This is a genomic window from Amycolatopsis sp. NPDC114505, assembly GCF_055633615.1.
Map to the genome: position 1 here is coordinate 1,408,407 of NZ_JBVKDV010000003.1, position 53,530 is coordinate 1,461,936.

Below are 53,530 nucleotides of genomic sequence, written 5' to 3' on the forward strand. Positions count from 1 at the left end.
CCGGCGTGATCCCGGTGAACGCCCGGACCTCGCGGTGCAGGTGGGACTGGTCGGCGAAACCGGCGTCGGCGGCGACGCGGGCGGCGTCCTGGCCCGCGACCAGGCGGTGGACGGCGTGGTCGAAGCGGACCAGCCGCGCCGCGCGCTTGGGCGGGAGGCCGGTCTGCGCGTGGAACCGCGACCACAGGCGCTTGCGGCTCCAGCCGACTTCGGCGGCCAGCCGCTCCACCCGGACCCGGCCGCGGGTCCGGACCAGCCGGCCCCACGCCCAGGCGACCTCGGGGTCGACCGCCGGTCCCGCCTCGGCGCGGCGGGCGAAGACCGCGTCCGTCAGCGCGAACCGCTCTTCCCACGAGGACGTCTCGCTCAGGCGCTCGGCGAGCCGGGCCGCCTCCCGGCCCCACAGGTCGTCGAGGGCGACGAAGGCACCGCTCAGCTCGTCCGGGCGGACACCGAGGACCCGGCCCGCGACCACCGGCGGCAGGCGGACCTGCACGCAGGCGAAGTCCACCGCCCGGACCAGCCGGGCCGGGCCGAACCCGAGCCCCGCGACGACACTCCCCCGCCCGGCCGCGCCGGAAAGGACGACGGAACCGGGGCCGAAGACCAGCGCGACGGTCACGGCCGGCGGCGGGATCAGCCGGAGGCCGGCCGGGGTGCGGCCGCGGTCGGCGAACCCGGCCATCGTGACCCCGGGCAGCCGGCCGGGCGACGCCGGGAGCGCGACGTCCCAGAGTGCTTCTTCGTCCGGCCCCATGGATCCCAAGCTACGCGGAACATTCGTCCAAGCCACCGGCCTCCCCGACCGGCGAGAGTCGGCCCATGACGAACCTCCACGTGACCGACGACGGCCCCCGCGACGCCCCGGTCCTCCTCCTGGTCCACGGGTCCGCGTCCTCGGTCCGCTCGTGGGACGAGCTGCTCCCCCGGCTGACCGGCACCCACCGCGTGGTCCGGGTCGACCTGCTCGGCCACGGACGGTCGCCGAAGCCGGACGACGCCGCGTACGGCGTCCCCGAGCAGGCCGGGCGGGCCGGCGCGGAGCTGGACCGGCTCGGCGTCGGGCCCGCCGTGGTCGTGGGCCACTCCAGTGGCGGCCTCGTCGCCACCGCCCTCGCCGAGCAGCGGCCCGCCTTGGTTTCCGCGCTCGTGCTGGTGAACTGCGGGCCGAGCCTGGACACCTACACCGGCCCGCAGGTCGGGTTCGACGCCGGGCAGTGGGCGCGGCTGACCGACGAGCAGATCCGGCAGGCCATGAGCTCGGCCTTCAGCCGCCCCGGCTACGAAGCTCCCGCGTCGCTCGTGGACGACGTGCGCGGGATGACCTTCACCTCGTTCACCGAGAGCCAGCGGGGCAGCGTCGAATACCTGGCACGGCAGGCGATCCCGGACCGGCTGCGCGCGCTCGGCACGCCGGTGCTGGTGCTCTTCGGCGAGGAGGACCGGCGGTGGCGGCCCTCGGACGCCCTCGCGGCCTACCGCGCGGTGCCGGGCGCGCGGGTCGTGCCGCTGCCCGGTGTCGGTCACTCGCCGATGCTGGAAGACCCGCCGCGGATCGCCGAAGCACTGCTGGCCTTCACCGCGTCGCCCACGCTGAACAGTGGCCGAATCAGTCGGTCGAGAGGGAGATCTCGGTCGACTTGATCAGCGCGACCACCGGGGTCCCCGCTTCGAGCCCCAGCTCGGCCACGGCTTCCCGGGTGATCGACGCGGTGAGCTCACCACCGTCGACGGCGACCTTCACCGCCGCCATCGCACCCCCGGTCGCGACGGCGGTCACCCGGCCGGGCAGCTGGTTGCGGATGCTGATGCCGGTCACCGGCCCGGTCGCCAGCGACACCTCGGTCGACTTGACCAGTGCGCGCACGGCCGTTCCTTCCGCGAGGCCGAGGTCCTCGACGGCCTCGCGGGTGACGGCGGCGGTGATCTCCTGCCCACCGGACAGGCGGGTCTTGACGGTCGCCATCACCTCGCCCGGCGTCACGGCGGAAACCGTGCCGCCGAGCTGGTTGCGGATGCTCAGAGCCATGGCGGGACCCTAGCCGCGCGCCGGGACCGGCGCACTTCACCGGGTCACCGGAACGGGTCACCGGAACGGGTCAGCCCACGGCGAGCTCGGCCCAGACGGTCTTGCCGGCGTCGTGCTGCCACTGTCCCCACCGCCGGCTACACGCGTCGACCAGCAGCAGGCCCCGCCCGCCGTCGAGGTCGGGCCGCCGCGGCCGCGCCGGGTGCCGGCTGGCGTCGGTGACCTCGACCCGCACGTGGCCGGCGTCCCGGGCGAGCCGGACCCGGACCGGGCGGGCACCGTGGCACAGGGCGTTGGACACCAGTTCGTCGAGCACCTGCACCGCGTCGGCGAGGCTGTCCGGCGCCAAGCCGGCCAGCAGGTCCTGGGCCCACGCCCGGACCTGCGCCTGCTGGTCCGCACCCGTGCCGAGCTCGCGCGTCGGGATCGTCTTCACACTCCTTCGAAACCTTGGTGTCTTACCCACTTCCGGCAGTGGGCAAACAAGTCACGGCTCGGCCCACGCGGCCGCTGCCCGGGTGGCAGGATGTGCCCGGTGAGCATGCGCACCAGGAACAACGTGGTCGTGACCGGGCGCGAAACCGGGCCCACGGTCCTGCTCGCCCACGGTTTCGGCTGCGACCAGAACCTGTGGCGCCTCGTCGTTCCCGACCTGGCCGAGCGGTACCGCGTGGTGCTGTTCGACCACACCGGTGCCGGGCAGTCCGACCTGTCCGCCTGGACCCCGGAGCGCTACGGCTCGCTCGACGGGTACGCCGACGACGTCCTGGCGCTGTGCCACGAACTGGACCTGCGGGACGTCGTGCTCGTGGGCCACTCGGTCAGCGCGATGATCGCGGTGCTGGCCGCCAACCGCGAGCCGGACCGGTTCGCGAAGCTGGTGCTGCTGACGCCGTCCCCGTGCTACCTCGACGACGACGACTACCGCGGCGGGTTCAGCCGCGAGGACATCGACGAGCTCCTCGAGGCGCTGGAGTCGAACTACCTCGGCTGGTCGGCGGCGATGGCGCCGGTGATCATGGGCACCCCGGACCGCCCGGAGCTGGGCGAGGAGCTGACGAACAGCTTCTGCCGCACCGATCCCGCGATCGCGCGCGTCTTCGCACGGGCGACGTTCCTCTCCGACAACCGCGCCGACCTGGCGAAGGTCTCCGTGCCGACGCTGGTCCTCGACTGCGCGAGCGACGCCATCGCGCCGCCGGAGGTCGGGCGGTTCACCCACGAGCGGATCGCGGGCAGCCGGCTGGTGACGCTCGACGCGATCGGGCACTGCCCGCAGCTGAGCGCCCCCGAAGCCACCGCGGCCGCGATCACCGCGTTCGTGAGCGGCCCATGATGTGCGAAGCCGGCCAGAGCGACCGGGAGAAGGCCGGTCCGGCGTTTTCGGCGTTGCTGGAGGACAGCGCGGAGGACCTCTACGAAAACGCTCCCTGCGGCTACCTCTCGACGCTGCTGGACGGCACGATCGCGAAGATCAACGCGACGCTGCTCGGCTGGCTGGGTCTCGACCGCGACGAAGTCGTCGGGCGCCGCCGGTTCTCCGACCTGCTCACCGTCGGCGGCCGGCTGTACCACGAGACGCACTTCGCGCCGCTGCTGCGCATGCAGGGCGAGCTCGGCGGCGTCGCCTTCGAGATGAAGACGGCGGGCGGCGGCCGGCTGCCGGTGCTGGTGACCTCGACGGTCAAGACCGGCTCCGAGGGCGAGGCGCAGCTGATCCGCACCACGGTGTTCGACGCGAGCGACCGGCGCGCCTACGAACGGGAACTGCTGCGGGCGCGCGACGAAGCCGAGCGCGAACGCGACCGGGTCCAGCGGCTGGCGAGAACGCTGCAGCAGACGCTGCTGCCGCCCGCACTGGCCGAAGTGCCCGGGATGCAGGTGGCCGCGTACTACCACCCCGCGTCGGCCGACCAGGTGGGCGGCGACTTCTACGACCTGTTCCCGGTCACCGGCGACACGTGGGGGTTCTTCCTCGGCGACGTCTCGGGCAAGGGCGCCGCGGCCGCGGTGGTGACGTCGCTGGCGCGCTACACGCTGCGGGCCGCCGCGGTCCACGACCCGGACCCGACCGTCGCGCTCGGTACCCTCAACACGGTGCTGAACCGGCAGTTCCACGGCACCGACCCGCGCTACTGCACCGTCGTCCACGGCCGCATCCGCCCGCACGGCGACAGCGCGACGGTCACCCTGGCCGGCGGCGGCCACCCGCCGGCGCTGCTGATCCGGGCCGACGGGACGGCGACGTTCCTGACCATCCGGGGCGGCCAGCTGGTCGGCGCCCTGCCCGGCGCGCGGTTCACCGCCGTCGACGTGCGCCTGGAGCCCGGGGATACCGTGCTCCTCTACACCGACGGGCTGACCGAAGCCCGCACGCACGGCCGCACTCGCTACAGCGAGGAGCAGCTGCGCACCGATCTGACCGGCCTGGCCCCGACCACCGCCCCGGCGGTGATCGAGGCGGTCACCGCCCTGCTGGCCGGCTTCGGGGACGGTGTCGAGGACGACACCGCCCTGCTGGCGTTCAGCATCCCGCTGCCCGGAGGCGACAAGCCATGACGAGCCCGTTCTCGACCTCGACCGACCCGGCGGCCACCGGCCCGATCCTGACCGTCCGCGGAGAGCTCGACGTGGCCACCGCGCCCCGGCTCCGCGCCCGCATCGCGGAGCTCACACCGACGGCCGGGCAGCTGCTGGTCGTGGACCTGGCTGGCGTGACTTTCTGCGACTCCAGCGGGATTTCGGCCCTGATCGCGGCCCGGAACGTGGCCGAGGCGGCCGAGGCGAAGATCGCGCTGGTCGCCGTCCCGGCCCGGCTCACGCGCACGCTCGCGCTGACCGGGCTGGCCGACTTCTTCCCGACCTACCCGACCGCCGGAGAAGCCGTCTCCGCCCACGGCTGACGGGTTTCGTCAGAGGCAGGGCGGCCGGTAGCCGTCGATGCGCAGACCGCGGAACTCGAGCCGGTTGGGCGTCTTGCCGACGAAGACCAGCCCGCGGGCCTCGGTCAGCGCGGAGGCGAACGAGTACGCGGGGGTGCCCAGCTCCGGCAGCGACGTCCAGTCCCGCGGCTTGAAGCTGAAGAACTTCGTGACGAGCTTCCCGCGGGTCGAGGGCACCAGCGTGAGCCACTTGTCGCCGCCGCTCCAGTGGGACGCCGGGCGTAGCTGGACGTACAGGTCGTCGGTCGCGCGGTAGGTCAGCCAGAAGCCAGCGGAGTGCGAGAGATCGGCCTGCGCCTCGAACTGGTTGCCGAGCCACACGACGGCCACGTGCCACTCGGCGCCGACGAACTCCACCTTCGCCGTGTACCGGTGTCCATCGGGGACGAGAAGGCTCCCGGTGGGCGGGACGGTGGCGCCCTCACCGCTCGCGAGCCACTGCTGCAGCCGGTCGATCGACGGTGTCGAGCACTCGCAGCCGGGCCGCGGCGAAGCGTTCGCAGGCGGGCTGACCAGGGAAAACACGAGGAGGGATGCGAAGATCGCGAGCGTCCGGACGAAGGCGAGGCGCATGCCGGGAAGCTACCAGACCGGGTGTGCCCCGCGTCACGGAATGCGAGTGGATCTCGGGCGCTACAGAGGGTAGGAACCGTACGAATTTCAGGGAGGGCCATGTCTGCCACCACCACACCCGAAGAAGCCCCCGTGGTCCCGGTGCTCGACGACTTCGACTTCGAGCTCACCGACGGCGCGGCCTGCCGCATCGACGACCCGGACTGCGAAGCCTGCCAGTGAGTCCCGGCGCCCCGGTGCGATCCGCACCGGGGCACCGGCTCGGTCTCGCGGCTGCCGGCGTGAGCTGATCTCGACCTTCCCGAAGATCTTGCGCAGGTGCCTTCCTTGGCGAGACAGGCGACCCGCAGCACGAGCGCCCGGGCCGCCCGCGCGTCGGCGGGCAGCCGGGTCGAGCACCGCGCGTTCGTCCTCCCGGCCGAGCGGGCGCGGCCCGTTACCCGGCCCCGGGGGACCACCAGGGTGACTCCCGGGGACGAACGGGCCGGTTCCGCGCGAGAGTGGTCTCGAGCGGTCCGCTCGCCCCCACGAAGGAGTTCCGATCATGGACATGAAGCTGGAAGTCGTGGTCCTGCCCGTCGCCGACGCCGACCGGACCAAACGCTTCTACAAAGCTCTCGGCTGGCGCGAAGACGCCGACATCGCCTTCGGCACCTCCCGGATCGTGCAGCTCACCCCGCCGGGATCCGCCACCTCGGTCCACTTCGGCACCGGCATCACCGACGCCGCCCCCGGCTCGGTCCGCAGCACCTACCTCGTCGTCGAGGACATCGACGCCGCCCGCAAGGAGCTGACCGGCGCGGGTGTCGACGTCAGCGACGTCTTCCACCGCGACGACACCGGCGCGTTCGCCCCGGGCATCCACCCCGACCGCGGCACCTACTCCTCGTTCGCCTCCTTCAGCGACCCCGACGGCAACACCTGGCTGCTGCAGGAGATCACCACCCGCTTCCCCGGCCGCGTCGACGGCGTGACCTACAGCTCGACGCAGAAGCTCGAGACGGCACTGCGCGAAGCCGCCGCCGCGCACGGCGAACACGAGAAGGAAACCGGGGAATACGACGAGCAATGGCCCGTCTGGTACGCCCGGTACATGGCCGACCACGCCTGAGCCCGGCTCGCCGCCGGCTCCGGTCAGTCCTGGTAGCCGGCCCAGGCCACCTGGACGAAGCCGCGGACCAGCGGGCTCCGGCCGGCCTTGGGCCACGCCACGACGAGGTCGCTCGGCGGCCGGTCCGCCAGCGGGACGACGACCAGCCCGGCCGGCAGGGGCTGGTCGAGCGGGGCGAGCGCCGTGGTTCCGTTCCACAGCACCGCCTGCAGGCATTCCTGGACGGTCCGCAGCACCGGCGCCGCGTCCTCGGGCGCGCCGCCGGTCCAGTAGGCCGTCCACACGGGATCGGTCCCGTCGGGGAGCCGCACCCAGCGGCGTCCGGCCAGGTCCGACGCCGGGATCGAGGCGCGGCGGGCGAGCCGGTCGTCGTCCCGCAGCACCACCCCGACCGGGACCGAGCGGAGTACCTGCGTGCCGATTCCCTTGCTGTCGAAGGGGGTTCGCGTCAAGGCGACGTCGACGAGGCCGGCGCGCAGGCCCGCCGTCGGGTCGCCGAGATCGGCTTCGTGGACGCGGACGTCGACGTGCGGGTGGCGCTCCCGGAACAGCGGGACCAGCCGGCCGCCGACGTGTTCGGCGGCGTCGGCGAGGGTGCCGACGGTCAGCGTCGCCGCACCGGCCGCGGCGGTCACCCGGCCACGGATCCGGTCGGCCTGCTTCAGGAGCGCGTCCGCTTCGCCGTAGAGCGCGGTGCCGGCGGACGTGAGGGTGACGCCCTTGGGGGTGCGTTCGAACAGGGCCGCGCCGAGTTCGTCCTCCAGCTGCCGGATCGCCCGGCTGAGCGGCGGCTGCGTCATGTGCAGGCGGCTCGCGGCCCGGCCGACGTGCCGCTCGTCGGCCACGGCGACGAAGTACCGCAGGGCGCGCAGATCCACCTCGACACGATACCCGTGCGGTATCGAGTCGCCCGAGCCGGACTTGGACTCCCCCGCACCCGGCGGACGACGATCGCCGGTATGGACCTGGACATTTGCTGCTACGAGTACGACACGACGAGGGCGCTGTTCGACCGGACGGACGTCAAGGTCACGACAGCCGCCACGCTCCCGGAGATCTTCGAGAGGGTGATCGGCGGGCACGAGTTCGACGTCGGCGAGCTGGGCCTGACGTTCTACCTCCGGCTCCTGGAGTCCGGCCTACCGTACGTCGCGCTGCCGATCTTCCCCAACCGGGTGTTCCGGCATTCGTGCGTCTTCGTCAACACCCGCTCCGGGATCACCGGACCGGGTGACCTCGTCGGCCGCACGATCGGCGAGTTCGGTACCTACGGCCAGGATTCCGGCGTGTGGGCCAAGGGAATCCTGAGCGACGAGTACGGCTTCGACCCCGCTCGCAACCGATGGGTGATCGGCGGGCTCGACCACCCGTCGGCGCCGTTCGGCTTCATCCCGCACCCGCACCCGGACGACGTGCCGGTCACGGCGACCGACCGCGCGCTGAGCGACCTGCTGGCGACGGGCGAAATCGACGCGTTGTTCTCGGCGAACGTCCCGCGGTGCGTGCTGGACGGCGCCCCGGACGTGACGCGACTGTTCCCCGACTTCGAGCCCCTGGAGCGCGACTACCACCGGCGCACGGGGATCTTCCCGATCATGCACGCGGTGGTGATCCGCCGCGAGCTGCTGGACCGCGCCGGCGACGTCTACCGGCTGTTCTCGGAGGCGGCGTCGTCGGCCGCGGACCGCTACCGGCGCGATCGCCGGCTGTACCAGGTCCCGACGATGGTGCCGTGGATGAACTCGCTGGTGGAGCGCAACGCAGCGCAGTTCGGGCCGGACTGGTGGCCGTACGGGATTTCGGCCAATCGGGCGACGCTGGAGACGTACCTGCGTTACCACTACGAGCAGGGCTTGTCGTCGCGGTTGTGGGCGGTCGAGGAGGTGTTCGCGTTGCTCGAGACGTGAGTTCTTGTCGGTGGTGCGAGGTAGCGTCCGGCGCATGGCACTTTCGACGGAGGAACGCGAGCAGTTCTTGGCCGAGCCCCTCATCGGAGCACTGTCGGTGACCGAGCGCCCGGACCGGGCACCCCTGACGGTGCCGTTGTGGTACCAGTACACCCCGGGCGGCGAGCTGTGGCTGCGAACGTTGCCGGGGTCGCGCAAGATGAAGGCGATCGACGCGGCGGGGCGGTTCAGTCTGATGGTGCAGCGGACTTCGCCGACGGTCCGGTATGTGTCGGTCGAGGGGCCGGTGACGCGGACGGAGCCGGATTCTCCGGAGAGGGCTTGGGAGATGGCTGCTCGGTATTTGCCGGAGGAGAAGGTGGCGGGGTATCTGGAGTTCGAGCGGACTCAGATCGGGGAGCATGTTGCCGTGTTCTTGCGGCCTGAGCATTGGCTTTCGCTGGACATGGGGGCGGTTTGAGTGTTCGGTGTCCACTTCGGACTGGTGGGGTGGGTGACGGCGGGCTCGGGTGAGCGGTGAGTCGCCGGCTTAGCTGCCACGGCGCCCGGTAGCAGCGAGGGCGGGGAGCCGCCGGCGAAGCCTCGGTCCGGCAGCGGGGAGCGCCCCAACACCCACGGCGACCGGTCGTGAACCGTTCACCGACAGGGACGCCGGCGAAGCTCGCTCTAGCGGCGGCCCAACGAGGCCGGGCCGCTGCCGCAGGGATGAGTCGCCGGCGAAGGCACTTCACTCGCAGCAGCGGAGGGCCCAGTGCACCCCGCCGCCACGGGGGCTGCGCTGAACACCCCACAGCGCCCTGGCGTGAGTCGTCGGCCAGACCGTTCACCGGCAGCGGTGCCGGCGCAGCTTCTTCACTCGCAGCGGCCAAGCGCACCCAGCCGCCACGGCGAGCTGTCGAGCGCCATCGGCGACCGGCGGTGAGCCGTCGGCCAAGCCCTCCACCGGCAGCGCCGAAGCGAGCCCGGCCACAGCGACCGGTCGTGAACCGTCGGCCAAATCCGCTCACCGGTAAGGGCGCCGGCGAAGCCCTCTCACCGGCAGCGAAGCGCGCCCGGCCGCAGCGAACTGGCCCCGCAGCCCTCAGTGAGACCGCTCACCCCACAGTCAGTGGTAAGGCGCCTCACGCGGTGCCTGACGCGCCCGTGGTGGCTGCCCTCGCGGCACCTGGGGCCGCGGTGCCTGCCCACGTGGCACCTGCGTCCTTGGCACCTGCCCGCGCGATACCTGCGGCCGCTGCGGAGGCGGCCCCTGGCGTCGCACCGGCGGACGCACCGCCGCCGGCCGAGGGGCTCGCTCGCGACTCTCCGGCTCGGGAGCCGCCGCTCGGGATGGGCGGTTGGCCCACGAGTCGAACAGCACGATCAGCGCCGCGAACGCCGCGCAGCCCAGACCCAGTGCCACGTTGACCAGCGACCCGATGATGCCGGCCACCAGCAGCACCGGCAGCACCGCCATCAGGCAGTACGGGTCGATCCTGCCGAACTTCGGGCGGGGCGGCCCCTCCCGGGGACTCACCGCGCGACCTCCACTTTCCCTCGCGCCATGGTCGCAGTATGCAACCCCCGGCCCGAACCGGCCACCATCAGCCTTCAGAAACTCGGACAAAGCGCCTGAATCACAGCTCAGGAGCCCGCAATGCCGTCTCGACTTCGCCACCCGTCAACCGGCGGGGGCCGACGTAGTACAGGACCGATCCCGCCGCCAGCTCCGCGTCCCAGCCCGGGTTCACCACCAGCTCTTCCCCGGCCCTCGCGGCCAGCACCGTCGCGCCGTACGCGCGGCCGAGGGCCACCCGGCAGCGGGATGCCGGGAGGCGGCCGAGGGACTTCGGGAGCGTCACCGAGAACGTGTCCGCTCCGCCGGCTGTCATCAGCTCCGCGTAGACCTCGGCGATCCCCGGGGACGTCAGCTCCTCGGTCACCATCCGGGGCGTGTGCCACTGCACGCAGCGGATCCGCGGGTCCACGTACCGCAGCAGCTCGGCCCGCTCGAGGTCGCGCAGCGTGACCACTACGTGCGACGCCGGGCTCGCGTGGTCCACCGTCACCGCGACGGCCAGCGCCTCGTTGTCGTCGGCCATGTCGACCAGGACGGCCGCCGCGCGCGGTAGGCCCGCCCGCTCCAGCACCTCGGCGGCCGTCGGCTCGCCGCGGACGAACTCCACCGGCTGCCCCGGCATCGGGTGCGCCGGCACCTCCGCGCAGAGCACCAGCCCGGTCACGCCGTCGGCGAGCAGCTGGGCCACGATCCGCTCGGTCCGCCCGGCCGCATACCCGATCAGCACCGTGTGGCCGGTCGCGCGGACCGCCTCCGTCCCCTGCATCCGCCGTCCCTTCGCCTGTTCCAGCACCGAAGCGAGCTTCGTGAACACCGTCGTGAGCGTGGCGAGCCCGCCGGCTATGACGTACGCGCCCACGAAGTGGCCGGCGAGCGTCTCCGGCGAGAAGTCGCCGTAGCCGACCGTGGTCGTCGTGACGACGAAGTACCACCAGTAGTTGCCTGGCCGCACCAGCTCGCTGCCGGCCGGCTCGGCCAGCGCCATCAGCGGCCAGCTCGTCGCGAACACGACCACCACGACGGCGGCCGGCAGGAGCCAGCCCCGGTTCGGCGCCCAGCGCGCGAACCACCGCGAGAGGAAGAACGTCACCGGTCCTCCTCGCTGTACACGATCATGGGTCCCGACACCCGATCACACGGTGCTACCAGGCACAACGGTCTTTACCGGACCGTGACGGCGGCCCGCGCCGCCGGACAGAAACGGACAGGATCGCCGCGTTCCCAGGGAAAAACCCGCGTTCCGTGGTGCAATGACGCCGGTCCCCCGGCGCCGGAAGAGGTACGCGCATGAGGAAACGGGTCCGTTCGACGCTCTTGGCCGTGGCTGTCGCGGGTGGGGTGATCGCCGGTCCGGCGGCCGCCAGCCCGGCCCCGCCGCGGCTCGAGTTCGCGAACCCCGCCAGCCAGGCCCTGTTCGGCACCGCCTACCAAGCGGCGCTCGACAACCTGTTGCGCACCAACACGATCGGCTACGACCCGAAGTACGACAAGAGCGGCCTGCTCGACCCCGCCACCGGCCTCGTCCGCGCGGGCGGCGGGTACAACCAGCCCTGGACGCGGGACGCCTCGATCAACAGCTGGAACGCGACCAGCCTGCTCTCCCCCGCCCTGGCGGAAAACACGCTGTGGGCGGTCGTCGACAAGGACGCCGGCGGCGCCCTGCGCGTGCAGCAGGACGACCAGCAGTGGGACCAGGTCGTCTGGGCGACCGCCGCGTGGCACCACTACCTCGTCACCGGCGACGGCGCCTTCCTCGAAAACGCCTACCGCGCAACGGCGAACACGCTGGCCATCCGCGAACACGCGGCCACGGCCGGCTTCAACGCGACGTACGGGCTGTTCACCGGCGCGTCCTTCTTCAACGACGGCATCGCCGGCTACCCCGCGCCGCCCGCCGACGCCACCGAGTCGGTGAGCACCGGGAGCATGCCGTGGCCGGGCGTGGCGAGCGGGATGTACCTGAGCACCAACGAGGTCTACTACGCCGCGTACGTCAACGCCGCGAACATGGCGGAGAAGCTCGGCCGGCCCGCCGCGGAAGCCGCCGGCTACCGCGCCAAGGCGAACGCGCTGAAGACCGCGATCAACCAGCGCTTCTGGAACGCGACGACCGGCCTGTACGACTACCAGCTCCTCGCCGACGGCACCCGCGGCGCCTACCAAGAAGGCACCGGACTGGCGTTCGCCCTGCTCTTCGGCGTCGCGAACCCGGCCCAGGCCCGGTCGATCCTCGCCCGCGCCCAGGAGATGCCCTGGGGCATGCCCGACACCTACCCGAACTGGGCCCGCTACTCCGACGCGCAACCGGGCCGGCACAACGCGATCGTGTGGCCGCTCGTGCAAGGCCTGTGGGCCAAAGCGCTGGCCGGACAGGGAAACCAGAGTGCCTTCGCGGCCGAGACCGCGCGCCTGGCCAAGCTCGCGGACAACAACAGCGGGTTCTGGGAGATCTACAACGGCCGCACCGGCGTCGTGGACGGCGGCTACCAGCGGCTCGGCGACACCGTGAAGTTCCACTGGGGCTCCGAACCCGACCAGACCTGGTCGGCCACCGCGTTCCTCGACATGATCCACACCGGCCTGTTCGGGCTGACGTTCACCGATCGCGGCCTGACGTTCGCGCCCGATCTCCCCGCCGGCTGGGGTGACGTCACCCTCCGGAACCTCAGCTACCGCAACGCGAACCTCACGATCGCGCTGCGCGGCGCGGGCACCCAGGTCGGCTCGTTCACGATCGACGGACGGCCCGCGCCGGGCAACGCCGTCCCGGCCACGCTGAGCGGGAGCCACACCATCGCGATCACGCTGACCGGCGCGGCCGCCGGTGACCGCGACGGCGACCACGTGCCCGACGCGGCCGACCGCTGCGCCGACACCGCGGGCACGGTCGACGGCTGCCCGGCCCCGAGTCACCTCGAAGCCGAGGACGCCGTCAACACCGGCGGCGTGAAGACGAACGTGAACCACACCGGCTACTCCGGCCGCGCGTTCCTCGACGGGCTCTGGGCGCAGGGCGCGGCGTCGTCGTTCACGCTGCACCGCACGTCGAGCGGTTCGGCCCCGGCCGCGATCACCGTGCGCTACGCCAACGCCAACAGCGACACCCGCACGATGACGCTGTCGGTGGACGGCCGCCCGCTGCGGCAGGTGAGCTTCCCGAAGGTCTCCGACAGCTGGGACGCGTGGGGGACGACGACGTTCACCGACGTCCCGCTCAGCGGCCGCGACCCGGTGGTCACGCTGTCGTACGCCGCGGGTGACACCGGGTCGATCAACCTCGACTGGCTGGCCGCCGGCTGAGGTCGTCACCCGAACCGGTGAACCCGCCGTCCGGCCGTCATAGCCGCGGCGGAGGGGCCCTCTTCTTGTTCGTTCGCGGTGGCCGGGCGGCACGCCCCCCGACCGGCCGGCCACCGCGCACACGCACCCGGGCCCCGCATACTGGAGCGGTGAGCGAACCGATCCCGCTGTTCCCGGTCACCCGCGTCGATCCCGAGCGCTTCGCGGCCGCGCAGCACCGCCTCTTCACCGGGATGCGGCTGCGGATCGGCCGGTCCGGCGTCGCGCACCGGGTCGCGTGGGTGCCGTGGCTCGACGACCTGACCCTGCCCGCGCCGGCCTGTCACCAGGGCTGGTCGGGGCTCGGCGCGGCGGGCGAGATCACGCCGGTCGACCTGCCGGTCACCTGCCGCAAGTGCCTGCGCCTCGGCGGCGAACCGGAGGATCCGGCCCAGCACACCCTGTTCGCGCTGCCGGAGCCGCGCTGAGCGGTTAAGCCGGGACCGGCCGGGTACCTCGACCGGATGACGGAGAACCGAGACCCCGGCGAGCCGGTCCGGCAGTTCACCGCCGACCTCGTCGGGGCCGCGATGGCCGGGACGTACGACGAGGTCGCCGACGCGCTGGGCGTGCTCTCCCGCGCCGGTTCACCGCACGTCCACACCGAGGTCGCCGGCGAGCTGGTCGGCCGGTGCGCGGCCGCGGTCCGCGCCCGCAAGCGGCCCGGTCCCGGGGCGGTCTTCACGATCGCGGTGGCGGACGACCGGGCGCTGCCGGTCGACGTCGACCGGCTGCCGCCCGGGCCCCTGGCCGCGCTGCGTGCCCTGCTCGCCGACCTCGGCGACGATCAGGCGAGCCGGGACATCCAGGTGGAGCTGGCCACGCGCGGGCACCCGGACGACGTCGTCGCCGTCGTCATCCACCTGCTCGTGTGGCTCGTCGAGCTGTCGGACAGCTCCACGGCGACGCTCCCGTCGCTGAGCTGCTTCACGCCCTGATCTCTTCGTCGATCAGCAGGCCGGGGTCGAACCGCATGCCGGCGAAGTGGCCGGCCAGCTCGAGGGACAGCACGCCGTGCAGGCGCGTCCAGAACGACAACGCGCGGTGCAGCACCGCGGCCGGGGCCGGGTGGTCGCCGGCCCATTCGCGGTGATCGGCCAGGTGGGCGTCGAACGGTGACGCCGTCGCCTCGGCCGGCCGCGCGCCGCAGGCTTCGATGAGCACCGCCATCACCTCGTGCGAGATCGCGGTCGTGTCGCCGGGCGCGTGGTAGCCGGGGACGGGTGTGCCGTAGATCAGGAAGTACCGCTGGGGGTCCGCGCGCGCCCAGTCCCGGATGACGTGCGCCAGCCCGGCCAGGTCCGCTCCGCCGTCGTGGGCCGCGCGGACGGTGTCGGCGATGCTCCGGTACGCGTCGCGGATGAGCGCGGTGATCAGCTCGTCCCGGCTCGCGAAGTACCGGTAGAGGGCGGGCCCGCTCATCCCGAGCCGCTTGGCGATGGCGTTGAGCGACAGCGCCGGCACGCCCGCCTCGGCGATCTGCTCCCACGCGTGCTGCTTGATCTCCGCGCGCACCTGCGCCCGGTAGCGCTCGCGTGAGCTCGGCCCCGCGTCCGTCATGAGCGGCTCCTTCCCGTTGGTTAGAGGCTATCACTTTTCTTATTGACACTAAGCACGTCATGGTTATAGCTTCTAACTACAGCAAGAGCCACTAACGAAACGAGGACAGAGGTCATGCTCAAGACCACTCGCGCCCTGCTCGCCGTACCCCTGGCCGCCGCGGCCCTGGTCGCCGCCGCCCCGGCGGACGCGGCCACCCCGAGCCCGCTGACCTGCCGCGGTCAGGGCATCGATCCCGCCGCGCGGCTGCACTACGAGACCGAGACGTTCGTCAAGGCACCGCCGACCACCGTTTGGAAGGTCCAGACCCGGGTCGAGGGGTGGCCGGCCTGGCAGGCCGCGGTCACCAGCGCGAAGCGGCTTGACCCCGGTCCCCTGCACCCGGGTTCGCGGTTCCGCTGGACGACGCCGGTCCCGGCGACGCCCTCCTCCCCCGCCACGACGCTCGTCATCACGTCCACCGTCGGCCAGGTCCAGCCCGAGCGGTGCATCCGCTGGACCGGCCCGGCCATCGGCGAGGGCCTGAGCATCGACCGGGGCGTCCACGTCTGGACGTTCACGCCGGTCCGCGGCGGCGTCGTCGTCCGCACGGAGGAGAGCTGGACGGGCGCCCAGATCGAGGCCGACCCCGCCACGGCCATCAAGTACCTCGCGCCCGGTCTCGACCGCTGGCTGGCCGACCTCAAGACCGCCGCCGAAGCCCACTGCTGACACCGGAACCCGAAGGAGCAGACGATGACTGCACCCACTCGCCCGTCGACGGCCGTGCTCGTCGCGGCTTGGGCGTTCCCGATCTTCGTCCTCGGCCAGTTCGCGCTGATCGCCGGTGTCCCGGTCGCGATCGTGCTGGCCCGCACCCTGCGATCGCGGGCGGCCCGCTGGTGGGGCGCCCTGGCGGGGGCGGCCTACGTCATCCCGCTGGCGGTCTGGCTGCTCGGGCCGAGCACGGCGCCGAGCCTGTCGAAGTCTTTGAGCCCGGTGGCCACCGGAGTGATCACGGTGGCGGGCGTCGTGGCCGCCGCCGGGCTGCACCTCGTGCGGCGGCGCACCGCGGCGCCGGTCGAGAACCGACCGGCGCCGGGTGCCGCTACTTCGTGAAGGTGAGGCAGTTGGCGGAGTGCGCACCCTCGCCCGGTCCGACCCGGACACTCGAAGCCGTGCACTCCAGCGACGAGTTGTGCCGGCAGTCGGCCCGCGAGCAGGCACCCACCTGGGCCACGACGCGGTCGAGGCCGCCCTTCGTGTTCAGCGGCACGAAGGTGCCGCAGTCGGCGGACCCGTTGTCGCCGCCGACGGTGATCGCGAAGGCGTGGCAACCGTCGTGGTTGTAGGAACAACCGCTGACGGTGCATTCGTGGACGGCGGGCATCTCGGTGGTGGTCATGCGTGACTCCTGGATCCGTGGTGGGAAACAGTTCGGATTTCCCGACGCTGCCACCGGGTCCGGGGTCGCGCAATTCGCCGCAACTCGGCCGGGTGATCCACTCCGCACGCCCGGGTGAGTTTCGCGGTGTCGGTCAGCGCAACGGTTCCAGGGCCTTCGCCAGCGGTTCCAGCACGGCCGGGGTGTGCGGCGGCGGCAGGTAGACGATCGCGAGGTCGAGGCCCGCTTCGCCGAGTGCCTCCGCTTCGGCGGCGACCTTGGCGTAGTCGCCGTCCGGGCCGAGGCGGACGTGCGAGGACAGCGTGATCTCGGCCGGGTCGCGGCCGACGTCCGCGCAGTGGCGGTGCAGCACCTCGCGCTTGTGGGCGAACTCCTCGGGCGTGCCGCCGACGAAGTTCCAGTGCTGGGCGTACTTCGCGGCCGTGCGCAGGGTGCGCTTCTCGCCGCTGCCGCCGATGCAGATCGGCGGGTGCGGCTTCTGCACGCCCTTCGGCTCGTTGCGCGCGTCGGCCAGCTGGTAGTACTGGCCCTGGAAGGTTGTCGTCTCCTGGGTCAGCAGGCCGACGAGCACCTCGCAGCCCTCTTCGAAGCGGTCGCTGCGTTCCTTGACCGAGCCGAGCTCCATGCCGTAGGCGCCGGACTCCTCTTCGTTCCAGCCGGCGCCGATGCCGATTTCGAGGCGGCCGCCCGAAACGATGTCGAGGGTCGCGGCCATGTTCGCGAGCAGCGCCGGGTGGCGGTAGTGGATCCCGCTGACCAGCGTGCCCAGCCGGAGGCGCTTGGTGGCCTGCGCGAGCGCGGTGAGCGTGACCCAGCCTTCCAGGCACGGCCCGGTCGAATCGGAGAAGATGGGGTAGAAGTGGTCGAAGGTCCAGCCGGACTCGAACACGTCGATCTCGTCGGCGGCCTGCCACACGGCGAGCATGTCCGCCCACTCGGTGTTCTGGGGCGAGGTTTTGATGGCGAATCGCATGATCGCGATCGTAAACCTGGAGTTCCTCCAGGACGGTGACCACTCGATCCGGCGAGGGGACCACGGTCCGTACCGGGCGCGAGCGGCGGCAAACATCCGTGGTGGTCACATCACTGTGAGTGTTCGCCGCCGCCCGTCCAGGTAATCACCCTTCTGTGTCTGATCGCCCGGCAAACCGCCTCGAATGCCGCAGCGTGCACTACTCCGCGTCGGCGGATTCGGAAAATCCGCACCCTCGGGTGACCGGTTCGTGTCGTCCCCGAAACCGAAGATCACGTTTCGCGAACCGCCGAGAACCCCTTCGCCGCAACGATTCCTTGCCCGGCGTAGCGATTTTGGTAGCGTGGCCGAGCTTCCCCCGCCGCCGGGCTGTGTCCCGTTGCGGCGTCTCCCTGTTTTCCCTTGCGGCGAAAGGACTTTCTTCATGCGCACGACCCTGCTCCGAGCCGGGAGCCTGGCCGGGGTGACCGTCGCCGTCCTCGCCGGGACCACCGGCGTCGCCACCGCCGGCGACGCCGTCACCGGGTCCGCCTTCGGCGCGTCCGCGAGTGTCACCCTGCTGCCCGGCGTTCTCACCGAGGGCAAGGGCATCACCGTCGACACCGGGCAGCTGGCCGAGTCGAGCAGCGCCGGCCCCGCCGAGGCGAGCGTCGCCGACGTCCCGCTCAAGGGGCTCGTCACCGCCAAGGCGATCAGCAGCTCCGTCATCGGCGGCGCCGGGTCCGTGGCCGCCAAGGCGAGCGTCGCCGAGGTGACGCTGCCGCTGCTCGCCGCGGCCGCCGGGCGCGTTCCGTCGATCCGGCTGATCAGCGCCCGCTGCGCGTCGGCCGACGGGCACGTCACCGGCAGCAGCGACCTCGCCGGCGTCAACCTCGGCCGGCTCGGCACGCTGCCCGCCGCGACCTCGCCCAACCAGCACCTCGGCATCCCCGGCGTCGCCGAGGTGATCGTCAACGAGCAGCTCCAGCGCTACGACGGCTCCCTCGAAGTGACGGCCCTGCACGTCAAGCTGCTCGGCGGCAAGGCCACCGGAGCGCTCGGCAGCGGCGACGTCAAGCTCGCCTCCGTCACCTGCGGCCCGTCGAAGGAACGCGCCCCCGAGGCCCCGCCGCGCCCGACCGGGCCCGGGCAGGTCGTCGTCGTCCCCGCCGGTGCCCCGCAGACCGGCGACGGCAGCCTCGCCACCGAGGGCTGAGGCGATGCTGCGCCGCGCCCTCCTCGTCGTCGTCTCCGCGCTGCTGCTCGCCGGTTGCGGCGCGACGGCGACTCCCGCCGCCGCCCCGCCGCCGGCACCCGCCGCCGCGGTGACGCGGTCCCTGCCGACCGCGCTCGACGTCCCCGCGATCGACGCGAAGTCGACGCTGGTGTCGCTCGGGCTCAACCCGGACCGCACCGTCGAGGTGCCGCCGGTCGACCAGCCGCTGCAGGCCGGCTGGTACGAGTACGGCCCGACGCCCGGTGAGATCGGGCCCGCGGTGATCCTCGGCCACATCGACGGCGACCACCGCAAGGGCATCTTCTGGCGGCTGCACGAGCTGAAGCCGGGCGATCCCGTGCACGTCGACCGCGCCGACGGCGGGAAGCTGACGTTCGAGGTGACGAAGGTCGACCAGATCGCGAAGAAGGAGTTCCCGACGGAAGCCGTGTACGGCAACACTTCCGACGCCGAGCTGCGCCTGATCACCTGCGGTGGCAAGTACGACGCGGCGAACCGGAACTACCTCGACAACGTCATCGTGTACGCCAAGCTCAAGAAGTGACGCCGAGCTGGGTCAGCAGGACGTGGACGTCCGTCCAGCAGCTTCACGTCAGTTCTCTTCGGGACTCCTCGGGGATCCAGTGCCCGTGGAGTCCGGCCGGCACCCGCTGGGGCAGGTCGACGGCGGCCACCGCCGGCTTGGTGAGATCGGACGCGTCCAGCACGAGCAGCTGGGACGAGTCGGTCCGGACGTCGCTGACGATCGTCAGCAGGTAGCCGTCGTCCTCGCGCGTCGCCCCGGCGGCGGGCGCGAAGACCGCTTCGCCGGGCATGCGGCCCGGGCCGTGGTCGTAGAGCTGCCGCTCGCCGGTCCGGGTGTCGAACTTGACCGTGTGGTACCCCGTCAGCCCCGCGCCCGGGAACCCGATCGCGTAGCTGTAGCGGGACTCGGCCCCGGTGTGGTCGTCGTTGATCGCGGGGAACTCGGTGACCAGGTCGTCCAGCCGCTCCTCGGTCGCGCGGCCGGTGGCCGGGTCGAGGATCCAGCGGTGGAAGGTGCTCCCGATGGCGGGTGTGTCGGCGTACCCGGGCGCGCCGACCCACCACTTCCACGACGACTCCCACGCCGAGCGGTCGAACCGCGGGCATTCGAGGACGACGCGGCCGCGGGCGTCGACGTAGGCGTTGGAGACGTGCAGGATCGCGCCCCGGCTGTCGATGTCGAACCACCGGACGTCGCCGGGCTCGCGGCGCGGGAGCACGCCGATGCGCAGCGGCGCGTCGTCGTGCCAGCGGTACGGGATGCCGGACTGCTCGGCGTAGTCGAACACGACCGGCGAGTGCAGGAACACCGCGTGGTCACGGGTGATCGCGAAGTCGTGCATCAGCGACGGGCCGGCGCCGTCGATCGTCGTGGTGCGGACGATCTCCCCCGCCGCGTCCGCCACGTGGTAGACGAGGAAGGGCGGAAACGGGCTGTAGGAAAAGAAGTGCAGCTCGCCGGTGACCGGGTCGACCTTCGGGTGCGCGGTCATCGCGCTGGTGAGCTTGCCGCCGAAGTCGTGGACGCCGACCGTCTCCAGCTCGCCGGTCACCTCCCACGGCAGGTTGGCCTCCTGCAGGGCGAGGTACTTGCCGCCGTGGAAGATGATGTTCGTCGCGGCGGCGCTGACCTCGAGCTCGGTGCCGGTGAACGGCACGCCGTCGAGGAACGGCGTCTTCACCCACCGGTTGCGGTACCACTCGGCCCGGCCGCCGGCGAGGCGGATGCCGTGCAGCATGCCCGCGCCGCGGAACCAGTGCGTGGGTGTCACGCCGGGTTTCGGGTTGTGGCCGTTGCGGAAGTAGCGGCCGGTCAGCTCGGGCGGCAGCGTGCCGTGGACAGTCAGGTCGAACGCGGTCAGCTCGTCGGGGGCCGGGTGGTAGTGGCCGGTGAGGTAGGGCTTGGGGAGGTCCATGGCGGGTTCGCCTTTCCGGAGAGCGCGGACGTGAGCAGGGCCAGGCCGGCGCAGGTCAGGAAGACCACGCCGGCGGTCGGGAGCAGGGTGAGGAACGCGAGGCCGACGGCGCCGCCGAGCTGGCGGGTCGCGTTGACCAGCCCGCCGGCCAGGCCGCTGTCCGCCGGCGGCACTCCGGCCGAGGCCAGGGCGGTGATGCGGACGAACGCGACGCCCATTCCCGCGCCGATGAGCAGCGTCGGGCCGAGGAGGTCGGCGAGGAACGTCCCGCCGGCGGGCGCCCGGGCCAGCCACGCGAGCCCCACCGCGAGCACGAGCAGGCCCGCGGGCAGGACGATCCGCCGGGTGAGCCGGGCGGCCGCCCACGAGGACGTCATGATCAGCACGGCCAGCGGGAGCTGGGTCAGCCCGATCTCCAGCGGCCCGTAGCCGAGCGCATGTTGCTGGTAGAGGGGAAGGAAGTAGAACAGCCCCAGCCAGATCGCGCCGAGCAGCGTCATCAGCAGGTTCGGCCACGCCACCCGCGTCATCCGCGGCGGGAGCAGCGGGTCGGCCACGCGCCGCTGGAGGACGGCGAACGCGGCGAGCAGCGCGGCTCCCGCCACGGCCACCGGCCACGGGCCCGAAAGCCCGTACGTGAGGGCGAGAAGACCGAGGGCGGCGGTGGCCGTGCTCGCCACCCCGAGCCGTCCGCCGGCGGCCGGGACCGGCTCGACCAGCCGCCACACCGCCACCACGACCGCCAGCGCCGCCGGCACGAGCAGCACGAACACCGAGCGCCAGCCGAAGAAGCCGGTGAGCGCACCGCCGAGCAGGACGCCCGCGGCCCCGCCCGCCCCCGACACCGCGCCCCAGACCGCGAGCGCGACACCCCGCTCCCGCGGTGCGTCGTAGCGGCGCAGGGCCAGTGCCAGTGCCGTCGGGGCCAGGAGGGCGGCGCCGAGTCCCTGCAGCGAGCGCGCCGCGATCAGCACGGCCGCATCCGGCGCGAGCGCCGCGACCAGCGACGACGCCGCGAAGAGGCTCGCGCCGGCGAGGAAGATCCGGCGCAGGCCGGCGACGTCGCCGAGCCGCCCGCCCGGGAGCAGCAACGCCCCGAACGTCAGCACGTAGGCGTTGACCACCCAGAACAGCCCGGTTCCCGACAGGCCCAGCCCCGCGCGGATCGCCGGCAGGCACACGTTGACGATCGACGTGCTGAGCACCACGAGGAACTGGGCCGTCGCCAGTGCGGCCAGTGGCAGCCATCGCGTTCCCATGCCGCCAGCGTCGCGGCCGGGGCGGGTCGTTCGCGTCGGTGGTTTTCGCCTAGCCGCGGATCTTCGGGCATCCTCGGTGGCCTATGGACGCACTGCTCGGACGTCGCCGCGAGACGGCGCGGCTCCAGGAACTCCTCGACGACGCGCGGCAGTCGCGCGGGAGCGCCGTCGTGGTCCGTGGTGAGGCGGGGATCGGCAAGAGCGCCCTGCTGACGCGGCTCGCCGGCGCCGCGCCGGAGTTCCTCGTCGTGCGGGCCGCCGGGGCCGAGTTCGAGACCGAGCTGCCGTACTCGGCGCTGCACCAGCTGTGCGTGCCCGTGCTGACGCACCTCGACGCGCTCCCGGCCCCGCACCGCACGGCGCTGCGGATCGCGTTCGGGACGGACACCGGCACGCCCGACCCGTTCCTCGCCGGCGTCGCGACCCTCGGCCTGCTGCTGGAGCACGACCGGCCGCTGCTGTGCCTGGTCGACGACGCCCACTGGCTGGACCGCGCCTCGGCGCGGGCGCTGGCGTTCGTGGCCCGCCGGGTGGCCGCCGAGCGCGTGGCGATCGTCTTCGCCGCGCGCGAAAGCCCGGCCGAGCTCACCACTCTGTCCACTGTGGACGTCCAGCCGCTCGGGGAGGCGGCGGCGCGGGCCCTGCTGGACCGCGAGATCCGGGCGCCGTGGGACGACCGCGTCCGCGATCGCGTCCTGGCCGAGGCTCGCGGCAACCCCCTCGCCCTGGTGGAGCTGGCCGCGACGGCCGGGTTGACCGGGCTGGCCGGCGGCTTCGGCCTGCCCGCCCCGGCCGCCGCCGAACGGAGCTTCCAGGCCCGGCTCGAAGGCCTGACCCCGCCGGTCCGGCTGCTGCTGACCGTGGCCGCCGCCGAGCCGGTCGGCGATCCGGGCCTGCTGTGGCGGGCGGCGGAGCTCCTGGGCATCGAGGCGCCGGCCGACGTCCCGCTGGTCGAGTTCGGCACCCGCGTCCGGTTCGCGCACCCGCTGGCCCGCTCGGCGGTCTACCGGGCCGCCACCGAGGCGCAACGCCGGCAAGCCCATGACGCGTTGGCGCGGGTCAGCGACCCGCTCACCGACCCCGACCGCGTCGCCTGGCACCGCGCGCGGGCCTGCGCCGGGCCCGACGAAGACGTCGCCGCGGCCCTCGCCGATTCGGCGGCCCGCGCGCAGGCCCGTGGCGGGGTGGCCGCGGCGGCGGCGTTCCTGGAGCGGGCGGCGGCGCTGACGGTCGACCCGGGACGGCGGGCCGAGCGGGTCCTGGCCGCGGCCGAGGCCAAGCTGTCGGCCGGGGACTTCGACGTCGCGGCCGAACTGCTGACCACCGCCGCCCCCGACGATCCGCGCGCCGACCTCCTGCGCGGCCGGCTTTCGTTCGCCCGGTTCCGCGGCGACGACGTCCCGACCGAACACCTGCTCCGCGCCGCCGCCCGGCTCGCGGACAAGGAGCCGGGCGAGGCACGCGCGATCCTCGTGGACGCCCTCGAGATGGGCGTGCTGACCGGTGGCCTCGACGCGGTCCTCGACGCCGCGCGGACCGCCCCGCCCGCGCCCGGGCTCACCACCGGCACCGACGTCGTGCTGGACGGCGTGGTCGCCCTGGCCGGCCAGGGCCACCGGGCCGCGGCGCTGCGCGCGATCGTGGCCGAGAGCACCGACCCGGCGTGGGAGCGTTGGCCCACGCTGGGCTACCTGCTCGCGGTCGAGCTGTGGGACGCCGACGCCATGCACGCCATCGCCGCGCGGGTCACCGCGGCCGGCCGCGAGTCCGGGTCCTTCCACCGGCTCCCGATCGGGCTGGCCATGCTCGCCACCTTCACCACCCACGCCGGGGACTTCGGGGCGGCCAAGGAGATGGTCTCCGAGGAGGAGGCGATCGCGGAGGCCACCGGCGCCGCTCCCCTGGTCTACCCGCGCCTCCACCTGGCGGCGCTGCGCGGCCGGCGCGAAGCCGCCGAGGAGCTGTTCGCCGAGGTCGGGCCGCACATGAGTCTCAGCGTCCGGTACGCGGCCGCCGTCCTGAACAACGGCCTCGCCGACTACCCCGCGGCGCTGACGGCGGCCCGGGAGGCCGTCGCGAGCGGCGATCTCGGCCTCGCGGGCCTGGCCCTGCCCGAACTGGTCGAAGCGGCCGTCCGCGGCGGCTCCGCGGACGACGCCCGCACCGCGCTCGCGGCGTTGACCGAACGCGTGGGCACGAACTCCTGGGGGCGGGGCATCGAAGCGTACGCACGCGCCCTCGTCCACGACGACGAAGACGCGTACCGGCAGGCGGTCTCGCTGCTGGCCGCGAGCCCGATGGCGGTCAGCGCCGGGCGCGCCCACCTCGTCTACGGGGAATGGCTGCGCCGCCGGGGAAGACGCCGTGACGCGCGGACCGAACTGCGCCGGGCCCACGAAATCCTGACAGAGCTCGGCGCGGAAGCCTTCGCCGCCCGGGCGGCGGGCGAACTGCGGGCCACCGGGGAACGCGCCCGCAGCCGCTCGGCCCCGGCGTCGGACGCCCTCACCGTCCAGGAAGTGCACATCGCCCGCCTGGTCGCGGACGGCGCCACGTCCAAAGAGGTCGCCGCGACGCTGTTCGTCAGCCCGCGGACCGTCGACGCCCACCTGCGCAACATCTTCCGCAAGCTCGGCATCACGTCCCGGCGTCAGCTGCGGGACCTGCCCCTGCGCTAGGGCGCCGGAAAACCGGTGGAGCCGCACCGCGGTGCGCCACTACCGTGCTACGAACCCGCCGCCTGCCGAAGGGCCCGCCGTTGTACACCCTGTGAGACCTCCCGAGTGCTGAATCGTCGCGCGTCGCGCTGTGCGCCGCGCTTCTTCTTGCTGCGGATTTCTCACTGGAACGGGTGTATTTGCTGTGCTCGAAAACTGGGTGGTCATCCCCACCTGCCTGCCGCTCGTCCTCCGCCGTTGCCACGTCTGCGCGGCCGAACGCTTCCGGACGAGCGGGAAGTTTCGCGTCAACGCCAACCACAAGCTCCTCGACGCCTGGCTCCTCGCGCTCTGCACCGGGTGCGGGGACACCGTGAAGCTCACGGTCCTGGACCGCGTGAACGTGCGCTCCGTCCGGCCCGAGCTGCTGGACCGGTTGCACGAAAACGATCCCGGCCTGGCCGCCGAGCTGCTCCGGGACCCGGTGCTGCGACGCCGCAACCACATCGCCCTCGACTGGGAAGGCGTCTGGCGCCTCGAGACCGGTGGAGCGGACCTCCGGGACCGCGAGGTGATCGACGTCGCGGTCCGCTTCGCCGCACCGATCCCGGTCCGGCCCGCGCGGCTGATCGCCGAAGGGTGCGGTCTTTCGCGGGCCGAAGTGGAGCGGCTGATCACCGAAGGGAGGGTGGTTTCGGCGGTCCGGCTGGGCGGCAAGCTCTCCGGCGACTTCACCTTCACGCTGAAACGCTGAACGCTCAACGCTTAACCCGGAAGGCGAGCCGCTCACCGACCCGAGCGGCTCGCCTTCCGGAACTCCCGGTTGAGGCTCGCGATGCTCGCGAACGGAATCCCCTTCGGGCACGACGCCACGCACTCACCGGTGTTCGTGCACCCGCCGAACCCCTCCGCGTCCATCGCGTCCACCATGTCCAGCACCCGCCGGGCGCGTTCCGGCTGTCCCTGCGGCAGCAGGCTCAGGTGCGTCACCTTCGCCGCGGTGAACAGCGTCGCCGAGCCGTTGGGGCACGCCGCCACGCAGGCGCCGCAGCCGATGCACGTCGCGTTGTCGAACGCCAGGTCCGCGTCCGGCTTGGGCACCGGTGTCGCGTGGGCGTCCGGGGCGCTGCCCGTCGGGGCGCTGACGTACCCGCCCGCCTGGACGATCCGGTCGAGCGCCGACCGGTCGACGACCAGGTCCTTGATCACCGGGAACCCCTTGGCCCGCCAGGGTTCCACGTCGACGACGTCGCCGTCTTCGAACGACCGCAGGTGCAGCTGGCAGGACGTCGTGCGCTCCGGGCCGTGCGCCTGCCCGTTGATCACGACGCCGCACGAGCCGCAGATGCCTTCGCGGCAGTCGTGGTCGAAGGCCACCGGCTCTTCGCCGTTCGCGATCAGCTCCTGGTTCAGGACGTCCAGCAGCTCGAGGAAGGACATGTCCGGGCCGAGGTCGTCGACCGGGTAGGACACCAGCCGGCCCTCGGTGGCCGGGCCGGCCTGCCGCCAGATGCGGACGGTGAGTTTCACGTGTAGCTCCGCTGGGTCGGGTGAACGTGGTCGAAGACGAGCTCTTCGCGGTGCAGCACGGGTTTCTCGCCGTACTCCCACGCCGCGACGTACGAGAAGTGCTCGTCGTCGCGCAGAGCCTCGCCGTCGGCGGTCTGGTGTTCTTCGCGGAAGTGCCCGCCGCAGGACTCCTCCCGCGCGAGCGCGTCGATCAGGAGCAGCTCGGCCAGCTCCAGGAAGTCCGCCACCCGGTTCGCCTTCTCCAGCTCCTGGTTCAGCTCCCCCGCGACGCCGGGGATGCGGACGTCCCGCCAGAACTCCGCGCGCAGCCCCGGGATCCGGTCCAGCGCCTTGCGCAGGCCCTCGCGGCTGCGGGACATCCCGCAGTGGTCCCACATCAGCAGGCCCAGCTCGCGGTGGAACGAGTCGACCGAGCGCGTCCCCTGAACGGAGAGCAGCCGCGAAATCCGGTCGCGCACCTCGGTTTCCACCCGCGTGACCTCGTTGTGCTGCGGGGACACCGACTCCAGAATGGTGCCGCCGAGGTAGTCGTTGAGGGTCGCCGGGAGCACGAAGTAGCCGTCGGCGAGGCCCTGCATCAGCGCCGACGCGCCGAGCCGGTTGGCGCCGTGGTCGGAGAAGTTGGCCTCCCCGATGACGAACAGCCCGGGGATCGTGCTCTGCAGGTCGTAGTCCACCCACAGCCCGCCCATCGTGTAGTGGATGGCCGGGTAGATCCGCATCGGCGTCCGGTAGGGGTCCTCCGCCGTGATGCGCTGGTACATGTCGAAGAGGTTGCCGTAGCGGGCTTCGATCGCCGGGCGGCCCATGCGCTCGATCGCGTCGGCGAAGTCCAGGTAGACGCCCAGGCCGCCGGGACCGACGCCGAAACCGGCGTCGCACACGTTCTTCGCCGCGCGCGACGCGATGTCGCGCGGCACCAGGTTGCCGAAGCTCGGGTACAGCCGTTCGAGGTAGTAGTCGCGCTCGTCCTCGGGGATCTCCCCCGGCGGCCGCTCGTCCCCCTTCAGCTTCGGCACCCAGATCCGGCCGTCGTTGCGCAGCGACTCGCTCATCAGCGTCAGCTTCGACTGGTGCTCGCCCGACCGCGGGATGCACGTCGGGTGGATCTGGGTGAAGCACGGGTTCGCGAAGTACGCGCCGCGCTTGTGCGCGCGCCAGATCGCCGTCGCGTTGGAGCCCTTGGCGTTGGTCGAGAGGTAGAAGACGTTGCCGTAGCCGCCGGTCGCGAGGACGACGGCGTCGGCGAGGTGCGTCTCGATCTCCCCGGTCACCAGGTCGCGCGCGACGATGCCGCGCGCCCGGCCGTCGACGACGACCAGGTCGAGCATCTCCGTGCGCGGGTGCAGCTCGACGTTCCCGGCGTCGATCTGCCGGGACAGCGCCTGGTACGCGCCGATCAGCAGCTGCTGCCCCGTCTGGCCGCGCGCGTAGAACGTCCGCTGGACCTGCACGCCGCCGAACGACCGGGTGTCGAGCAGGCCGCCGTACTCCCGTGCGAACGGCACGCCCTGCGCCACGGCCTGGTCGATGATCTGCGCCGAGACCTGCGCCAGCCGGTACACATTGGACTCCCGCGACCGGAAGTCGCCGCCCTTCACCGTGTCGTAGAAGAGGCGGTAAACCGAGTCGCCGTCGTTGCGGTAGTTCTTCGCCGCGTTGATGCCACCCTGCGCGGCCACCGAGTGCGCCCGCCGCGGCGAGTCCTGGAAGCAGAACTGGACGACGTGGTAGCCCTGCTCGGCCAGCGTCGCGCCGGCCGACCCGCCGGCGAGCCCGGTGCCCACGACGATCACGCGGTGCTTGCGCCGGTTCGCCGGGTTCACCAGCTTCGCGGCGAACTTCCGTTCGTCCCAGCGGTTCTCCAGTGCGACCGCGGGTACTTTGGTGTCGGCGATCGGGTCGCCGGTCGTGTAGTCGGACATCAGTCCACCAGTCCCGTCATGATCGCGACCGGGACGAGCGCGTAGCCGCCCGCGATCACGACCGCCGTCGTGCTGCCGAGGATCTTGATCGCCCGTTCCCGCCGCGCGCTGGTGACGCCCAGGGTGCGCGCGGCGCTGGCGAAGCCGTGGTGGATGTGCAGGCCCAGCATGGTGAGCGCCACGAGGTAGATCACGTTGACCCACCAGACCTGGAAGTCCGCGACGAGGTTGTGGTACGGGTCACCGGGCACGAAGTCCCGGTTCACCGTGCCCACGGTGAAGTCGAGGATGTGCCAGACGACGAACACCGCCAGCGTCGCGCCGCCCCAACGCATCGTGCGCACCGCGAAGGTCGCGCGCACCGGCCGCCGGTGGACGTAGGCCACCGGCCGCGCCCGGAGGTCGCGCCGGACCAGCTGCACCGCCGCCGTGACGTGCAGGACGAGCGCGATCAGCAGGACCACACGTTGGATCCAGAGGAACCACGCGTAGTGCAGGACCGGCTCGCCGATGGTCCGCAGCCAGTGCGCGTAGTGGTTGAGGTCGTCGGCACCGAGGAACGTCTTGAGGTTGCCGACCATGTGCGCGAACACGAACGCGAGCAGGAGCGCGCCGCTCACCGCCATGACGATCTTCTTGCCGATCGTCGAGTCCCAGAACCGGCGGACGGTCGAACGGCGCTCGAGGTCAGTTACCACCCGATCGACGGTAAGAGCGGTTTCACCAGAGGTCAAAGACATGATAGCTCTGCATTCGATAGTGAACAGCTATCGTGGGGTCATGCAGCTGCACCAGCTCGCCTACTTCGTCGCCGTCGCGGAGCACCGGCACTTCACCCGCGCCGCCGAAGAGATGCGGGTCGCGCAACCCTCGCTGTCCCAGCAGATCCGCACGCTCGAACACGACCTGGGCGCGCCGTTGTTCCACCGGATCCGCGGCAACGTCTCGCTCACCGAAGCCGGCGAGGTCCTGCTGCCGATCGCGCGGCGGATCCTGGCGGAGACCGAATCCGCGCGGCTCGCGATCCGGGAGCTGGACGAGCTCGACCGCGGCCGCGTGCGGCTCGGCGCGCCGCCCAGCCTGTGCACGGGTCTGCTGCCCGCGATGCTCTCGGCGTTCCGCCGCCGGTACCCGGGCATCCAGCTGGAGCTGCACGAAAGCGGGTCGGGCGACCTCCGGCAGCGGCTGGCCGAAGGCGCACTGGACCTGGCCCTGCTGGCCGGTGCCCGGATGTCCGGCGACCCCCACCTGGCGGCGACACCGCTGCTGCTGGAGGAGCTGGTCGTGATCTCCCCCGTGGACGCGCCTGCTCGGAAGGCCCGGATCGACGTCCGTGAGCTCGCCGACGTCCCGCTGGTGATGTTCCGGCGCGGCTACGACGTCCGGGAGGCGACGGTCAACGCCTGCCGCGCGGCCGGGTTCGAGCCGTCGTTCGCGATCGAGGGCGGCGAGATGGACGCCGTGCTGGAGCTGGTGCGCGCCGGCGTCGGGTCCGCGGTGGTCCCGAGCACCGTGGCGGGTGAGCGCTTCCTGATGACCCGCTTCGCGCCGGAGGCGGGCATGACCCGGATCGTGCAGCTGGCCTACCGCAAGGAGGTCGAGCCCACCCGGGCCGTGCGCGCGCTGCGCACCGCGATCGTCGGGTTCGTGGCCGACCGCGCGAGCCTCCCGCCCGGTATCGAGTCCCTTGTGGACAGAGTCCTTCCGGGCAGAGGGGGTGCCCGACCAACGGAGGGTTGACCGCGGGGGCGTTCCGGAGTGCCATGGACGCCGTGAATCGTCTGCGCTCGGCCGCCGTGCTCGTCGTCCTCGCCGGTTCCCTCGTGGCCCCGGTCTCCGCCGCCGCCTCCACCGGCCTGGGTTTCGACCTCGACGCCGCCACCATCCCCGAACTCCAGCAGCGGATGGACCACGGTGGCCTCACCGCCGTCCGGCTGACCACGGCCTACCTCCACCGCATCGACGCCGTCGACGGCAAGGTCCACTCGGTGGTCGCCGTCGACCCGGGTGCGCTCCGCGCCGCCGCCGCCAGCGACGCCCGCCGCCGCGCGCACCACACGCTCGGGCAGCTGGACGGGATCCCGGTGCTGCTCAAGGACAACATCGACACGCGCGCGCAGCCGGCGACCGCGGGTTCGCGGGCCCTGCCGCGCAGCCGGCCGGCCGCCGACGCGGCGCTGGTGAACCGGCTGCGGAGCGGCGGTGCGGTGATCCTCGGCAAGACGAACCTGTCCGAGTGGGCCAACTTCCGGTCGACGCATTCGACGTCGGGCTGGTCCGGGATCGGCGGCCAGACGAACAACCCCTACGTCCTCGACCGCAACCCGTGCGGCTCGTCGTCGGGCTCCGGCGCCGCCGTCGCGGCCACGCTCGCGCAGGTCGCGATCGGCACCGAGACCGACGGCTCGATCGTGTGCCCGGCGGGCGCCAACGACGTCGTCGGCGAGAAGCCGACACTCGGGCTCGTCAGCCGCACCGGCGTCGTGCCGATCTCGGCGGAACAGGACACCGCCGGGCCGATGGCGCGCCACGTCGTCGACGCCGCCGTCACGCTGTCGGTGCTGCAGGGCCGCGACCCGGCCGACCCCGCCACGGCGGCGATCCCCGCCGGGCAGCCGCGGGACTACGCGGCCCTCCTGCGCCCGGACGCCCTGCGCGGAGCCCGGATCGGCGTGTGGCGGCTGGCCGGCCTGGACGCCGACGTCGACCGCGTCACCGGCGACGCCGTGCGAACGCTGATCGCTCGCGGCGCGACGGTCGTCGACGTCGATCTGCCATACCAGGACCAGATCGGCGCGGCCGAAACCCCCGCGCTGCTCACCGAGTTCAAGCGCGATCTCAACGCCTACCTCACGCACCGGCCCGGCCACCCCGCCACGCTCGACGAGCTGATCGCGTTCAACCGGCGCGACCCGGTGGAGCTGTCGAAGTTCGGCCAGGAGCTGTTCGAGCAGGCGGCGGCCGCGCCCGGTCCGAACGACCCGACGTACCGGCAGCAGCGGGCGACGGCCACCTCGCTGGCGCAGCGGTCGATCGACGAGACGCTCTCGCGCCTGCACCTGGACGCGATCGTCGCGCCGACCAACAGCCCGGCGTGGAAGACGGACTACGCCGCGGGCGACGCGTTCGTCCTCGGCTCGTCGACGCCGGCGGCCGTCGCGGGCTACCCGAACGTGTCGGTCCCGGCCGGCTTCGCGGGCCCGCTGCCGATCGGCGTGTCGTTCTTCGCCGGCCGCTGGGCCGACGCCCGGGTCCTCGCCTTGGCGGCGGCGTTCGAGCGCGCCGCCCCAGCGCGCCGGGCACCGGCCTTCCTTCCGACTCTCGGCTCCTGAGCCGTCGACACCCACGAGAATTGAGCCTTATCGATTCAGTCACCCTCTGCTAGCCTGCGTCGCGGACCCGCGCACGGCAGCGCCGCCGGCGCCCCTGGGGAACACCTTCAAGGAGCTGGAATGACGGCAATCGCCCGTGTTCATGGTCGTGAAGTCCTCGACAGCCGGGGCAACCCGACCGTCGAGGTGGACGTCGTGCTGGCAGACGGCTCGCTGGGCCGGGCCGCCGTCCCGTCGGGTGCCTCCACCGGCACGCGGGAGGCGGTCGAGCTCCGTGACGGCGACAAGGCCCGCTACCACGGCAAGGGCGTCCGCAAGGCCGTCACCGCGGTCAACACCGAACTCGCCGACGCGGTCATCGGCCTGAACGCCGAAGCGCAGTCCGAGGTCGACGCCGCCCTGATCGCGGCGGACGGCACTCCCAACAAGGCCCGCGTCGGCGCCAACGCCACGCTCGGGATCTCCCTGGCCGTCGCCAAGGCCGCCGCGGCGGCGAACACCCTGCCGCTGTACCGCTACGTCGGCGGCGTCTTCGCCCACCAGCTGCCGATGCCGATGATGAACATCGTCAACGGCGGCGCGCACGCCGACAACCCGATCGACTTCCAGGAGTTCATGATCGGCCCGGTCGGCGCGAAGACCTTCGCCGAGGCCGTGCGGATGGGCTCGGAGGTCTTCCACACCCTGCGCGCGTCGCTGAAGAAGGCCGGCCACGGCACCAACGTCGGCGACGAAGGCGGCTTCGCGCCCAACCTCGCTTCGGCCGACGAAGCGCTCGAGTTCGTCGTCCGCGCGATCGAGGAAAGCGGCTACACCCCCGGCGAGGACATCGCGCTGCTGCTCGACCCGGCCGCGTCGGAGTTCTACGCCGACGGCGTCTACGACTACCGCGGCGAGGGCATCAAGCGCAGCGTCGAGGAGCACGTCGCCTACCTCGCCGACCTGACCACGCGCTTCCCGATCGTCTCCATCGAGGACGGCCTCGCGCAGGACGACTACGACGGCTGGAAGCAGCTCACCGACGGCATCGGCGACCGCGTGCAGCTCGTCGGCGACGACGTCTTCTGCACCAACGTCAAGCTGCTGCAGGACGGGATCGACCGGGGCATCGGGAACTCGATCCTGATCAAGGTCAACCAGATCGGCACGCTCACCGAGACGCTGCTGACCGTCGACACCGCGCACAAGGCGGGCTACTCGGCCGTCATGTCGCACCGTTCCGGCGAGACCGAGGACACCACGATCGCCGACCTCGCCGTCGCCACCGGCTGCGGCCAGATCAAGACGGGTTCGCTGTCCCGCTCCGACCGCACGGCCAAGTACAACCAGCTCATCCGCATCGAGGAGGAGCTCGGCGCCGAAGCCCGGTACGCCGGCCGCGCCACCCTCCGCGGCAGCCGCTGATCGGCGGACCGGGCCGATCTGTAGTCACATAGGACGGGTGAACTCTTTCCTGGACAAGGTGGACGAACGGCTCGGCGACGGGCTCGAGCACGTCCTGTGCGCCCACCACCGGCGGCGGCTGCGCGCGCTGGGGTGGGGTGACGTGCTCGAGCCGGGCGGCGACCGGTTCGGCGGCCGGGCGGCCGTCCGTGACGGCACCCGCGTCGAGGTGCTGATCGACGGCGAGGAGGTCCTCCCGGCGATCGAGAAGTCCATCCGGGGCGCGAAGTCCCACGTGCACCTCGCCAACTGGCACGCCAGCGCCGACTTCCGGCTGACCCGCGAGCCCGGCTCCCCCACCCTGCGGGAACTGCTCGCCGAAACCGCCGACCGGGGTGTCGGGGTGCGCGTGCTGCTGTGGGCCGGGCCGCCCGTGCCCGCGTTCCAGCCGTCGCGCGGTCTCGCGCGGCGAGAGCAGCGGAAGTTCACCGACGGCTCGGCCGTGCGCTGCGTGCTGGACTCCCGGGAGCGGACCATGCACTGCCACCACGAAAAGCTCGTGATCGTGGACGGCGAGGTCGCGTTCGTCGGCGGCGTCGACTTCACGGCGCTGGAGGGCGACCGGCACGACAGCCCGGACCACCCGCCGCGGCCGATCGGCTGGCACGACCTGGCCACCCGGCTCGAAGGGCCGGTCGTCGCCGACGTCGCGGACCACTTCGCGCGGCGGTGGACGGAGGTCGCGGGCGAGTACCTGCCGCCGCCGAAGGTGCCGGGGCCCGCGGGCGGTACCCGCGTCCAGCTGCTGCGCACGATCCCGAACTCGACCTACGACTTCGCCCCGAAGGGCGAGTTCACGATCCTCGACGGGTACCTGCGGGCACTGCGGTCGGCGCGGCGGCTGGTCTACCTGGAGAACCAGTTCCTCTGGTCGCCCGAGATCGCCGAAGTGCTCCTCGACAAGCTGCGCAACCCGCCCGACGACCGCTTCCGCATGGTCCTGCTGCTCCCCCGCAAGCCGAGCAACGGCGCCGACACCACCCGCGGCCAGCTGGGCCGGCTCCTCGACGCCGACGACGGCCACGGCCGCCTGCTCGCGACGACGATCAGCGCGCATGACGGGGACGCCTCCTCCCCCGTCTACGTCCACGCGAAGCTCGGCATCGTCGACGACGAGTGGCTGACCGTCGGGTCGGCGAACCTCAACGAGCACTCGCTGTTCAACGACACCGAGGTCAACATCGCGACCGACGACGCCCGGCTGGCCCGCACGACGCGGCTGCGCCTGTGGGCCGAGCACCTCGGCCGGGACGTGACCGAGGTGGACGGCGACCCGGCCGACGTCGTCGACCGGCTCTGGCGGCCCCTGGCCGAGGAGCAGCTGGAGCGGGAGAACCGGGGCGAACCCCGCACCCACCGGCTCGTGCTGCTCCCCGGCGTCTCCCGGCGATCGGGCCGGCTGCAGGGACCACTGCGTGGACTCCTCGTCGACGGCTGAAGCGAAGACCGCCCGCGCGCCCTAGATTGGGCGGCATGACCTCCACCGCCGAAAAGGCCACCCGGTTGCAGGAGCTGCACGCCGCGCCCGAGCTGCTGCTCGTCGTCAACGTCTGGGACGCGATCACCGCCAAGGTCGTCGCCGAGACGCCCGGCACGCAGGCCCTGGCCACCCCGAGCCACGGCATCGCCGCCTCGCGCGGCTACCCGGACGGCGAGAAGATCCCGCGTGACGAGATGATCGCCGAGGTCGCGCTGATCGTGCGGACGGCGGGCGACCTGCCCGTCACCGCCGACCTCGAAGCCGGCTACGGCGACCCCGGCGGCACCATCGCCCGGGCCATCGAGGCCGGAGCCGTCGGCGCCAACCTCGAAGACCAGATGAAGCCCCTCGGTGAAGCCGTCAAGGCGGTCGAAGCCGCCGTCGAGGCCGCGCAGAAGGCCGGCGTCGACTTCGTGCTCAACGCCCGCACCGACGCCTTCATCAAGACCGACCCCGAGACCGCGCTCACCGAGGCGATCACCCGCGGCCGCGCCTACCTCGACGCGGGCGCGTCCAACTTCTTCGTGCCCGGCAAGCTCGACGAGGCCCAGGTCGCGCGGCTGGTCGAGGAACTCGGCGAGCGCAAGGTCAACCTCATCGGCATCCCCGGCTCGATCCCCCTCAAGCGCGCGCAGGAGCTCGGCGTCTCCCGCGTGTCCTACGGCCCGTGGAGCCAGAACGTCGCCCTGACCGCGCTGGCCAAGCTCGCCGAAGACGTCTACGCCGGCGGCGGCCTGCCCGCCGACACCCGCAAGCTCAACTGATCAGCGGATCCGCAGGCGACGCATGAGCTTCAGCCCGGACAGCATGCTTTCGACGTACTTCTCGTAGCCCTGTCCGGGCCGCGGGCCCATCACCTGCTTCTTCAGCACGGCCAGGTTCTGCCCGTCGGTGTACTTGAGCAGGCCCTGGTCGCCGTGGCGGGCGCCGACCCCGGAGCTCTTCACGCCTCCGGACGGCGTCCCCTTCGCGGCGAAGGCGGTCGCGAGGATGTCGTTGATGTTGACGTTGCCGGACTCCAGGCGCGCGCCGACCGCCCGCGCGGCGTCGATGTCACGGCTCCAGACGGAGGCGTTGAGGCCGTAGTCGGTGTCGTTGGCCAGCTCGACGGCCTCGTCGACGGTCCGGTACCGGTGCAGTGCGATCACCGGCCCGAAGGTTTCGGTGACGCCGCAGACCATGTCCTTCGTGACGCCTTCGAGGATCGTCGGCTCGAAGAACGCCGGCCCGAGGTCAGGACGCGGCTTGCCGCCGCACAGCACGGTCGCGCCCTTCGCGACGGCGTCGTCGACGTGCTCCTTGACGCGGCGCATGTGGTCGGGCGAGACGAGCGAGCCCATGTCGGGCCCGAAGTCGTAGGCCGCCCGGACGTCCAGCGCTTCGGTCGCCGCCACGAACGCGTCCTTGAACTCGTCGTAACGGGACTCCGGCAGGTAGATCCGCTCGATGTGCATGCAGATCTGGCCGGTGTTGCCGAACGCGCCGAAGATGGCGCCCCGCACGGCTTCGGCGATGTCGGCGTCGTCGAGGACGATCATCGGGTTCTTGCCGCCGAGCTCCAGGCAGCAGCCGATGAGGTTGCGCCCGGCCCGCTCGCCGATCACGCGCCCGGTGGCCGTGGAGCCGGTGAACATCACGTAGTCGGCCTGGTCGATGAGCGTCGGGCCGACGTCGGGGCCCTCGCCGCAGACGACCTGGAACAGGCCCTCCGGCAGGCCGGCCTCCTCCAGCATCGCGATGCCGTAGAGGGGCGAAAGCGCCGTCTTGTTGTCCGGCTTCAGGACCACCGCGTTGCCGGCCATCAACGCCGGGATCGCGTCGGAAATGCCGGTGGCGAACGGGAAGTTCCACGGCGCGATGATGCCGACGACCCCCTTGGGCTGCCGGACCTCGGTCGACGACGTCAGCATCGGCACCGGGCCGCCGCGTTTGGTCGGCGCCAGCAGCTTGGCCGCCCGCCGCAGGTAGTGGCTCATCACCATGGCGGGGTCGCAGGTCTCCTCGATCGCCATCCGCCGGTTCTTGCCGCTCTCGACCTGGATGAGGTCGGCGACGGCCCGCGCGCGGTCGACGAAGAGCGCGTGCGCCCGCTTGAACACCGCCAGCCGCTGCTTGAGCGGCGTCGCCGCCCACTCGCGTTGTGCCTCGCGGGCCACGGCGAACGCCCGCTCGATGTCGGCCGGCGTCGACTGCGGCAGCTCGACGAGCGCCTCGCCGGTGTAGACCTCGGTGAGCTTCCAGGTCTCGCCCGACGATCCGGGCACGCGGGCGACCAGCTGCCGCAGGAACGCGTCGGTCACCGACGCCGGACGGCTGAGCTCGAGCGGGGTCACCGTCACGATCCACTCCCCAAGACGAGCTGAGCGCCCACTTCGCCGATCATGATGGCGGGCGCGTTCGTGTTGCCGCCGGTGATCGACGGCATGATCGAGGCGTCGCAGACACGCAGGCCCTCGACACCGCGCACCTTGAGGTCGGGGCCGACGACGGCGAGCTCGTCGACGCCCATCCGGCAGGTGCCGACGCCGTGGTAGACCGACGTCGCGCGGTTCAGGATCGCGTCGCGCAGCGCCTGGCCGCGCAGGTTCGCGCCCGGGTGGATCTCCTCCTTGACCGCGCCCTTGAACGCCTTCGACGCGAAGATCTCGCGCGCCATCTCCGAGCCTTCGCCGAGCACTTCCAGGTCGGCCGGGTCGGAGAGGTACTGGAAGTCGATGAGCGGCGCGGCCGTGGGATCGGCCGAGGCGAGCCGGAGCGTGCCGCGGCTCTTCGGGTAGATGAGCGTCGTCAGCACGGTGAGCGCGGGACGCGTGTCGACGTCGTGGCGGATCGGCGCGTCCTGGTTGGGCGACACGTACGCCCACGGCAGGAGGTGCAGCTGCAGGTCCGGGACCGCGCCGGCCTGCGAGGTGCGGAGGAACGCGACCGCCTCGAAGACGGAGTTCGCGAGGAACGTCGTGCCGGGCCGCAGCAGCTCGCGGGCCAGGCCGCGGGCGAAGTACGGCGCCGAGCCCTTGTTCTTGCTGGAGGACACGTGGAACGTCAGCGCGTGGAACATGTGGTCGTGCATGTTGTCCCCGACCGGCAGGTCGGCGAGCACGTCGATGCCGTGTTCCTTGAGGTGCTCGGCGCGGCCGATCCCGGACAGCATGAGCAGCTGCGCGGAGCCGGCGAACCCGGCGGAGAGGATGACCTCCTTGCCGGCGCGGACGACGCGTTCCCGGCCACCGTCGACGACCTCGACGCCGACGGCGCGGCCGTTCTCGAAGACGACCTTCTTCGCCAGCACCCCGGTCTGGAGCTGGAGCGTCGGCGGGGCGAGGTGGTGGAGGTAGCCGCGCGAGGCGCTGTAGCGCAGGCCGTCGGCAGCGTTCTGCTGCATCCGGCTGACGCCTTCCTGCGACTCGGCGTTGTAGTCGTCGAGGATCTTGCAGCCGAGGGCGTCGGACGTGGCGTCGATGAACTGCAGCGAGCCTTCTTGCGGGATCTTGTTGCGGGTGACCCGGATCGGGCCGCCGGCGCCGCGGAACGCGTTCTCGCCGTCCTCGAAGTCCTCCATGCGCTTGTAGGCGGCGTTGACGCTGTCGGCGTCCCAGCCGGTGTTGCCCTCGGCGGCCCAGGAGTCGAAGTTGGCGCGGTTGCCGCGGACGTAGACCATGCCGTTGATGGAGCTGGAGCCGCCGACGACCTTGCCCCGCGGCACCGGCATCCGGCGATCGAGAACGTGTTTCTGCGGCACGCCCCAGTAGCCCCAGTCGTAGGGCTTCTTGAGCTGGGGCACCGCGTGCATCGGGCCCACCAACCCGGGCTTCTTGATCAGCAGGTGCTCGTCGCTCTTCCCCGCTTCGAGGACGATCACGCTGGCCCCGGACTGCGCCAGCCGCCCCGCGATCGCCGCCCCCGAGCTCCCCGACCCGACGACGACGTAGTCGGCTTCGTCGCCGCGCGGCGCCTTCTTCGCCATGTCCGCTCCTCGGTCCGGCTCCGCCACAAACTGTAACCTGTTCTAGTTTGCTCACGGTATAGCTTCGCCGCCTCGGAGCGCAACGGGTACGCCTAGGTACCGCCCATGGCCTTCTTGATCTCCGCGACCAGCTTGCGCACCCGCCGGGTGTCCAGGCTGCCGTAACAGAACGTGTTCATGTCGACCTGGTCGCCCCCGCTCGCCGGGTTCTTCACGACTTCGGTGGACGCGCCTTCGACGGAGAACGTAAGCCGGCCGGGGCGGGAGAAGCCGGGCTCGGAGTTGCTGATGCTCTTGATCTTCGTGACGCTGAAGGTGTGCTTGCGGTCGTCGCCGAAGAAGCCGTCCTTGAGGGCCGCGCTGATGGTGACTTCCGTGCCGCTGAACCGGATCGACCGCCGTCTCGCGCGCATGCTGCCTCCTCGCGAAACTGTAGGCAGTCACCCCATCGAGCGACAAGCGGCCAAGTGTGACATCGCGTCACGATCCGCCACTATGCTCAGTCCGGGCGTCCATCCGGCGGCGTCCGTTCGAGGGGGATCCATGTCTTCGCAGTATCCGTCTTCCCAGTACCCGCCGAACCCGCCGCAGTGGATGCAGGTCGCCCCGGCCCCACCCGGCCCGCGGGGGCGCAACACGTTCGCGGTCGCGTCGCTGATCCTGGGGATCCTCGGCGTCTGCGGGTTCTCGCTGGTGCTCGGCCTGATCTTCGGCATCATCGCGCTGGTGCAGATCGGCCGGACGAACCAGACCGGCCGCGGGATGGCGATCGCCGGGATCGTGATCAGCCTGGTGTGGGTCGGTGCGCTGACGATCGGCGTGATCGTCCTGGTGAACCGCGCCGAGCTGCTGGGAACGACCCCGACGATCGTCGGCCTGAAGCCGGGCGAGTGCTACACGGCGCCGCCGGCGTACAGCCTCGACGCGACGAAGGTGGCGTGCACGGTGCCGCACGACGGCGAGGCGTTCGCGACGGTGCCGCTGAAGGGCTATTTCGAGGGCGAGTACCCGAGCGAGGACACCCTGGAGGCCCAGGCGAAGGCCGGCTGCGACACCCAGCGGACGGCGGTCTTCGGGGCGGGGTACGTTCCGCCGGTCGAAGCCTCGGTGGGTGTCTTCTATCCCGACAGCAAGGCCTGGCTGGCCGGGAAGTCCGCTGCGGTGTGCACCTTCCAGGTCACGGCGGACAAGCAGCTGACCGCACCGCTCCCCCACTGACCCGGCGAGCGGTCAGAGTCCTCGCCGCAGGGCGTCGGCCGCCCGGGCAAGATCGGCGCGGACCTCCCTGGCCGCCCGGGTCGCGCCGCTCGGCTGGTGACGCTGGAGGCTGAGCGCGTACACGTTCCACAGCCCCGTGACCGCCGCCGCCGTGATGCGGACGACCGGGTCGTCGGGGGTCGTGCCCGCTCGGGTGGCCAGTGCCTCGACCGCGGCCTCCGTCAGCCGCTCGCGGGCCGCGCGCTGGTGGGCCACCAGCGCCGGCGTCGTCCGGATCAGCTCGCCGAACCGGCGGACCTCCGCCCAGCTGTGCCGACGCGCCGACGCGACGAGGAAGTCCAGCTCCCCGCCGAGCACCTCCAGCGCCGCGTCCAGGGGCGGCGTGTCGGCGAGCCGCGTGCGCAGCGCGTCCACCTGGGTGTCCCAGCGGTCGGCGAGCAGCGCTTCCTTGCTGCCGAAGTGGTTGAAGACCGTCTTCTCCGTCACCCCGCACGCGCGCGCGACGTCGGCGACGCGGACCGCGTCGAACCCGCGCTCCAGGAACATCACCGTCGCCGTGTCCGACAGCTGCTGCCGCAGTTCGCGCTTCCGCCGCTCCCGCAGCGTCTCGGGTTTCAGCACCAGCACATCGTACAGCAGGAGTACTGTTTACAGTGACTGTAGCGAATGGAGTGACTGGATGAGCGAGTTCGAGATCGTCCGCGAGTACCCGCAGCCCCGCACCCGGGTCTGGCGCGCCCTCACCGACCCGGCACTGGTGCCGCGGTGGACGTCGACCGGCCGCGGCGGCCGGCCCGAAGGCTTCGCACCCGAAGTCGGCACGAAGTTCCGGTTCGTCGGCCGGCCGGTCCCGGGCTGGGACGGCATCGTCCGCTGCGAAATCCTCGCCGCCGACGCGCCCGAGCTCCTGAGCTTCAGCTGGCGCAACCAGGAAGCCGACGCGCCCAGCACCGTGACGTACCACCTCGACGACACGGCGACCGGCACCCGCCTCACCTACCGCCACACGGGGTTCCGCGGCGCCGGCGGGTTCTTCATGTCCCGGCTGCTGCACCGGGTCCGGCGCCGGATGCTCACCGAGGGCCTGCCCGGCGTCCTCGCCGAACGCGACTGGTAACGGCCACCGGACATTCCCCCGCCGACGGACCGGACCCTCACTCCTACACCGGGTCCGGCTCCATCCCCAGCACGTCGTCGGTGAGCCCGGCGGCGAGAGCCCGCAGCGCCGCGTCCAGGTACACCGTCAGATCGGCGTCGGCGCGGGCGGACCACCGGTCGTACGCCGCGCGGCAGGCCGCCAGCACCGCGCGTCCCACCACCAGCGGGTACAGCGAATCCTCCGGCTGCCCGGACCGGCGGGCCACGAACGCGCTCACCGCGCGCTCCCACGCGTCGTAGTGGACCGCCGCGCTCGCGGCCAGGTCCGGGACCGTGCTCAGCAGCGTCATGCGCCGGCGCAGCTCCGGCACGTCGTCCGCGCGGTAGTGGTTGGCCTCGAGCACCGCGCGGCGGACCGCGTCGAACACCGGCAGGTCCGCCGGGGACTCGGCGAGCAGGGACCGGATCGTCGCGACCTCGGTGTCGAACTCGTTCCAGAGCACGTCGGCTTTGGCGTCGTAGTACCGGAAGAACGTGCGCCTGCTGACGCCGGCCGCGGTGGCGATCTGGTCGACGGTCGTCTCGTGGAAGCCCTGTTCGCCGAACAGCCGCAGCGCGGCGACCTCGAGCTCCCGGGCGCTGGTGCCCGGCGGGCGGCCCCGCCGGTTCGCGGGCCGGGCGAGCATCTCATCGGTCATCCGGGTGCCGTTTCGTCGAGGGCCTTGATTATTGACACGAGGTGACACTACTCTCCCGTCTATTCGACACTCAGTGCCGAAAATCATCACTGCCGAAGGAGTCAGGATGACCGAGAACGCCCCCACCACCGAACCCGCCGCGACCGACGAGGCCCTCACCGAGGAGCTCCTGGTCGAAGAGGTCTCCATCGACGGCATGTGCGGTGTCTACTGAGGTCTCGCCGGCGGGTTTCGACCTGGACGGCGCGTGGCGCCTGGACGACCGGGTCTCGATCCGGCCCGAGCGGTTCGGCGCCCTGCTGTACCACTTCGGCACCCGCCGGCTTTCCTTCCTGAAGAACCCGACGCTCCTGGACGTCGTCCGCGGCCTCGCCCGGCACCCGGACGCGCGCGCGGCCTGCGCCGAAGCCGGCGTCGGAGCCGGGGAGCTGCCGAGGTACCGCGCGGCGCTCGCCGCCCTCGCCGCCTCGCACATGATCCAGCCGAGGAGTCTCTGATGTCCCTTGTGGACGAATTCCAGTACGGGCTCGACGCGCCCATCTGCCTCACCTGGGAACTGACCTACGCCTGCAACCTTTCCTGTGTGCACTGCCTTTCCTCCTCGGGACGGCGCGACCCGCGCGAGCTGAGCACCGCGGAGTGCAAAGCGCTGATCGACGAGTTCGAGCGCATGCAGGTCTTCTACGTCAACATCGGCGGCGGCGAACCGACGGTGCGCCCGGACTTCTGGGAGCTCGTCGACTACGCCACCGAGCACCACGTCGGCGTCAAGTTCTCCACCAACGGCGTCAAGATCACACCCGAGGTCGCCCGGCGTCTCGCGGCGAGCGACTACGTCGACGTCCAGATCTCCCTCGACGGCGCCACCGCCGAGGTCAACGACCACGTCCGCGGCCCCGGTTCGTACGACACGGCGATCCGCGCGATGCGGAACCTGGCCGACGCGGGCTTCGAGAACTTCAAGATCTCCGTGGTGATGACGCGCCACAACGTCGGCCAGCTCGACGCGTTCAAGGCCATCGCCGACCGCTACCGCGCCCAGCTGCGGATCACGCGGCTGCGTCCGTCCGGCCGGGGCGCCGACACCTGGGACGAGCTGCACCCGACCGCCGCCCAGCAGCGTTCGCTGTACGACTGGCTGGTGGCCCACGGCGAGAACGTCCTGACCGGCGACTCGTTCTTCCACCTCGCCGGCTACGGCGAGGGCGACCTGCCCGGGTTGAACCTGTGCGGGGCCGGGCGCGTCGTGTGCCTGGTCGACCCGGTCGGCGACGTCTACGCGTGCCCGTTCGCCATCCACGAGACCTTCCTCGCCGGCAACGTCCGGGACGCCGGCTTCACCCCCGTGTGGCGGGAGTCCGAGCTGTTCACGTCGTTGCGTTCGCCGCAGAGCGGGGGCGCGTGCGAGTCGTGCTCGGCGTTCGACGCGTGCCGCGGCGGGTGCATGGCGGCGAAGTTCTTCACCGGCCTCCCGCTCGACGGGCCCGACCCGGAATGCGTGCGCGGGCACGGCGAGCTGGCTCTCGCGGGCGTCACGAGCGTCCCGAAGCCGTCGCTCGACCACTCCCACCGGAAGCGCCAGCCGGTCCCGGTCACCATCGGGATGCGCCGCCCGCCGGAGCGCGCCTGCGACGAGAACCCGCTCGCGGGATTCAGGAACTGACGTGCGGCTCGCGGACCTGCCCTGGCCGGACGTCGCTTCGCGGGCGACGTCCGGCGCGATCCTGGCCGTGCCGGTCGGCGCGACCGAGCAGCACGGCCCGCACCTGCCGCTCTCGACCGACACCGACATCGCGCTCGCGCTGTGCGACCGGCTCGCCGCCGTCCGGGACGTCCTCGTGGCGCCGGCGGTGGCGTTCGGTTCCAGCGGCGAGCACGCGGGGTTCGCCGGGACGCTGTCGATCGGCCAGGCCGCGACGGAGCTGCTCCTGCTGGAGCTGGGCCGGTCCGCGGCGGAGACGTTCACGCGGCTGCTGTTCGTCTCCGCGCACGGCGGCAACGCGGCACCGGTCGCGCGTGCCGTCGCGCGGCTGCGGGCGGAGTCCCGTGACGTCGAGGTGTTCCAGCCCCACTGGGACGGCGACCCGCACGCCGGACGCCCGGAAACGGCGCTGCAGTTGGCTTTACGGCCGGCGGTAGTGCGCATGGACCAGGCGACCGCGGGCGATTGCCGTCCCCTGAGCGAGGTGCTGCCGCTGCTGCTGGAGGGCGGGGTGCGCGCGGTGAGCCGGATCGGCGTGCTCGGCGACCCGACCACCGCGACGGCCGCGGAAGGCCTCACTTTACTGGACGAGATGACTGATGAGCTGGTGTCCCAAGTGGACGGTTGGCGATGAGGACCGCGCTCGTCACGGGAGCGGCCCGCGGGATCGGAGCCGCGACGGTCCGGCACCTGACGCGCGAGGGGTACGCGGTGCTGGCGGTCGACATCGCCGCCGACGACCCCGCGTTGCCGTACGCGCTGGGGTCGTCGGCAGAACTGGCCGAGGTCTCGTCGGAGACGTTCGTCGCCGACGTCCGGGATCCCTCGGCGCTGGCCGCGGCGGTGGCCTCGGTGGAAGACCGCTGGGGCGGCCTCGACGTCGCGATCGCGGCCGCGGGAGTGATCGCCGGCGGCGTGCCGTTGTGGGAGGTGCCACCGGAGCAGGAGGACGCGGTGTTCGACGTGAACTTGCGCGGGGTGGTCAACCTGGCCCGGGCGGCGATCCCGGCGTTGCTGCGCCGTCCGCAGCCGAGGTCGGGACGGTTCCTGGCAGTCGCCTCCGCGGCGGCGACGAGCGGATTGCCGATGCTCGCGGCGTACTGCGCGGCGAAGGCGGGGGTGGCGGGGCTGATCCGAGCGCTGGGTGTCGAGCTGGGCGGCACGGGGGTAACGGCCAACGCGGTCAGCCCTGGTTCGACGGACACGCCGATCCTCGCGGAGAGCGCCCGGCTGTACGGCCTGCCGGGGGCAAGGGAGTTCGCGGCCCAGCAGCCGGTGGGCCGGTTGCTGGAGCCGGCGGAGATCGCCCGGGTCTTGGCGTTCCTGGCGGCCCCGGAGAGCGGCGCGACGACCGGCGCGGTGGTGCCGGTGGACGGAGGGCTGGCCCTGTGACCGCGTTGGGTGAGGTGCCGATCGGCGCGGCTGGTTTGCTCGGCTTCCGGGTTGAACCGGACATCCGGCTCGCGGTCGGCGCTGCCCGCCCCGCCGGATTCCGGGCCGAACCAGGCAACCCGCTCCCGCATGGCGCGGCCGACCGTGCTGGGTTCCGAACCGAACCGGGCATCCAGCGCCCGCACGACGCTACCGGCCCCGCCGAATCCCGGGCCGAACCCGAACCGGCCGCCCGGCCCCCGCGAGCCGCCGCGCATCTCGATGGAGGGCCGACCCCATGACCACTCCCCTCCCCGCCGGGTTCCGGATCACTCTCGACCCGGATACCAAGCACCTCCGCGACGACCTCTGGTTCGGCGGCTCACCCGCCCGCGTACTCCGCCTCACCCAGGCCGGCCGGCGGGCCTGGCAGGAACTCGCCGACGGTCCGATCGCCTCCGAAGCCGCCGGCAAGCTCGCCCGCCGGCTCACCGACGCCGGCTTCGCCCACCCCGTCCCGCCCACCCCGGCCACACCTCCCGACCTCACCATCGTCGTCCCGGTCCTCGACCGGCCCGGCCCGCTGGCCCGCTGCCTGGCGTCACTCGCGGGCACGCACGCCGTACTCGTCGTCGACGACGGGTCCGAAGACGCCGCCGGGATCGCCGCCATCGCCGCCGCGCACGGCGCGAAACTCGTCCGCCACGACGTCAACCTCGGGCCCGCGGCCGCCCGCAACACCGCGCTCAGCCACGTCTCCACCGAGCTGGTGGCCTTTGTGGACAGTGACTGCGTCGCCCCCGGCGATTGGGCCGACCGCCTAGCCGCCCACTTCGCCGACCCCCTGCTCGCCGCAGTCGCACCGCGGGTCCGCGCACAGACAAAAGACACAACAGCCGGCCGGTACACAAAAGCAGCAGGCAGCCTCGACCTCGGAGACCGGCCCGCACGGGTCACACCGCGCACCCGGATGTCCTACGTCCCGACCGCCGCGCTGGTCGTCCGCCGAACCGCCCTGGCACAAGTCGGTGGGTTCGATCCGGACCTACGAGTCGGCGAGGACGTCGATCTCGGCTGGCGGCTGCACGCCGCCGGCCAGCGGGTCCGGTACGACCCGGACGTCCACGTCGACCACCAGGAACCCGCGACCTGGCGCGAACTGCTCGGCCGCCGCGCGCGGTACGGGACCTCCGCCGCTCCGCTCGCGAAGCGCCACCCCGGGAACCTCGCACCGCTCGTACTGCACCCGTGGCCCGCCCTGACCGTCGCCGCACTGCTCTCCCGACGGCCGCTGCTCGCGTCGGCCGGCTTCGGGGGTGCCGTCCTCAGCATGCTCAAAACGTTGCGATCCAACGACATCCCCACCGACGGCGTCGTCCGCGCCATGGGCACCGCCGTCCACCAGACCTGGCTCGGCGCCGGCCGCTACGGGACGCAGTTCGCCGCCCCGGCCCTCGTCGCGCTCCTCGTCCGGCGTGGGTGGGGACGGCGCGCCGCCGTCGCCTCGCTGCTGCTCGGCCCGCCGCTGACCCGGTGGCTCGCCGACCGGCCCGGCCTCGACCCCGTCCGCTACACCGCCGGTGCCCTCGCCGACGACATCGCCTACGGCGCCGGCGTCTGGGCCGGCTGCCTGACCCACCGGACCCCCGCGCCGGTGCTGCCCGAGATCGCCTGGCGCCCCCTGCGCGTCGACCGTAAGGACAACCGATGACCTGGTTCGAATCCATCGCCGAAGCCCAGCGGCGCGCGAAGAAGCGCCTGCCCCCGTCCGTCTACTCGGCCCTGATCGCCGGCTCCGAGAAGGGCTTGACGCTCAAGGACAACCTCGACGCGTTCGACGAGCTGACGTTCGCGCCGCGCACCGCCGGGCAGTCCGGCCACCGCGCGCTCGCCACCACCGTGCTCGGCCGCGAGATCGCGCTGCCGGTGCTGATCTCCCCCACCGGCGTCCAAGCGGTGCACCCGGACGGCGAGGTCGCCGTCGCCCGGGCCGCCGCCGCGCGCGGCACGGCGCTGGGCCTGAGTTCCTTCGCCAGCAAGCCGATCGAGGACGTCGTCGCCGCCAACCCGGACACGTTCTTCCAGATCTACTGGACCGGCAGCCGCGACGACATCCTCGCCCGGCTCGATCGCGCCCGCCGCGCCGGGGCCGCCGGGCTCATCCTCACGCTCGACTGGTCGTTCTCCCACAGCCGCGACTGGGGCAGCCCGCACATCCCCGAGAAGCTCACCTTCCGCGAGCTGCTGCGCTTCGCGCCCGAAGGCCTCTCCCGCCCGCGCTGGCTGCTGGACTACGCGCGCACCGGCCGCCTGCCCGACCTCAGCGTGCCCAACATGGCCGAACCCGGCACGCCGGTCCCGACGTTCTTCGGCGCGTACGGCCAGTGGATGCAGACCGCGCCGCCGTCGTGGGAGGACGTGGCCTGGTTGCGCTCGCAGTGGGACGGGCCGTTCCTGCTCAAGGGCGTCATCCGCGTCGACGAGGCCCGGCGCGCGGTCGACGCGGGGGTCAGCGCGATCTCCGTGTCGAACCACGGCGGCAACAACCTCGACGGCACGCCGGCCACGATCCGGGCGCTCCCCGCGATCGCCGACGCCGTCGGCGGCCAGGTGGAAGTCCTGCTCGACGGCGGTATCCGGCGCGGCAGCGACGTCGTCAAGGCGCTTGCCCTCGGTGCCACGGCGGTCCTCATCGGACGCGCGTACCTGTGGGGCCTGGCGGCGAACGGCCAGGCCGGCGTGGAGAACGTCCTCGACGTGCTGCGCAACGGCATCGACTCGACGCTGCTGGCGCTAGGCCACCGGAGCGTCCACGACCTGACCCGCGACGACGTCCGGATCCCGGAGACGTTCACCCGCGCCCTGGGCGCCGACGCCCCGGCCACCCTCCGCTGACCGCCGCACCCGGAACGGACGACACGCGTACCTGGACGGCGAACTCGCGTACCTGGATGGACGACACGACACGCGGGCGCCCGCGTGTCGTGTCGTCCGGCCAGGTACGCGTGTCGTCCGGTTGAGTACGCGTGTCGTCCGGTTCGTCAGTGTGAGTGGGCCTCTTCCAGGGAGGCTCCGGCCAGGCGGGCCGCGACGCCCCGGCGGAAGGTGGGGCAGTCGTGGACGTCCTCGCGCGGGCAGGCCAGGCCGTGGGCGATCGCCGTGCGGGCGGCCTGGGCCTGGGCGATGCGGCGGTCGAGCTCGGCGAGCTTGCGTTCGTGCAGCTCGCGCCAGCCGTCCGCGGCCGACGTGCGCAGGTCGATGAGCGTCTTCAGTTCGCGCAGGGTGAACCCGACGTCGCGGAAGATCAGGATCTCGCCGACCAGCTCGACGACCGACGGCGCGTATCGCCGCTGGCCCGCGACGCGTCCGGGCGCCGGCAGGAGGCCCAGCTCTTCCCAGTACCGCAGGGCGGAGGTGGCCACGCCGGTGCGGTGGGCCAGCTCGCCGATCGTCAGCAGCTCCTCGGACATTTGACTTCGAGCGTACTTGAAGCCGTTGACTCGCGGCATGACGAAGACAGGTGTCCGGCAGCGCATGATCGAGCAGTTCCACCACCCGCGCGGTATCGGCGGGCGGGTGGCCGGGTGGGTGATGGCCCACCGCGGCTCCAACCGGCAGCGCAACATCTGGGTCGTCGAGCTGCTGGACGTCCAGCCGACGGATCGGGTGCTCGAAGTCGGCTTCGGTCCCGGGATCGCCCTCGGCGCGCTGGCCGCCCGCGCCACCCGGGGCCGGGTCTACGGCGTCGACCACTCCGCGGTCATGGTCGAGCGGGCGGGCCGGCGCACCCGGGCCGCGGCGGACCGGATCGAGCTGATCCAGGCTTCGGTGGACCGGCTGCCGTCGTTCGGCGAGCCGCTCGACGCCGTCCTCGCCGTGAACTCGTCGGGCTTCTGGCCCGATCCCCCGCAACGGCTGCGCGAGCTGCGGGGTCTGCTCAAGCCCGGCGGCCGCATCGCGCTCGCGTCCCAGCCGCGGTGCCCCGGCGCGAACCGGGACACCACGATCAGGGCCGCGGGCGAACTCCGTGACCTGCTGACCGAGGCGGGGTTCACCGACCTCCGGACCGAGACCCTCGACCTCGACCCGCCGGTCGCGTGCGTCCTCGGCGTCACCCCACGGTGAAGCTCGCGGTGAGCGTCGCCGCCGAGCTGGTGCCGACGTAGACCTCGATCTTTCCCGGCTCGACGCGGAACTTCGCGCCGTTGTCGTAGAAGCCGACGTCCTCCGGGGTCAGGGTGAACGAGACCGTCTTCGACGCACCCGCGTCCAAGGTGACCCGCTGGAAGCCGCGCAGCCGCCGGACGGGCTGCACGATGGTGGCGACCGGATCCCGCAGGTACAGCTGGACGACCTCGTCGCCCGCGCGGCCGCCCGTGTTCGTCACCTTGGCGCTCACCTGGATCCGGCCGCCGCGGGTGGACATCCGGGTGTCCGAAAGCCGCAGGCCGTCGACCTGGAACGTCGTGTACGAAAGGCCGAAGCCGAACTCGTAGAGCGGGCCGGACTCGAGGTCGAGGTACTTCGACGTGTACTTGTTGTTCGGGTCCGCCGGGCGCCCGGTGTTCTCGTGGTTGTAGTAGATCGGGACCTGGCCGACCGCGCGCGGGAAGCTCACCGGCAGCTTGCCGCCCGGGTTGACCGTGCCGAACAGGACGTCCGCGACCGCGTGCCCGCCCTGCACGCCCGGCGCCCACGCCTCGAGGATCGCGGGCGCGTTGTCGTGCAGGTACGGGATGGTCAGCGGCCGGCCGTTGACCAGCACCACCACGAACGGCTTCCCGGTCTCCTTGATCGCCGCGACGAGCTGCTGTTGCACACCGGGGAGGTCGATGTCGCTGCGCGCCGCCGCCTCGCCGCTCATCGCGGCCGTCTCGCCGACCACGACGACGGTGACGTCGGCCGCGCGGGCGGCCTGCTGCGCGGCGGCGAACCCGCTCGTGTCCGTCCCGTCGACAGTGCAGCCCGCGGTGTAGGTGACCGCGGCCCCGGGCGCCGCGGCCTTGATCCCGTCGACCACCGTCACCGGCGGGGTCGTGCCCGCGCCGGTGCCCAGGCCCGACCAGGTGCCGTTGAGGTCGTAGGTCGCGGTGCCCAGCGGGCCGACCACGGCCACCGAGCCGACCGACTTGGCCAGCGGCAGCACCGGCCCGTCGTTCTTGAGCAGCACCATGCACCGGCCGGCGGCCTGCCGGGACGCGGCGAGCGCGGCCGGGGACGGCGCCTTCGTCTCGCCGGCCTCGTCGACGTACGGGCGTTCGAACAGGCCCAGCTTGACCTTGACCAGCAGGATCCGGCGGACGGCGTCGTCGATCTGGTCACGGGTGATCCGCCGCTGGGCCAGCAGCTGCTGGCCGAACTTCACGTAGTTGGTGCTGACCATCTCCATGTCGACGCCGGCCGGCAGCGCGGCGGCCGCCGCGTCCGCGCCGTCGCCGGCCAGCCCGTGCAGGATCAGCTCCTCGACGCCGGTGTAGTCGCTGACGACGAACCCGCGGAAGCCGTACGCGCCCTTGAGGACGTCGTGCAGGACGTAGCCGTTGCCGTGCGCGGGGACGCCGCTGATGGTGTTGAAGCTGGCCATCACGGTCGCCACGCCCGCCTCGACGGCGGCCTTGAACGGCGGCAGGTAGAGGTTGTGCAGGCGCTGCAGCGAAACGTCGACGGTGTTGTAGTCGCGGCCGCCTTCCGCGCCGCCGTAGGCGACGAAGTGCTTGGCGCAGGCGGCGAGGCGGTCCGGGGACGAGTAGTCGCCGCCCTGGTAGCCGCGGACCTTCGCCACGGCCATTTGCGAAGCCAGGTAAGGGTCTTCGCCCGATCCTTCGGCGATGCGCCCCCAGCGCGGCTCGTGCGTGACGTCCATCATCGGCGCGTAGGTCCAGTGGATGCCGCTGCGCCGGGCTTCCTTCGCCGAGACCGTCGCGTCGGCGGACGGCACGCCGGGGTCGAAGCTCGCCCCCTGGGCCAGCGGGATCGGGAAGTTCGTGGTGTAGCCGTGGATGACGTCGAGACCGAAGATCAGCGGGATGCGCAGCCGCGTCTGCTCGACGGCGATCTTCTGCAGCGCGTTCAGCTTCGCGGCACCCACCACGGAGAACACGCCACCGAGCTGTCCGGTCGCCAGCGACGTCCGCGCGAGGTCTTCGGTGCCGACCAGCTGGAGCTGCCCGAGCTTCTCGGCGAGGGTCATCTTCCCGAGCAGGTCCTCGACCCGCGGGTTCCGTTCGGGCCGGGCGGCGGGGTCCGCGGCGGCGGCCGGGGCGAGCGCCGTGGCGACTCCCCCGGCGGCGAGGAGACCGCCGACTCCGGCGAGCAGGCTGCGCCGGTTGACGCCGTCGGCGGACGGCGAAACACCTGCTTGACTCTCGGGCTGTTCCATGGCGGGGACCTTTCGCGAGAGAACGAGGGCCGTCAGCATAAGCACGATCGACGCCCGCCGAACGGTTGGTTTTTCCTTCCCGTGAACGCTTGTGGTCCGGCCACGGGAGTCCTACGGTCGGATGCGGACCGACACGTGGAGGGGGCACCGTGCGGGCGTTCGGAGCTGTCCTGGCAAGCACTCTTCTAGCAAGCACCGTCCTATTGATCGGCGCGACCCCCGCCCTCGCGGACGCGACGTGGTCGCCGTCCCCGATCGCCTGGACGACCTGCCCTGACGACCCGGACAACCCCGGCGTTCCCGACGGCGAGTGCGGCACGCTCCGGGTACCGCTCGACTGGGACCGGCCGCACGGGCCGTCGATCGGCCTCGCGGTGGCCCGGCACCGCGCCACCGACTCCGCCCACCGCCTCGGTGTCCTGCTGGCCGACGCCGGCGGTCCCGGCTCGTCCGGCGCGGAGATCGCACTGTCCCCCGGCTACTTCGGCGCGGAGGTCGAGGCCCGGTTCGACGTCGTGGGCTTCGACCTGCGCGGGACCGGCCACAGCGGGTACATCGACTGCGACATCCCGGACGGCGCGCCCGACAACGAGCCCGCCGACCGGACGCGGTTCGAGGCGCTGCGCGCGTTCGACCGGCAGGTGGTCGCGGACTGCCGAGCCCGGAACCTGCCCGTCTTCGACCACGCCGACACCGCCACCAACGCCCGCGACCTGGACGCGGTCCGCCGCGCGCTGGGCGAGGACCGGATCAGCTTCCACGGCGCCTCCTACGGCACGCTGCTCGGCCAGCAGTACGCCGAGCGGTACGGCGACCACGTCCGCGCGATGGTGCTGGACGGCGTCATCGACCACAGCGTCGATCTCGCGCACTTCGTCGGTGACCGGGCCGCTGCCGAGGACGAGCTGTTCGGGCAGTTCACCGCGTGGTGCGCCGCCACCACGACGTGCGCGCTGCACGGCCGGGACGTCCTCGCGACCTGGCGTCGGGCCCAGGTCGCGGCCGACGGGATGCCGTTGCCGCACAACTGGTTGCGCGACCGGGTGTACGACGACATGCGCGTCCCGGACTGGGACGACGTGGCCCGGGTGATCGCCGAGACCGCGGCGGGCACTCCGCCGGTACGGGCCGAGTTCATGCCCAACTACCCGTCGATCCGCCTGGCCGTCGTCTGCCAGGACTTCGACCTGCGCATGCCGGACTTCGCGCGGTATTCGGCGCTGCACGCCGAGGAGCTGCGCCGGTCGCCGATCATGCGCGGCAGCACGATCGGCCACGACGAAGCGACCGCGTGCCTCGGCGTCGCCGGCCCGCCCGCGAACGCGCCGCACCGGCTGAACATCTCGAAAGCACCGCGGATCCTGCTGCTCAGCAGCCGCTACGACCCGGCGACGCCGTACGCCTGGGCAGCCGACGTCCACCGCCAGGCGCCGGCGAACACCACGCTGCTGACCTACGAAGGTTCGGGCCACGGGGCCTACCGGCGCACCCCGTGCACCCGGGCGGCGGTGGACGGCTACCTGCTGACGCTGAAGACACCCCACCACGACTTCGGCTGTCCCGCCTGATCCACCGCCACCCGGGCCGGCTCAGCCCAGGTGCGAGCTGATCACCGAGTAGTCGTTGCCGACGTTGGTGTACACACCCGGGAAGTCCTTGCGGGCGCAGCCTTCGCCCCACGAGACGATGCCGGCGAGCTTGCCGTCGACGTAGGCCGGGCCACCGGAGTCGCCCTGGCAGGAGTCCTTGCCGCCTTCGGGCACGCCCGCGCAGAACATCGACGCCTTGTCGTACTTCGCCCCGCCGGTGCTGTACTTCTCCGCGCAGGTGGCGTTGTCGACCACCGGCACCGACACCTTGAGCAGCGTGTCGGAGACGTCGCCGCCCTCCGACGTCGTGCCCCAGCCGACCACCGTGACGTCCTTGCCCGCCTGGTAGGCGGCGTCATCGGCCGACTGCACCAGCGTGGCCGGCGCGTACGGCAGGTCCTTGTCGAGCGTCAGCACGGAGTTGTCGTGCTGCATCCCGCTCATGTCGAAGTCCGGGTTCTGCCACACGTCGCTCACGCCGGCCTTCGTGCCGGACGTGTCGCTGAACTTCGTCTGCCCGCCGATGATCTCCATCTGCGACGCCTCGACGCCGTCGGTGCAGTGCGCGGCGGTCAGCACCTTGTTCTTCGCGACCAGGGTGCCGGCGCAGTGCTGCGCGCCGTTGACGTTGAAGATCACGGTGGCCGGGAACTCGTCGATCGTGGTCGGCGTGCCGCCCACGATGCGCGGATCACCGGCCGACGCACCGGGTGCGGCGACGACGGCGAAGGCTGCTGCCGTGGCGAGGACCAGTGCGGCTCGCCGGACCACGGAACGTCCGTCTACCTGCATGAACATCTCCCTTCGGGGACCTGGAAGGTGGTACCCGGGAGCAGACCAGACCGGCCGTGGTCACGGTTAGCTACGAAAGTCGCTTCCTGACACATTGACGACGATGGTTGGTTTTTGTCCGACCTGAGTGGCGGAGAATCACGGGACGCGGTAGCTCCCGGGTCAATCCTTGACATGACGCCAACAGAGACTTACCGTTCTCCCACGCCGCCGGGTTGTCCAGACCATTTACATCGTGAAAGGACACCTCGATGCGCGTGCGTTCCCTGCTCGTCCTGCTGGCGGTCCCGGCACTGGCCGCCGCCACCGCCCTCCCCGCGCTGGCGGCCGACCCGTCGGTCGCCCCGGGCGGCAACTTCGACCTGGGGATCTGGCAGCTGCAGGAGCCGGTCGGCTCCCCCGGGTCGCCGACCACCATCTCGTCGTCCCGGCTCAAGGGCGCGAACGGCTTCCAGGACAGCTACTTCTACACCGACACCCGCGACGGCGCGATGACCTTCTGGGCGCCGGAAAAGGGCGTCACCACCCCGAACTCGAACTACGCGCGCTCCGAGCTGCGCG

The 53,530-nt window shown here is 72.2% G+C and carries 57 protein-coding genes (2 of these 57 only partly in view); 34 read left to right on the forward strand and 23 right to left on the reverse strand.

All coding sequences use genetic code 11. The features are described from left to right. Nucleotides 1-757, reverse strand: the 5' portion of a protein-coding gene (locus ACZ7OU_RS35760; RefSeq protein ID WP_470258624.1) for a helix-turn-helix domain-containing protein. 65 nt of this gene lie to the left of the window's left edge; only the first 757 of its 822 coding nucleotides appear in the window; it begins with the start codon at nt 755-757; the stop codon falls past the left edge of the window. 65 nt (nt 758-822) lie between these two features. Here ACZ7OU_RS35760 and ACZ7OU_RS35765 point away from each other — a divergent pair, with 65 nt between their 5' ends. Further along, the gene (locus ACZ7OU_RS35765; RefSeq protein ID WP_470258625.1) at nt 823-1,644 is read left to right on the forward strand and encodes an alpha/beta fold hydrolase; all 822 of its coding nucleotides are present in this window, start codon (nt 823-825) and stop codon (nt 1,642-1,644) included. Here ACZ7OU_RS35765 and ACZ7OU_RS35770 read toward each other — a convergent pair. Together ACZ7OU_RS35770 and ACZ7OU_RS35775 are read right to left on the reverse strand one after the other, a co-directional pair. After that, on the reverse strand, nt 1,610-2,029 hold the full coding sequence (locus ACZ7OU_RS35770; protein WP_470258626.1) for a TOBE domain-containing protein: 420 nt from the start codon (nt 2,027-2,029) through the stop codon (nt 1,610-1,612). The two genes, ACZ7OU_RS35765 and ACZ7OU_RS35770, sit on opposite strands and share 35 nt — an antisense overlap. 70 nt (nt 2,030-2,099) lie before the next feature. Next, nucleotides 2,100-2,465, reverse strand: a complete 366-nt coding sequence (locus ACZ7OU_RS35775) for an ATP-binding protein (protein ID WP_470258627.1) — start codon at nt 2,463-2,465, stop codon at nt 2,100-2,102. Between the two features lie 99 nt (nt 2,466-2,564). Between ACZ7OU_RS35775 and ACZ7OU_RS35780 the strand changes: the two genes are divergently transcribed. The 3 genes from ACZ7OU_RS35780 to ACZ7OU_RS35790 are packed head-to-tail and all read left to right on the forward strand — an operon-like array spanning nt 2,565 to nt 4,932. Then, entirely contained in the window at nt 2,565-3,365 is an 801-nt protein-coding gene (locus tag ACZ7OU_RS35780) for an alpha/beta fold hydrolase (RefSeq protein WP_470258628.1), read from the forward strand. Beyond that, nucleotides 3,362-4,588: a PP2C family protein-serine/threonine phosphatase gene (locus ACZ7OU_RS35785; protein ID WP_470258629.1), complete on the forward strand. Its 1,227-nt coding sequence runs from the start codon at nt 3,362-3,364 to the stop codon at nt 4,586-4,588. The genes ACZ7OU_RS35780 and ACZ7OU_RS35785 overlap by 4 nt, the downstream gene beginning before the upstream one ends. Beyond that, nucleotides 4,585-4,932, forward strand: coding sequence for an STAS domain-containing protein (locus tag ACZ7OU_RS35790; RefSeq protein WP_470242754.1), 348 nt, complete (start codon nt 4,585-4,587; stop codon nt 4,930-4,932). The genes ACZ7OU_RS35785 and ACZ7OU_RS35790 overlap by 4 nt, the downstream gene beginning before the upstream one ends. Nucleotides 4,933-4,941: 9 nt before the next feature. Here the strand turns inward: ACZ7OU_RS35790 and ACZ7OU_RS35795 are convergent, their stop codons facing one another. Continuing rightward, on the reverse strand, nt 4,942-5,544 hold the full coding sequence (locus ACZ7OU_RS35795; RefSeq protein WP_470258630.1) for a hypothetical protein: 603 nt from the start codon (nt 5,542-5,544) through the stop codon (nt 4,942-4,944). 99 nt (nt 5,545-5,643) lie between these two features. On the opposite strand from ACZ7OU_RS35795, the gene ACZ7OU_RS35800 reads away from it, so the two are divergent. Further along, a complete protein-coding gene (locus ACZ7OU_RS35800; RefSeq protein ID WP_470242756.1) occupies nt 5,644-5,766 on the forward strand; it encodes a hypothetical protein in 123 nt (40 codons plus the stop codon). A 322-nt stretch (nt 5,767-6,088) separates the two neighbouring features. Next, nucleotides 6,089-6,655, forward strand: a complete 567-nt coding sequence (locus ACZ7OU_RS35805; protein WP_470258631.1) for a VOC family protein — start codon at nt 6,089-6,091, stop codon at nt 6,653-6,655. A gap of 23 nt (nt 6,656-6,678) precedes the next feature. On the opposite strand, the gene ACZ7OU_RS35810 is transcribed toward ACZ7OU_RS35805, so the two are convergent. After that, nucleotides 6,679-7,533, reverse strand: a complete 855-nt coding sequence (locus ACZ7OU_RS35810) for a LysR family transcriptional regulator (protein ID WP_470258632.1) — start codon at nt 7,531-7,533, stop codon at nt 6,679-6,681. 81 nt (nt 7,534-7,614) lie between these two features. On the opposite strand from ACZ7OU_RS35810, the gene ACZ7OU_RS35815 reads away from it, so the two are divergent. Continuing rightward, complete coding sequence (locus ACZ7OU_RS35815; RefSeq protein WP_470258633.1) at nt 7,615-8,562, forward strand: substrate-binding domain-containing protein; 948 nt, start codon at nt 7,615-7,617, stop codon at nt 8,560-8,562. 34 nt (nt 8,563-8,596) lie between these two features. Continuing rightward, nucleotides 8,597-9,022, forward strand: coding sequence for a pyridoxamine 5'-phosphate oxidase family protein (locus ACZ7OU_RS35820; RefSeq protein ID WP_470258634.1), 426 nt, complete (start codon nt 8,597-8,599; stop codon nt 9,020-9,022). 645 nt (nt 9,023-9,667) lie between these two features. Here the strand turns inward: ACZ7OU_RS35820 and ACZ7OU_RS35825 are convergent. Together ACZ7OU_RS35825 and ACZ7OU_RS35830 are read right to left on the reverse strand one after the other, a co-directional pair. Continuing rightward, nucleotides 9,668-10,078 carry a hypothetical protein gene (locus ACZ7OU_RS35825; protein WP_470258635.1) on the reverse strand — a complete coding sequence of 137 codons (411 nt, stop codon included), beginning with the start codon at nt 10,076-10,078 and terminating at the stop codon, nt 9,668-9,670. A 100-nt stretch (nt 10,079-10,178) separates the two neighbouring features. Beyond that, on the reverse strand, nt 10,179-11,210 hold the full coding sequence (locus tag ACZ7OU_RS35830; RefSeq protein ID WP_470258636.1) for an ion channel: 1,032 nt from the start codon (nt 11,208-11,210) through the stop codon (nt 10,179-10,181). 230 nt (nt 11,211-11,440) lie between these two features. Here ACZ7OU_RS35830 and ACZ7OU_RS35835 point away from each other — a divergent pair, with 230 nt between their 5' ends. The 3 genes from ACZ7OU_RS35835 to ACZ7OU_RS35845 all read left to right on the forward strand — a co-directional run bounded on the left by ACZ7OU_RS35835 (nt 11,441) and on the right by ACZ7OU_RS35845 (nt 14,397). Further along, on the forward strand, nt 11,441-13,420 hold the full coding sequence (locus tag ACZ7OU_RS35835) for an MGH1-like glycoside hydrolase domain-containing protein (RefSeq protein WP_470258637.1): 1,980 nt from the start codon (nt 11,441-11,443) through the stop codon (nt 13,418-13,420). Between the two features lie 149 nt (nt 13,421-13,569). Further along, a complete protein-coding gene (locus ACZ7OU_RS35840; RefSeq protein ID WP_470242764.1) occupies nt 13,570-13,887 on the forward strand; it encodes a hypothetical protein in 318 nt (105 codons plus the stop codon). A 36-nt stretch (nt 13,888-13,923) separates the two neighbouring features. Then, complete coding sequence (locus ACZ7OU_RS35845; protein ID WP_470258638.1) at nt 13,924-14,397, forward strand: hypothetical protein; 474 nt, start codon at nt 13,924-13,926, stop codon at nt 14,395-14,397. Here the strand turns inward: ACZ7OU_RS35845 and ACZ7OU_RS35850 are convergent. After that, nucleotides 14,387-15,019, reverse strand: a complete 633-nt coding sequence (locus ACZ7OU_RS35850; protein ID WP_470242766.1) for a TetR/AcrR family transcriptional regulator — start codon at nt 15,017-15,019, stop codon at nt 14,387-14,389. The genes ACZ7OU_RS35845 and ACZ7OU_RS35850 overlap by 11 nt on opposite strands. Nucleotides 15,020-15,133: 114 nt before the next feature. Here ACZ7OU_RS35850 and ACZ7OU_RS35855 point away from each other — a divergent pair, with 114 nt between their 5' ends. Next, nucleotides 15,134-15,730 carry an SRPBCC family protein gene (locus tag ACZ7OU_RS35855; protein WP_470258639.1) on the forward strand — a complete coding sequence of 199 codons (597 nt, stop codon included), beginning with the start codon at nt 15,134-15,136 and terminating at the stop codon, nt 15,728-15,730. A 24-nt stretch (nt 15,731-15,754) separates the two neighbouring features. Beyond that, nucleotides 15,755-16,117 (forward strand): hypothetical protein, encoded by a 363-nt coding sequence (locus ACZ7OU_RS35860; protein ID WP_470258640.1) that lies wholly within the window; start codon nt 15,755-15,757, stop codon nt 16,115-16,117. On the opposite strand, the gene ACZ7OU_RS35865 is transcribed toward ACZ7OU_RS35860, so the two are convergent. Together ACZ7OU_RS35865 and ACZ7OU_RS35870 are read right to left on the reverse strand one after the other, a co-directional pair. Next, the gene (locus tag ACZ7OU_RS35865; RefSeq protein WP_364606988.1) at nt 16,107-16,403 is read right to left on the reverse strand and encodes a DUF1540 domain-containing protein; all 297 of its coding nucleotides are present in this window, start codon (nt 16,401-16,403) and stop codon (nt 16,107-16,109) included. The two genes, ACZ7OU_RS35860 and ACZ7OU_RS35865, sit on opposite strands and share 11 nt — an antisense overlap. Before the next feature lie 133 nt (nt 16,404-16,536). Next, nucleotides 16,537-17,376, reverse strand: a complete 840-nt coding sequence (locus ACZ7OU_RS35870) for an LLM class F420-dependent oxidoreductase (protein WP_470258641.1) — start codon at nt 17,374-17,376, stop codon at nt 16,537-16,539. 424 nt (nt 17,377-17,800) lie between these two features. Here ACZ7OU_RS35870 and ACZ7OU_RS35875 point away from each other — a divergent pair, with 424 nt between their 5' ends. Both ACZ7OU_RS35875 and ACZ7OU_RS35880 read left to right on the forward strand, forming a co-directional pair. After that, on the forward strand, nt 17,801-18,571 hold the full coding sequence (locus tag ACZ7OU_RS35875; RefSeq protein ID WP_470242770.1) for a choice-of-anchor P family protein: 771 nt from the start codon (nt 17,801-17,803) through the stop codon (nt 18,569-18,571). A gap of 4 nt (nt 18,572-18,575) precedes the next feature. Beyond that, nucleotides 18,576-19,136 (forward strand): class F sortase, encoded by a 561-nt coding sequence (locus tag ACZ7OU_RS35880; RefSeq protein ID WP_470258642.1) that lies wholly within the window; start codon nt 18,576-18,578, stop codon nt 19,134-19,136. 43 nt (nt 19,137-19,179) lie between these two features. Here ACZ7OU_RS35880 and ACZ7OU_RS35885 read toward each other — a convergent pair whose 3' ends face one another. Both ACZ7OU_RS35885 and ACZ7OU_RS35890 read right to left on the reverse strand, forming a co-directional pair. After that, entirely contained in the window at nt 19,180-20,532 is a 1,353-nt protein-coding gene (locus ACZ7OU_RS35885; protein ID WP_470258643.1) for a carotenoid oxygenase family protein, read from the reverse strand. Beyond that, nucleotides 20,475-21,791, reverse strand: coding sequence for an MFS transporter (locus ACZ7OU_RS35890; protein WP_470258644.1), 1,317 nt, complete (start codon nt 21,789-21,791; stop codon nt 20,475-20,477). The genes ACZ7OU_RS35885 and ACZ7OU_RS35890 overlap by 58 nt, the downstream gene beginning before the upstream one ends. Nucleotides 21,792-21,874: 83 nt before the next feature. On the opposite strand from ACZ7OU_RS35890, the gene ACZ7OU_RS35895 reads away from it, so the two are divergent. Next, nucleotides 21,875-24,469, forward strand: coding sequence for an ATP-binding protein (locus ACZ7OU_RS35895; protein ID WP_470258645.1), 2,595 nt, complete (start codon nt 21,875-21,877; stop codon nt 24,467-24,469). A gap of 184 nt (nt 24,470-24,653) precedes the next feature. Next, nucleotides 24,654-25,202 (forward strand): DUF1062 domain-containing protein, encoded by a 549-nt coding sequence (locus tag ACZ7OU_RS35900; protein WP_470258646.1) that lies wholly within the window; start codon nt 24,654-24,656, stop codon nt 25,200-25,202. A gap of 32 nt (nt 25,203-25,234) precedes the next feature. On the opposite strand, the gene ACZ7OU_RS35905 is transcribed toward ACZ7OU_RS35900, so the two are convergent. From ACZ7OU_RS35905 to ACZ7OU_RS35915, 3 genes are read right to left on the reverse strand one after another with little or no spacing between them, the layout of a single operon-like run. Further along, nucleotides 25,235-25,978, reverse strand: coding sequence for a succinate dehydrogenase/fumarate reductase iron-sulfur subunit (locus ACZ7OU_RS35905; protein ID WP_470258647.1), 744 nt, complete (start codon nt 25,976-25,978; stop codon nt 25,235-25,237). Continuing rightward, entirely contained in the window at nt 25,975-27,903 is a 1,929-nt protein-coding gene (locus ACZ7OU_RS35910) for a fumarate reductase/succinate dehydrogenase flavoprotein subunit (RefSeq protein ID WP_470258648.1), read from the reverse strand. Before ACZ7OU_RS35910 ends, ACZ7OU_RS35905 begins: the two co-directional genes overlap by 4 nt. After that, entirely contained in the window at nt 27,903-28,601 is a 699-nt protein-coding gene (locus ACZ7OU_RS35915) for a succinate dehydrogenase cytochrome b subunit (RefSeq protein WP_470258649.1), read from the reverse strand. Before ACZ7OU_RS35915 ends, ACZ7OU_RS35910 begins: the two co-directional genes overlap by 1 nt. 82 nt (nt 28,602-28,683) lie before the next feature. Between ACZ7OU_RS35915 and ACZ7OU_RS35920 the strand changes: the two genes are divergently transcribed. From ACZ7OU_RS35920 to ACZ7OU_RS35940, 5 genes are all read left to right on the forward strand, one after another. Continuing rightward, entirely contained in the window at nt 28,684-29,643 is a 960-nt protein-coding gene (locus ACZ7OU_RS35920; protein WP_470258650.1) for a LysR family transcriptional regulator, read from the forward strand. 23 nt (nt 29,644-29,666) lie between these two features. Next, nucleotides 29,667-31,235: an amidase gene (locus tag ACZ7OU_RS35925; RefSeq protein WP_470258651.1), complete on the forward strand. Its 1,569-nt coding sequence runs from the start codon at nt 29,667-29,669 to the stop codon at nt 31,233-31,235. A gap of 120 nt (nt 31,236-31,355) precedes the next feature. Then, nucleotides 31,356-32,639 (forward strand): phosphopyruvate hydratase, encoded by a 1,284-nt coding sequence (gene eno / locus ACZ7OU_RS35930; protein ID WP_470242781.1) that lies wholly within the window; start codon nt 31,356-31,358, stop codon nt 32,637-32,639. A gap of 28 nt (nt 32,640-32,667) precedes the next feature. Further along, nucleotides 32,668-34,116, forward strand: coding sequence for a phospholipase D-like domain-containing protein (locus ACZ7OU_RS35935; RefSeq protein ID WP_470259032.1), 1,449 nt, complete (start codon nt 32,668-32,670; stop codon nt 34,114-34,116). 35 nt (nt 34,117-34,151) lie between these two features. Continuing rightward, the gene (locus tag ACZ7OU_RS35940) at nt 34,152-34,922 is read left to right on the forward strand and encodes an isocitrate lyase/PEP mutase family protein (protein ID WP_470242782.1); all 771 of its coding nucleotides are present in this window, start codon (nt 34,152-34,154) and stop codon (nt 34,920-34,922) included. On the opposite strand, the gene ACZ7OU_RS35945 is transcribed toward ACZ7OU_RS35940, so the two are convergent. The 3 genes from ACZ7OU_RS35945 to ACZ7OU_RS35955 form a co-directional block, all read right to left on the reverse strand. Then, nucleotides 34,923-36,497: a succinic semialdehyde dehydrogenase gene (locus tag ACZ7OU_RS35945; protein WP_470258652.1), complete on the reverse strand. Its 1,575-nt coding sequence runs from the start codon at nt 36,495-36,497 to the stop codon at nt 34,923-34,925. Continuing rightward, entirely contained in the window at nt 36,494-38,122 is a 1,629-nt protein-coding gene (locus tag ACZ7OU_RS35950; protein ID WP_470258653.1) for a GMC family oxidoreductase, read from the reverse strand. The genes ACZ7OU_RS35945 and ACZ7OU_RS35950 overlap by 4 nt, the downstream gene beginning before the upstream one ends. A gap of 92 nt (nt 38,123-38,214) precedes the next feature. Beyond that, a complete protein-coding gene (locus ACZ7OU_RS35955; protein ID WP_470242785.1) occupies nt 38,215-38,535 on the reverse strand; it encodes a hypothetical protein in 321 nt (106 codons plus the stop codon). 130 nt (nt 38,536-38,665) lie between these two features. Between ACZ7OU_RS35955 and ACZ7OU_RS35960 the strand changes: the two genes are divergently transcribed. Continuing rightward, nucleotides 38,666-39,340 carry a DUF4190 domain-containing protein gene (locus ACZ7OU_RS35960; RefSeq protein ID WP_470258654.1) on the forward strand — a complete coding sequence of 225 codons (675 nt, stop codon included), beginning with the start codon at nt 38,666-38,668 and terminating at the stop codon, nt 39,338-39,340. Between the two features lie 12 nt (nt 39,341-39,352). Here ACZ7OU_RS35960 and ACZ7OU_RS35965 read toward each other — a convergent pair whose 3' ends face one another. Then, on the reverse strand, nt 39,353-39,961 hold the full coding sequence (locus ACZ7OU_RS35965; RefSeq protein WP_470258655.1) for a TetR/AcrR family transcriptional regulator: 609 nt from the start codon (nt 39,959-39,961) through the stop codon (nt 39,353-39,355). A gap of 58 nt (nt 39,962-40,019) precedes the next feature. Here ACZ7OU_RS35965 and ACZ7OU_RS35970 point away from each other — a divergent pair, with 58 nt between their 5' ends. Continuing rightward, a complete protein-coding gene (locus ACZ7OU_RS35970) occupies nt 40,020-40,457 on the forward strand; it encodes an SRPBCC family protein (protein ID WP_470258656.1) in 438 nt (145 codons plus the stop codon). Between the two features lie 43 nt (nt 40,458-40,500). Here ACZ7OU_RS35970 and mftR read toward each other — a convergent pair whose 3' ends face one another. After that, entirely contained in the window at nt 40,501-41,136 is a 636-nt protein-coding gene (mftR, locus tag ACZ7OU_RS35975; protein ID WP_470258657.1) for a mycofactocin system transcriptional regulator, read from the reverse strand. Nucleotides 41,137-41,242: 106 nt separating this feature from the next. Here mftR and mftA point away from each other — a divergent pair, with 106 nt between their 5' ends. From mftA to mftD, 7 genes are all read left to right on the forward strand, one after another. After that, nucleotides 41,243-41,350 (forward strand): mycofactocin precursor MftA, encoded by a 108-nt coding sequence (gene mftA / locus ACZ7OU_RS35980; protein WP_470242790.1) that lies wholly within the window; start codon nt 41,243-41,245, stop codon nt 41,348-41,350. Further along, on the forward strand, nt 41,340-41,633 hold the full coding sequence (mftB, locus tag ACZ7OU_RS35985; RefSeq protein WP_470242791.1) for a mycofactocin biosynthesis chaperone MftB: 294 nt from the start codon (nt 41,340-41,342) through the stop codon (nt 41,631-41,633). The genes mftA and mftB overlap by 11 nt, the downstream gene beginning before the upstream one ends. Beyond that, nucleotides 41,633-42,799, forward strand: coding sequence for a mycofactocin radical SAM maturase (mftC, locus tag ACZ7OU_RS35990; RefSeq protein WP_470258658.1), 1,167 nt, complete (start codon nt 41,633-41,635; stop codon nt 42,797-42,799). Before mftB ends, mftC begins: the two co-directional genes overlap by 1 nt. Nucleotide 42,800: 1 nt before the next feature. Continuing rightward, on the forward strand, nt 42,801-43,472 hold the full coding sequence (gene mftE / locus ACZ7OU_RS35995) for a mycofactocin biosynthesis peptidyl-dipeptidase MftE (RefSeq protein ID WP_470242793.1): 672 nt from the start codon (nt 42,801-42,803) through the stop codon (nt 43,470-43,472). Next, the gene (locus tag ACZ7OU_RS36000; protein WP_470258659.1) at nt 43,469-44,230 is read left to right on the forward strand and encodes a mycofactocin-coupled SDR family oxidoreductase; all 762 of its coding nucleotides are present in this window, start codon (nt 43,469-43,471) and stop codon (nt 44,228-44,230) included. The genes mftE and ACZ7OU_RS36000 overlap by 4 nt, the downstream gene beginning before the upstream one ends. A 277-nt stretch (nt 44,231-44,507) precedes the next feature. Continuing rightward, a complete protein-coding gene (gene mftF / locus ACZ7OU_RS36005; RefSeq protein WP_470258660.1) occupies nt 44,508-45,920 on the forward strand; it encodes a mycofactocin biosynthesis glycosyltransferase MftF in 1,413 nt (470 codons plus the stop codon). After that, a complete protein-coding gene (gene mftD / locus ACZ7OU_RS36010; protein ID WP_470258661.1) occupies nt 45,917-47,104 on the forward strand; it encodes a pre-mycofactocin synthase MftD in 1,188 nt (395 codons plus the stop codon). Before mftF ends, mftD begins: the two co-directional genes overlap by 4 nt. 146 nt (nt 47,105-47,250) lie before the next feature. On the opposite strand, the gene ACZ7OU_RS36015 is transcribed toward mftD, so the two are convergent. Next, nucleotides 47,251-47,679, reverse strand: coding sequence for a MerR family DNA-binding transcriptional regulator (locus tag ACZ7OU_RS36015; protein WP_470242797.1), 429 nt, complete (start codon nt 47,677-47,679; stop codon nt 47,251-47,253). 37 nt (nt 47,680-47,716) lie between these two features. On the opposite strand from ACZ7OU_RS36015, the gene ACZ7OU_RS36020 reads away from it, so the two are divergent. Continuing rightward, on the forward strand, nt 47,717-48,334 hold the full coding sequence (locus ACZ7OU_RS36020) for a class I SAM-dependent methyltransferase (protein WP_470258662.1): 618 nt from the start codon (nt 47,717-47,719) through the stop codon (nt 48,332-48,334). On the opposite strand, the gene bglX is transcribed toward ACZ7OU_RS36020, so the two are convergent. Continuing rightward, the gene (bglX, locus tag ACZ7OU_RS36025) at nt 48,321-50,588 is read right to left on the reverse strand and encodes a beta-glucosidase BglX (protein WP_470258663.1); all 2,268 of its coding nucleotides are present in this window, start codon (nt 50,586-50,588) and stop codon (nt 48,321-48,323) included. The genes ACZ7OU_RS36020 and bglX overlap by 14 nt on opposite strands. Before the next feature lie 203 nt (nt 50,589-50,791). Between bglX and ACZ7OU_RS36030 the strand changes: the two genes are divergently transcribed. Then, nucleotides 50,792-52,156, forward strand: a complete 1,365-nt coding sequence (locus ACZ7OU_RS36030) for an alpha/beta hydrolase (RefSeq protein WP_470258664.1) — start codon at nt 50,792-50,794, stop codon at nt 52,154-52,156. Nucleotides 52,157-52,177: 21 nt separating this feature from the next. Here ACZ7OU_RS36030 and ACZ7OU_RS36035 read toward each other — a convergent pair whose 3' ends face one another. Then, nucleotides 52,178-52,969, reverse strand: a complete 792-nt coding sequence (locus ACZ7OU_RS36035) for a S1 family peptidase (protein ID WP_470242801.1) — start codon at nt 52,967-52,969, stop codon at nt 52,178-52,180. 251 nt (nt 52,970-53,220) lie between these two features. Here ACZ7OU_RS36035 and ACZ7OU_RS36040 point away from each other — a divergent pair, with 251 nt between their 5' ends. Beyond that, nucleotides 53,221-53,530: the 5' portion of a polysaccharide lyase family 7 protein gene (locus ACZ7OU_RS36040; protein WP_470242802.1), read on the forward strand. It continues 455 nt past the right edge of the window; only the first 310 of its 765 coding nucleotides appear in the window; the start codon lies at nt 53,221-53,223; the stop codon falls past the right edge of the window.

What these genes read in the sequence shown, in the direction of transcription:
- ACZ7OU_RS35815 (WP_470258633.1), top strand. Translation starts at nt 7,615, where the DNA reads ATGGACCTGGACATTTGCTGCTACGAGTACGACACGACGAGGGCGCTG.
- ACZ7OU_RS35765 (WP_470258625.1), top strand. Translation starts at nt 823, where the DNA reads ATGACGAACCTCCACGTGACCGACGACGGCCCCCGCGACGCCCCGGTC.
- ACZ7OU_RS35940 (WP_470242782.1), top strand. Translation starts at nt 34,152, where the DNA reads ATGACCTCCACCGCCGAAAAGGCCACCCGGTTGCAGGAGCTGCACGCC.
- mftA (WP_470242790.1), top strand. Translation starts at nt 41,243, where the DNA reads ATGACCGAGAACGCCCCCACCACCGAACCCGCCGCGACCGACGAGGCC.
- ACZ7OU_RS35880 (WP_470258642.1), top strand. Translation starts at nt 18,576, where the DNA reads ATGCTGCGCCGCGCCCTCCTCGTCGTCGTCTCCGCGCTGCTGCTCGCC.
- ACZ7OU_RS35860 (WP_470258640.1), top strand. Translation starts at nt 15,755, where the DNA reads ATGACTGCACCCACTCGCCCGTCGACGGCCGTGCTCGTCGCGGCTTGG.
- ACZ7OU_RS35920 (WP_470258650.1), top strand. Translation starts at nt 28,684, where the DNA reads ATGCAGCTGCACCAGCTCGCCTACTTCGTCGCCGTCGCGGAGCACCGG.
- ACZ7OU_RS35800 (WP_470242756.1), top strand. Translation starts at nt 5,644, where the DNA reads ATGTCTGCCACCACCACACCCGAAGAAGCCCCCGTGGTCCCGGTGCTC.
- ACZ7OU_RS35795 (WP_470258630.1), bottom strand. Translation starts at nt 5,544, where the DNA reads ATGCGCCTCGCCTTCGTCCGGACGCTCGCGATCTTCGCATCCCTCCTC.
- mftC (WP_470258658.1), top strand. Translation starts at nt 41,633, where the DNA reads ATGTCCCTTGTGGACGAATTCCAGTACGGGCTCGACGCGCCCATCTGC.
- mftD (WP_470258661.1), top strand. Translation starts at nt 45,917, where the DNA reads ATGACCTGGTTCGAATCCATCGCCGAAGCCCAGCGGCGCGCGAAGAAG.
- ACZ7OU_RS35890 (WP_470258644.1), bottom strand. Translation starts at nt 21,791, where the DNA reads ATGGGAACGCGATGGCTGCCACTGGCCGCACTGGCGACGGCCCAGTTC.
- ACZ7OU_RS35845 (WP_470258638.1), top strand. Translation starts at nt 13,924, where the DNA reads ATGACGGAGAACCGAGACCCCGGCGAGCCGGTCCGGCAGTTCACCGCC.
- eno (WP_470242781.1), top strand. Translation starts at nt 31,356, where the DNA reads ATGACGGCAATCGCCCGTGTTCATGGTCGTGAAGTCCTCGACAGCCGG.
- ACZ7OU_RS35770 (WP_470258626.1), bottom strand. Translation starts at nt 2,029, where the DNA reads ATGGCTCTGAGCATCCGCAACCAGCTCGGCGGCACGGTTTCCGCCGTG.
- ACZ7OU_RS35865 (WP_364606988.1), bottom strand. Translation starts at nt 16,403, where the DNA reads ATGACCACCACCGAGATGCCCGCCGTCCACGAATGCACCGTCAGCGGT.
- ACZ7OU_RS36035 (WP_470242801.1), bottom strand. Translation starts at nt 52,969, where the DNA reads ATGCAGGTAGACGGACGTTCCGTGGTCCGGCGAGCCGCACTGGTCCTC.
- ACZ7OU_RS35955 (WP_470242785.1), bottom strand. Translation starts at nt 38,535, where the DNA reads ATGCGCGCGAGACGGCGGTCGATCCGGTTCAGCGGCACGGAAGTCACC.
- ACZ7OU_RS35785 (WP_470258629.1), top strand. Translation starts at nt 3,362, where the DNA reads ATGATGTGCGAAGCCGGCCAGAGCGACCGGGAGAAGGCCGGTCCGGCG.
- ACZ7OU_RS35895 (WP_470258645.1), top strand. Translation starts at nt 21,875, where the DNA reads ATGGACGCACTGCTCGGACGTCGCCGCGAGACGGCGCGGCTCCAGGAA.
- ACZ7OU_RS36020 (WP_470258662.1), top strand. Translation starts at nt 47,717, where the DNA reads ATGACGAAGACAGGTGTCCGGCAGCGCATGATCGAGCAGTTCCACCAC.
- ACZ7OU_RS35910 (WP_470258648.1), bottom strand. Translation starts at nt 27,903, where the DNA reads ATGTCCGACTACACGACCGGCGACCCGATCGCCGACACCAAAGTACCC.
- ACZ7OU_RS35925 (WP_470258651.1), top strand. Translation starts at nt 29,667, where the DNA reads ATGGACGCCGTGAATCGTCTGCGCTCGGCCGCCGTGCTCGTCGTCCTC.
- ACZ7OU_RS35960 (WP_470258654.1), top strand. Translation starts at nt 38,666, where the DNA reads ATGTCTTCGCAGTATCCGTCTTCCCAGTACCCGCCGAACCCGCCGCAG.
- ACZ7OU_RS35790 (WP_470242754.1), top strand. Translation starts at nt 4,585, where the DNA reads ATGACGAGCCCGTTCTCGACCTCGACCGACCCGGCGGCCACCGGCCCG.
- ACZ7OU_RS35885 (WP_470258643.1), bottom strand. Translation starts at nt 20,532, where the DNA reads ATGGACCTCCCCAAGCCCTACCTCACCGGCCACTACCACCCGGCCCCC.
- ACZ7OU_RS35870 (WP_470258641.1), bottom strand. Translation starts at nt 17,376, where the DNA reads ATGCGATTCGCCATCAAAACCTCGCCCCAGAACACCGAGTGGGCGGAC.
- ACZ7OU_RS35855 (WP_470258639.1), top strand. Translation starts at nt 15,134, where the DNA reads ATGCTCAAGACCACTCGCGCCCTGCTCGCCGTACCCCTGGCCGCCGCG.
- ACZ7OU_RS35950 (WP_470258653.1), bottom strand. Translation starts at nt 38,122, where the DNA reads ATGGCGAAGAAGGCGCCGCGCGGCGACGAAGCCGACTACGTCGTCGTC.
- ACZ7OU_RS35875 (WP_470242770.1), top strand. Translation starts at nt 17,801, where the DNA reads ATGCGCACGACCCTGCTCCGAGCCGGGAGCCTGGCCGGGGTGACCGTC.
- mftR (WP_470258657.1), bottom strand. Translation starts at nt 41,136, where the DNA reads ATGACCGATGAGATGCTCGCCCGGCCCGCGAACCGGCGGGGCCGCCCG.
- ACZ7OU_RS35850 (WP_470242766.1), bottom strand. Translation starts at nt 15,019, where the DNA reads ATGACGGACGCGGGGCCGAGCTCACGCGAGCGCTACCGGGCGCAGGTG.
- ACZ7OU_RS35820 (WP_470258634.1), top strand. Translation starts at nt 8,597, where the DNA reads ATGGCACTTTCGACGGAGGAACGCGAGCAGTTCTTGGCCGAGCCCCTC.
- bglX (WP_470258663.1), bottom strand. Translation starts at nt 50,588, where the DNA reads ATGGAACAGCCCGAGAGTCAAGCAGGTGTTTCGCCGTCCGCCGACGGC.
- ACZ7OU_RS36000 (WP_470258659.1), top strand. Translation starts at nt 43,469, where the DNA reads ATGAGGACCGCGCTCGTCACGGGAGCGGCCCGCGGGATCGGAGCCGCG.
- ACZ7OU_RS36015 (WP_470242797.1), bottom strand. Translation starts at nt 47,679, where the DNA reads ATGTCCGAGGAGCTGCTGACGATCGGCGAGCTGGCCCACCGCACCGGC.
- ACZ7OU_RS35970 (WP_470258656.1), top strand. Translation starts at nt 40,020, where the DNA reads ATGAGCGAGTTCGAGATCGTCCGCGAGTACCCGCAGCCCCGCACCCGG.
- mftF (WP_470258660.1), top strand. Translation starts at nt 44,508, where the DNA reads ATGACCACTCCCCTCCCCGCCGGGTTCCGGATCACTCTCGACCCGGAT.
- ACZ7OU_RS35805 (WP_470258631.1), top strand. Translation starts at nt 6,089, where the DNA reads ATGGACATGAAGCTGGAAGTCGTGGTCCTGCCCGTCGCCGACGCCGAC.